The 52,250-nt window shown below is 57.3% G+C and carries 72 protein-coding genes, 1 tRNA gene and 1 pseudogene (2 of these 74 cut by a window edge); 52 read left to right on the top strand and 22 right to left on the bottom strand.

Features of this window, described 5'->3' with window-relative positions:
- Window positions 1-1,776, bottom strand: partial view of a DNA cytosine methyltransferase gene (locus ACIQV9_RS04130; protein WP_403098380.1) — the 5' portion only. It extends 270 nt beyond the left edge of the window; only the first 1,776 of its 2,046 coding nucleotides appear in the window; it begins with the start codon at window positions 1,774-1,776; the stop codon falls past the left edge of the window.
- A 49-nt stretch (window positions 1,777-1,825) separates the two neighbouring features.
- Here ACIQV9_RS04130 and ACIQV9_RS04125 point away from each other — a divergent pair, with 49 nt between their 5' ends.
- From ACIQV9_RS04125 to ACIQV9_RS04110, 4 genes are all read left to right on the top strand, one after another.
- The gene (locus ACIQV9_RS04125) at window positions 1,826-2,479 is read left to right on the top strand and encodes a hypothetical protein (RefSeq protein WP_403098378.1); all 654 of its coding nucleotides are present in this window, start codon (window positions 1,826-1,828) and stop codon (window positions 2,477-2,479) included.
- Window positions 2,480-2,487: 8 nt separating this feature from the next.
- Window positions 2,488-2,874, top strand: coding sequence for a hypothetical protein (locus tag ACIQV9_RS04120; protein ID WP_403098376.1), 387 nt, complete (start codon window positions 2,488-2,490; stop codon window positions 2,872-2,874).
- A gap of 46 nt (window positions 2,875-2,920) precedes the next feature.
- On the top strand, window positions 2,921-3,580 hold the full coding sequence (locus ACIQV9_RS04115) for a hypothetical protein (protein WP_403098374.1): 660 nt from the start codon (window positions 2,921-2,923) through the stop codon (window positions 3,578-3,580).
- A 201-nt stretch (window positions 3,581-3,781) separates the two neighbouring features.
- Window positions 3,782-4,540, top strand: a complete 759-nt coding sequence (locus ACIQV9_RS04110) for a hypothetical protein (RefSeq protein ID WP_403098372.1) — start codon at window positions 3,782-3,784, stop codon at window positions 4,538-4,540.
- A 138-nt stretch (window positions 4,541-4,678) separates the two neighbouring features.
- Here the strand turns inward: ACIQV9_RS04110 and ACIQV9_RS04105 are convergent, their stop codons facing one another.
- From ACIQV9_RS04105 to ACIQV9_RS04060, 10 genes are all read right to left on the bottom strand, one after another.
- The gene (locus ACIQV9_RS04105) at window positions 4,679-5,005 is read right to left on the bottom strand and encodes a hypothetical protein (RefSeq protein ID WP_403098371.1); all 327 of its coding nucleotides are present in this window, start codon (window positions 5,003-5,005) and stop codon (window positions 4,679-4,681) included.
- 75 nt (window positions 5,006-5,080) lie between these two features.
- Entirely contained in the window at window positions 5,081-5,485 is a 405-nt protein-coding gene (locus ACIQV9_RS04100) for a hypothetical protein (RefSeq protein ID WP_403098618.1), read from the bottom strand.
- A gap of 53 nt (window positions 5,486-5,538) precedes the next feature.
- Window positions 5,539-5,781: a hypothetical protein gene (locus ACIQV9_RS04095; protein WP_403098369.1), complete on the bottom strand. Its 243-nt coding sequence runs from the start codon at window positions 5,779-5,781 to the stop codon at window positions 5,539-5,541.
- Window positions 5,782-5,783: 2 nt separating this feature from the next.
- Window positions 5,784-6,446: a lambda exonuclease family protein gene (locus tag ACIQV9_RS04090; protein WP_403098367.1), complete on the bottom strand. Its 663-nt coding sequence runs from the start codon at window positions 6,444-6,446 to the stop codon at window positions 5,784-5,786.
- Complete coding sequence (locus ACIQV9_RS04085) at window positions 6,446-7,435, bottom strand: RecT family recombinase (RefSeq protein WP_403098365.1); 990 nt, start codon at window positions 7,433-7,435, stop codon at window positions 6,446-6,448. Before ACIQV9_RS04085 ends, ACIQV9_RS04090 begins: the two co-directional genes overlap by 1 nt.
- A 53-nt stretch (window positions 7,436-7,488) precedes the next feature.
- Window positions 7,489-8,604, bottom strand: a complete 1,116-nt coding sequence (locus tag ACIQV9_RS04080; protein ID WP_403098363.1) for a hypothetical protein — start codon at window positions 8,602-8,604, stop codon at window positions 7,489-7,491.
- A 204-nt stretch (window positions 8,605-8,808) separates the two neighbouring features.
- Window positions 8,809-9,003, bottom strand: coding sequence for a hypothetical protein (locus ACIQV9_RS04075; protein ID WP_403098361.1), 195 nt, complete (start codon window positions 9,001-9,003; stop codon window positions 8,809-8,811).
- On the bottom strand, window positions 9,000-9,233 hold the full coding sequence (locus tag ACIQV9_RS04070; protein ID WP_403098359.1) for a hypothetical protein: 234 nt from the start codon (window positions 9,231-9,233) through the stop codon (window positions 9,000-9,002). The genes ACIQV9_RS04075 and ACIQV9_RS04070 overlap by 4 nt, the downstream gene beginning before the upstream one ends.
- Window positions 9,230-9,478 carry a hypothetical protein gene (locus ACIQV9_RS04065; RefSeq protein WP_403098357.1) on the bottom strand — a complete coding sequence of 83 codons (249 nt, stop codon included), beginning with the start codon at window positions 9,476-9,478 and terminating at the stop codon, window positions 9,230-9,232. Before ACIQV9_RS04065 ends, ACIQV9_RS04070 begins: the two co-directional genes overlap by 4 nt.
- Before the next feature lie 356 nt (window positions 9,479-9,834).
- Window positions 9,835-10,173: a hypothetical protein gene (locus tag ACIQV9_RS04060; RefSeq protein WP_403098355.1), complete on the bottom strand. Its 339-nt coding sequence runs from the start codon at window positions 10,171-10,173 to the stop codon at window positions 9,835-9,837.
- A 537-nt stretch (window positions 10,174-10,710) separates the two neighbouring features.
- Between ACIQV9_RS04060 and ACIQV9_RS04055 the strand changes: the two genes are divergently transcribed.
- Complete coding sequence (locus ACIQV9_RS04055) at window positions 10,711-11,025, top strand: DUF1654 domain-containing protein (RefSeq protein ID WP_403098353.1); 315 nt, start codon at window positions 10,711-10,713, stop codon at window positions 11,023-11,025.
- A gap of 69 nt (window positions 11,026-11,094) precedes the next feature.
- On the opposite strand, the gene ACIQV9_RS04050 is transcribed toward ACIQV9_RS04055, so the two are convergent.
- The 3 genes from ACIQV9_RS04050 to ACIQV9_RS04040 all read right to left on the bottom strand — a co-directional run bounded on the left by ACIQV9_RS04050 (window position 11,095) and on the right by ACIQV9_RS04040 (window position 13,730).
- On the bottom strand, window positions 11,095-11,589 hold the full coding sequence (locus tag ACIQV9_RS04050; RefSeq protein ID WP_403098351.1) for a DUF4411 family protein: 495 nt from the start codon (window positions 11,587-11,589) through the stop codon (window positions 11,095-11,097).
- Between the two features lie 25 nt (window positions 11,590-11,614).
- The gene (locus ACIQV9_RS04045; protein ID WP_403098349.1) at window positions 11,615-12,787 is read right to left on the bottom strand and encodes an ImmA/IrrE family metallo-endopeptidase; all 1,173 of its coding nucleotides are present in this window, start codon (window positions 12,785-12,787) and stop codon (window positions 11,615-11,617) included.
- A 124-nt stretch (window positions 12,788-12,911) separates the two neighbouring features.
- Window positions 12,912-13,730 carry a helix-turn-helix transcriptional regulator gene (locus ACIQV9_RS04040; RefSeq protein ID WP_403098616.1) on the bottom strand — a complete coding sequence of 273 codons (819 nt, stop codon included), beginning with the start codon at window positions 13,728-13,730 and terminating at the stop codon, window positions 12,912-12,914.
- A 112-nt stretch (window positions 13,731-13,842) separates the two neighbouring features.
- On the opposite strand from ACIQV9_RS04040, the gene ACIQV9_RS04035 reads away from it, so the two are divergent.
- From ACIQV9_RS04035 to ACIQV9_RS03815, 45 genes and pseudogenes are all read left to right on the top strand, one after another.
- On the top strand, window positions 13,843-14,079 hold the full coding sequence (locus ACIQV9_RS04035) for a hypothetical protein (protein ID WP_403098346.1): 237 nt from the start codon (window positions 13,843-13,845) through the stop codon (window positions 14,077-14,079).
- Window positions 14,080-14,365: 286 nt separating this feature from the next.
- On the top strand, window positions 14,366-14,788 hold the full coding sequence (locus ACIQV9_RS04030) for a phage regulatory CII family protein (protein WP_403098343.1): 423 nt from the start codon (window positions 14,366-14,368) through the stop codon (window positions 14,786-14,788).
- A 148-nt stretch (window positions 14,789-14,936) separates the two neighbouring features.
- On the top strand, window positions 14,937-15,665 hold the full coding sequence (locus ACIQV9_RS04025; protein ID WP_403098614.1) for a Rha family transcriptional regulator: 729 nt from the start codon (window positions 14,937-14,939) through the stop codon (window positions 15,663-15,665).
- Window positions 15,665-16,447: a Pyocin large subunit-like protein gene (locus tag ACIQV9_RS04020; RefSeq protein ID WP_403098341.1), complete on the top strand. Its 783-nt coding sequence runs from the start codon at window positions 15,665-15,667 to the stop codon at window positions 16,445-16,447. The genes ACIQV9_RS04025 and ACIQV9_RS04020 overlap by 1 nt, the downstream gene beginning before the upstream one ends.
- Window positions 16,437-17,231 (top strand): ATP-binding protein, encoded by a 795-nt coding sequence (locus ACIQV9_RS04015; RefSeq protein ID WP_403098339.1) that lies wholly within the window; start codon window positions 16,437-16,439, stop codon window positions 17,229-17,231. Before ACIQV9_RS04020 ends, ACIQV9_RS04015 begins: the two co-directional genes overlap by 11 nt.
- Entirely contained in the window at window positions 17,231-17,611 is a 381-nt protein-coding gene (locus ACIQV9_RS04010) for a phage protein NinX family protein (protein WP_403098337.1), read from the top strand. The genes ACIQV9_RS04015 and ACIQV9_RS04010 overlap by 1 nt, the downstream gene beginning before the upstream one ends.
- On the top strand, window positions 17,611-17,868 hold the full coding sequence (locus ACIQV9_RS04005; protein WP_403098335.1) for a hypothetical protein: 258 nt from the start codon (window positions 17,611-17,613) through the stop codon (window positions 17,866-17,868). Before ACIQV9_RS04010 ends, ACIQV9_RS04005 begins: the two co-directional genes overlap by 1 nt.
- Window positions 17,865-18,335 carry a hypothetical protein gene (locus tag ACIQV9_RS04000; RefSeq protein WP_403098333.1) on the top strand — a complete coding sequence of 157 codons (471 nt, stop codon included), beginning with the start codon at window positions 17,865-17,867 and terminating at the stop codon, window positions 18,333-18,335. Before ACIQV9_RS04005 ends, ACIQV9_RS04000 begins: the two co-directional genes overlap by 4 nt.
- Window positions 18,332-18,906 (top strand): annotated as a pseudogene (locus tag ACIQV9_RS03995) (recombination protein NinG). Before ACIQV9_RS04000 ends, ACIQV9_RS03995 begins: the two are co-directional and overlap by 4 nt.
- The gene (locus tag ACIQV9_RS03990; RefSeq protein WP_403098331.1) at window positions 18,903-19,448 is read left to right on the top strand and encodes a hypothetical protein; all 546 of its coding nucleotides are present in this window, start codon (window positions 18,903-18,905) and stop codon (window positions 19,446-19,448) included. The pseudogene ACIQV9_RS03995 and the gene ACIQV9_RS03990 overlap by 4 nt, the downstream one beginning before the upstream one ends.
- A gap of 205 nt (window positions 19,449-19,653) precedes the next feature.
- Window positions 19,654-19,962, top strand: a complete 309-nt coding sequence (locus ACIQV9_RS03985) for a hypothetical protein (protein ID WP_403098329.1) — start codon at window positions 19,654-19,656, stop codon at window positions 19,960-19,962.
- A gap of 257 nt (window positions 19,963-20,219) precedes the next feature.
- The gene (locus ACIQV9_RS03980; protein ID WP_403098327.1) at window positions 20,220-20,438 is read left to right on the top strand and encodes a hypothetical protein; all 219 of its coding nucleotides are present in this window, start codon (window positions 20,220-20,222) and stop codon (window positions 20,436-20,438) included.
- A 160-nt stretch (window positions 20,439-20,598) separates the two neighbouring features.
- Window positions 20,599-20,922 (top strand): phage holin, lambda family, encoded by a 324-nt coding sequence (locus ACIQV9_RS03975; RefSeq protein WP_348125580.1) that lies wholly within the window; start codon window positions 20,599-20,601, stop codon window positions 20,920-20,922.
- Window positions 20,919-21,296 carry a hypothetical protein gene (locus ACIQV9_RS03970; RefSeq protein ID WP_403098325.1) on the top strand — a complete coding sequence of 126 codons (378 nt, stop codon included), beginning with the start codon at window positions 20,919-20,921 and terminating at the stop codon, window positions 21,294-21,296. The genes ACIQV9_RS03975 and ACIQV9_RS03970 overlap by 4 nt, the downstream gene beginning before the upstream one ends.
- A 215-nt stretch (window positions 21,297-21,511) precedes the next feature.
- Entirely contained in the window at window positions 21,512-21,700 is a 189-nt protein-coding gene (locus tag ACIQV9_RS03965; RefSeq protein ID WP_403098323.1) for a hypothetical protein, read from the top strand.
- A gap of 34 nt (window positions 21,701-21,734) precedes the next feature.
- On the top strand, window positions 21,735-22,205 hold the full coding sequence (locus ACIQV9_RS03960) for a hypothetical protein (RefSeq protein ID WP_403098321.1): 471 nt from the start codon (window positions 21,735-21,737) through the stop codon (window positions 22,203-22,205).
- A 57-nt stretch (window positions 22,206-22,262) separates the two neighbouring features.
- Window positions 22,263-22,886 (top strand): putative metallopeptidase, encoded by a 624-nt coding sequence (locus ACIQV9_RS03955; protein ID WP_403098319.1) that lies wholly within the window; start codon window positions 22,263-22,265, stop codon window positions 22,884-22,886.
- Window positions 22,887-22,917: 31 nt separating this feature from the next.
- Window positions 22,918-23,379: a DUF2280 domain-containing protein gene (locus ACIQV9_RS03950; protein ID WP_403098317.1), complete on the top strand. Its 462-nt coding sequence runs from the start codon at window positions 22,918-22,920 to the stop codon at window positions 23,377-23,379.
- The gene (locus ACIQV9_RS03945; RefSeq protein ID WP_403098315.1) at window positions 23,366-24,667 is read left to right on the top strand and encodes a terminase large subunit domain-containing protein; all 1,302 of its coding nucleotides are present in this window, start codon (window positions 23,366-23,368) and stop codon (window positions 24,665-24,667) included. Before ACIQV9_RS03950 ends, ACIQV9_RS03945 begins: the two co-directional genes overlap by 14 nt.
- Window positions 24,664-26,079: a DUF4055 domain-containing protein gene (locus ACIQV9_RS03940; RefSeq protein WP_403098313.1), complete on the top strand. Its 1,416-nt coding sequence runs from the start codon at window positions 24,664-24,666 to the stop codon at window positions 26,077-26,079. The genes ACIQV9_RS03945 and ACIQV9_RS03940 overlap by 4 nt, the downstream gene beginning before the upstream one ends.
- Complete coding sequence (locus ACIQV9_RS03935; RefSeq protein WP_403098311.1) at window positions 26,054-27,139, top strand: minor capsid protein; 1,086 nt, start codon at window positions 26,054-26,056, stop codon at window positions 27,137-27,139. The genes ACIQV9_RS03940 and ACIQV9_RS03935 overlap by 26 nt, the downstream gene beginning before the upstream one ends.
- 412 nt (window positions 27,140-27,551) lie before the next feature.
- On the top strand, window positions 27,552-28,280 hold the full coding sequence (locus ACIQV9_RS03930) for a hypothetical protein (protein ID WP_403098611.1): 729 nt from the start codon (window positions 27,552-27,554) through the stop codon (window positions 28,278-28,280).
- A gap of 11 nt (window positions 28,281-28,291) precedes the next feature.
- Window positions 28,292-29,239, top strand: coding sequence for a major capsid protein (locus tag ACIQV9_RS03925; protein WP_339495804.1), 948 nt, complete (start codon window positions 28,292-28,294; stop codon window positions 29,237-29,239).
- A gap of 49 nt (window positions 29,240-29,288) precedes the next feature.
- Window positions 29,289-29,855 (top strand): hypothetical protein, encoded by a 567-nt coding sequence (locus tag ACIQV9_RS03920; RefSeq protein WP_403098308.1) that lies wholly within the window; start codon window positions 29,289-29,291, stop codon window positions 29,853-29,855.
- Between the two features lie 61 nt (window positions 29,856-29,916).
- Window positions 29,917-30,420, top strand: coding sequence for a DnaT-like ssDNA-binding protein (locus ACIQV9_RS03915; RefSeq protein ID WP_403098307.1), 504 nt, complete (start codon window positions 29,917-29,919; stop codon window positions 30,418-30,420).
- 38 nt (window positions 30,421-30,458) lie between these two features.
- A complete protein-coding gene (locus ACIQV9_RS03910; protein WP_403098305.1) occupies window positions 30,459-30,647 on the top strand; it encodes a hypothetical protein in 189 nt (62 codons plus the stop codon).
- 49 nt (window positions 30,648-30,696) lie between these two features.
- Window positions 30,697-31,065, top strand: coding sequence for a hypothetical protein (locus ACIQV9_RS03905; RefSeq protein ID WP_403098303.1), 369 nt, complete (start codon window positions 30,697-30,699; stop codon window positions 31,063-31,065).
- On the top strand, window positions 31,062-31,658 hold the full coding sequence (locus tag ACIQV9_RS03900; RefSeq protein WP_403098301.1) for a hypothetical protein: 597 nt from the start codon (window positions 31,062-31,064) through the stop codon (window positions 31,656-31,658). The genes ACIQV9_RS03905 and ACIQV9_RS03900 overlap by 4 nt, the downstream gene beginning before the upstream one ends.
- Window positions 31,655-32,071, top strand: coding sequence for a phage tail terminator-like protein (locus tag ACIQV9_RS03895; protein ID WP_403098299.1), 417 nt, complete (start codon window positions 31,655-31,657; stop codon window positions 32,069-32,071). The genes ACIQV9_RS03900 and ACIQV9_RS03895 overlap by 4 nt, the downstream gene beginning before the upstream one ends.
- 70 nt (window positions 32,072-32,141) lie before the next feature.
- Window positions 32,142-32,789 carry a phage tail protein gene (locus ACIQV9_RS03890; RefSeq protein ID WP_403098297.1) on the top strand — a complete coding sequence of 216 codons (648 nt, stop codon included), beginning with the start codon at window positions 32,142-32,144 and terminating at the stop codon, window positions 32,787-32,789.
- Window positions 32,790-32,798: 9 nt separating this feature from the next.
- The gene (locus ACIQV9_RS03885) at window positions 32,799-33,182 is read left to right on the top strand and encodes a phage tail assembly chaperone (protein ID WP_403098294.1); all 384 of its coding nucleotides are present in this window, start codon (window positions 32,799-32,801) and stop codon (window positions 33,180-33,182) included.
- 53 nt (window positions 33,183-33,235) lie between these two features.
- Entirely contained in the window at window positions 33,236-33,502 is a 267-nt protein-coding gene (locus tag ACIQV9_RS03880) for a DUF1799 domain-containing protein (protein ID WP_403098291.1), read from the top strand.
- 27 nt (window positions 33,503-33,529) lie between these two features.
- Window positions 33,530-36,550, top strand: a complete 3,021-nt coding sequence (locus ACIQV9_RS03875; RefSeq protein ID WP_403098289.1) for a phage tail tape measure protein — start codon at window positions 33,530-33,532, stop codon at window positions 36,548-36,550.
- 3 nt (window positions 36,551-36,553) lie between these two features.
- Complete coding sequence (locus ACIQV9_RS03870; RefSeq protein ID WP_403098287.1) at window positions 36,554-36,892, top strand: phage tail protein; 339 nt, start codon at window positions 36,554-36,556, stop codon at window positions 36,890-36,892.
- An 11-nt stretch (window positions 36,893-36,903) separates the two neighbouring features.
- Complete coding sequence (locus tag ACIQV9_RS03865; RefSeq protein ID WP_403098285.1) at window positions 36,904-37,656, top strand: phage minor tail protein L; 753 nt, start codon at window positions 36,904-36,906, stop codon at window positions 37,654-37,656.
- 2 nt (window positions 37,657-37,658) lie between these two features.
- Window positions 37,659-38,414: a C40 family peptidase gene (locus ACIQV9_RS03860; protein WP_403098283.1), complete on the top strand. Its 756-nt coding sequence runs from the start codon at window positions 37,659-37,661 to the stop codon at window positions 38,412-38,414.
- Between the two features lie 397 nt (window positions 38,415-38,811).
- Window positions 38,812-39,234 (top strand): hypothetical protein, encoded by a 423-nt coding sequence (locus tag ACIQV9_RS03855; RefSeq protein ID WP_403098281.1) that lies wholly within the window; start codon window positions 38,812-38,814, stop codon window positions 39,232-39,234.
- 48 nt (window positions 39,235-39,282) lie between these two features.
- Window positions 39,283-39,885, top strand: a complete 603-nt coding sequence (locus ACIQV9_RS03850) for a tail assembly protein (protein WP_403098279.1) — start codon at window positions 39,283-39,285, stop codon at window positions 39,883-39,885.
- Window positions 39,886-39,944: 59 nt separating this feature from the next.
- Entirely contained in the window at window positions 39,945-43,529 is a 3,585-nt protein-coding gene (locus tag ACIQV9_RS03845; RefSeq protein WP_403098608.1) for a host specificity protein J, read from the top strand.
- Window positions 43,530-43,544: 15 nt separating this feature from the next.
- The gene (locus tag ACIQV9_RS03840) at window positions 43,545-43,856 is read left to right on the top strand and encodes a hypothetical protein (RefSeq protein WP_403098604.1); all 312 of its coding nucleotides are present in this window, start codon (window positions 43,545-43,547) and stop codon (window positions 43,854-43,856) included.
- Entirely contained in the window at window positions 43,856-44,533 is a 678-nt protein-coding gene (locus ACIQV9_RS03835) for a hypothetical protein (protein ID WP_403098277.1), read from the top strand. Before ACIQV9_RS03840 ends, ACIQV9_RS03835 begins: the two co-directional genes overlap by 1 nt.
- A 23-nt stretch (window positions 44,534-44,556) precedes the next feature.
- The gene (locus ACIQV9_RS03830) at window positions 44,557-45,558 is read left to right on the top strand and encodes a hypothetical protein (protein ID WP_403098275.1); all 1,002 of its coding nucleotides are present in this window, start codon (window positions 44,557-44,559) and stop codon (window positions 45,556-45,558) included.
- A complete protein-coding gene (locus ACIQV9_RS03825) occupies window positions 45,558-45,908 on the top strand; it encodes a tail fiber assembly protein (protein WP_403098273.1) in 351 nt (116 codons plus the stop codon). The genes ACIQV9_RS03830 and ACIQV9_RS03825 overlap by 1 nt, the downstream gene beginning before the upstream one ends.
- 58 nt (window positions 45,909-45,966) lie before the next feature.
- Window positions 45,967-46,392, top strand: coding sequence for a cell wall hydrolase (locus tag ACIQV9_RS03820; protein WP_403098271.1), 426 nt, complete (start codon window positions 45,967-45,969; stop codon window positions 46,390-46,392).
- Between the two features lie 52 nt (window positions 46,393-46,444).
- Window positions 46,445-46,675 carry a hypothetical protein gene (locus tag ACIQV9_RS03815; protein ID WP_403098269.1) on the top strand — a complete coding sequence of 77 codons (231 nt, stop codon included), beginning with the start codon at window positions 46,445-46,447 and terminating at the stop codon, window positions 46,673-46,675.
- Here ACIQV9_RS03815 and ACIQV9_RS03810 read toward each other — a convergent pair.
- From ACIQV9_RS03810 to ACIQV9_RS03785, 6 genes are all read right to left on the bottom strand, one after another.
- The gene (locus ACIQV9_RS03810; protein ID WP_403098265.1) at window positions 46,672-47,379 is read right to left on the bottom strand and encodes an SOS response-associated peptidase; all 708 of its coding nucleotides are present in this window, start codon (window positions 47,377-47,379) and stop codon (window positions 46,672-46,674) included. The two genes, ACIQV9_RS03815 and ACIQV9_RS03810, sit on opposite strands and share 4 nt — an antisense overlap.
- A gap of 22 nt (window positions 47,380-47,401) precedes the next feature.
- Window positions 47,402-48,130 (bottom strand): hypothetical protein, encoded by a 729-nt coding sequence (locus tag ACIQV9_RS03805; RefSeq protein WP_403098263.1) that lies wholly within the window; start codon window positions 48,128-48,130, stop codon window positions 47,402-47,404.
- Between the two features lie 231 nt (window positions 48,131-48,361).
- A complete protein-coding gene (locus ACIQV9_RS03800; RefSeq protein WP_403098261.1) occupies window positions 48,362-48,688 on the bottom strand; it encodes a hypothetical protein in 327 nt (108 codons plus the stop codon).
- Between the two features lie 171 nt (window positions 48,689-48,859).
- Window positions 48,860-49,096 (bottom strand): hypothetical protein, encoded by a 237-nt coding sequence (locus tag ACIQV9_RS03795; RefSeq protein WP_403098259.1) that lies wholly within the window; start codon window positions 49,094-49,096, stop codon window positions 48,860-48,862.
- A gap of 167 nt (window positions 49,097-49,263) precedes the next feature.
- Window positions 49,264-49,473 carry a hypothetical protein gene (locus ACIQV9_RS03790; RefSeq protein ID WP_403098257.1) on the bottom strand — a complete coding sequence of 70 codons (210 nt, stop codon included), beginning with the start codon at window positions 49,471-49,473 and terminating at the stop codon, window positions 49,264-49,266.
- 205 nt (window positions 49,474-49,678) lie between these two features.
- Window positions 49,679-49,766: transfer RNA gene (locus tag ACIQV9_RS03785), tRNA-Ser, on the bottom strand.
- A gap of 123 nt (window positions 49,767-49,889) precedes the next feature.
- Between ACIQV9_RS03785 and ACIQV9_RS03780 the strand changes: the two genes are divergently transcribed.
- On the top strand, window positions 49,890-50,561 hold the full coding sequence (locus ACIQV9_RS03780) for a Bax inhibitor-1/YccA family protein (protein ID WP_008006561.1): 672 nt from the start codon (window positions 49,890-49,892) through the stop codon (window positions 50,559-50,561).
- Between the two features lie 59 nt (window positions 50,562-50,620).
- Here ACIQV9_RS03780 and ACIQV9_RS03775 read toward each other — a convergent pair whose 3' ends face one another.
- Both ACIQV9_RS03775 and ACIQV9_RS03770 read right to left on the bottom strand, forming a co-directional pair.
- Window positions 50,621-50,950 carry a YceK/YidQ family lipoprotein gene (locus ACIQV9_RS03775; protein WP_403098255.1) on the bottom strand — a complete coding sequence of 110 codons (330 nt, stop codon included), beginning with the start codon at window positions 50,948-50,950 and terminating at the stop codon, window positions 50,621-50,623.
- Window positions 50,951-51,007: 57 nt separating this feature from the next.
- Complete coding sequence (locus tag ACIQV9_RS03770) at window positions 51,008-51,445, bottom strand: Lrp/AsnC family transcriptional regulator (protein WP_010461024.1); 438 nt, start codon at window positions 51,443-51,445, stop codon at window positions 51,008-51,010.
- A gap of 135 nt (window positions 51,446-51,580) precedes the next feature.
- Here ACIQV9_RS03770 and ACIQV9_RS03765 point away from each other — a divergent pair, with 135 nt between their 5' ends.
- On the top strand, window positions 51,581-52,250 hold the 5' portion of the coding sequence (locus ACIQV9_RS03765; protein ID WP_403098253.1) for a DMT family transporter. It continues 224 nt past the right edge of the window; only the first 670 of its 894 coding nucleotides appear in the window; it begins with the start codon at window positions 51,581-51,583; its stop codon lies off the right edge, out of view.

The following is a 52,250-nucleotide window of genomic DNA, read 5'->3' as shown; positions in this document are numbered from 1 at the left end:
CTTGGTAGTGATCGTTGGCGTTGGTGCGTCGGCGGCGCTCATGTTCTCGGTGCCGTAGTAGCTGATAAGGAATGCCGCGACGCGCAGTGCACCGGCTTCAACCTCCGGCGAAAGCTGGAACTCAACCAACGAGCTCTTTCCGCCACCGCCTGCCGTGATGGTTGGCGCGGGCTCATCCAGCGCCTGGCCAACGCTGGCGCCAAACTGACGCTCCATGAATGCGGTGACCAGTCCGTGGTGGGTGCCACCGGCGCTGATGGTGTGCAGCGGGTCGGCAGTATCTCGGGCGTCGCAGTTGCCGCGCAGGTGCACCAGGTTGGCGGTTACCAGTTGCTGCTGGCTGCCGGTGTTGGTCACCGTGGTCATGGGGTCTTCGATGCTCTTGGCGTCGGTGGTGTTGAAGCCGCCATTCATCTGGGCCATGAACACCGTCGAGATACCCATGGCGTGCGCGGCGCCGGCCGGGCGCTGATAGTTGCCGCCGCTTGTGATGGTCGGCAGTGGTTCATCGAGTGCCTTGCCTTCATCAGCAAACCGGAACTTCACCAGGTGCGCCGCGGCGATCGCGCGATGGTTCTGGGTCATCAGAGTCCCGGCCGGCTGATCGACGGCAACCGGCTTGCCTGAGTATTCCGGTCCACCGGCACCGACCAGCACCGGGCTGATCAGCGTCAGTTCGCCGCGGTTGGCGCAGGTCACCGTCGGCAGTGGGGCGTGTGGATCGTTAATGCGGTCGCTACCCTGGTGTGTGGCTGGCGCGATGATCGGGCTGGCCATGGCGAACGATCCGCCGCGCGGCCAAGAGGTCACGGTGCGCAGCGGGTCGTGCGCTGACTGCACGCTTTCACCGGACCAGTTCGCGATTGGCACGATGAACGAGTCAGCGGCATCGATGACGAACTTCTTCATGCCCTTGGCAATCCGGCGAAGGGTGGCTGGTGCCAGTGGCTTCGGCCGGTCGAAGATGCTTTTGCTCGGGATGGTCCAGTCGATGCATTCAGCGGCGGTGCGCCACTTCAGCTGGCCCTTCACCGGGTGCTTGGCATGGGTTGGCGCTGGCCAGACAATCGGTTCGCCGTCGCACCGGGCGATCATGAACAGGCGTTCGCGGCTAGTTGGTGCGCCGAAGTCGCAGGCCTTAATGACGCGCCACTCAACGACATAGCCGAGGTGTTGCAGCTCACCGACAAATGTTGCCCAGGTCTGTCCGCGCCGCTTCGGGTCAGGCACCAGGAACTGCTGGTGGACCGGGACGACTTCACCCGGCTCGGCAATGGCGCCGCCCAGCTTCATTACGCGGCCAGTCGCCTTGCAGCGCTTAGCAATCAGCGGCCCCCACTGGAGGATCTGCTTCACGTTCTCTAGGCTGATGACGCGGGGCTTCTTCTTGCCAGCCCACTTCAGGCCAATCCACGACAGGTTGCGAATCTCACGCTTGCGCGGCTGGCCGCCAGCCGCCTGGCTGTGGTGCGTGCAGTCAGGTGACATGTGGAACCAGCCAACGGCCTTGCCGCCGCACTCCGTATCCGGATCACCATCGAACACGTCGGTGGTGTAGTGCACGGCGCTAGGGTGATTGACGGTGTGCATGCTGATCGCCTGAGGGCTGTGGTTCTTCGCGACATTCACCGCGCGGCCCAGCCCCATCTCCAACCCGGTACCGGCGCCGCCACCACCACAGAAGAAGTCGACAACGATCTCATCGTCCTGAGTGCTGAAGCCGAGTCCGTATTGAGTTTTGAAATCGAAGGGGTGTTTCTTCTGTTGTGCGGACATGCGGGTTCCTCGCAGGTATATTGCGATCTGAATTTATGGGGGAACAGGGATGAGTTTTTTTTGTTTATCGATTACAGATGTTGACTGGTCTTTAACAAAGGATGTTTTTTCCATCGTTGGAACTGTATTTGCTGCGCTAGGGGTAATAGCTGCTTCGTCTGTAGCGGTAATTGGTCTTGCAACATGGAAAAGGCAAATAAGAGGAGCTAATGACCATGAACTATCTCGGAGAATGCTTATAGAAATGTATAAGTTCAAAAAAGCATTCTACCACGCACGAAGCCCGGCGATATATTCACACGAAGTAAGGGAGGAAGGAGATCCTGTTTTTACAACCAGTCCAACTGATCGATTTAAGCGTCAGCAGCTAGGTTTTAAACGTAGGATTGAAAGTTTTAACAGGGAGTATACCGCTCTCTCCGTTTCAATGTTTGAGGCTGAGGCGCTGTGGGGTAGGGGCGTTGTTCGCTGCTTTCGTCGTATTGAATTGTTAAAGGATGAATATGAGGATTATGCCGGCTTGAGATTGCTGACAATAGACCCGGATGAACCTGCTGATGAAAGGCAAGACCATTTGGAGTTTTTCAATGCTAGACGAACAGTATTAAGAAGTAGGCTGGGCGCCGAAGACGCGTTTGGTGATGAAGTAGAATCCTCATTTCTTACGCTTGAAAAACTCCTGAAAGCGAAACTGGTAGGATAGTTTATCTCATGAAAACCGTTGTGACGAAGCAAAAACTACCCGTTCACTGGCGTGATTCGTTGAAGTGGGGTATTTGTGTTCGGCCCGGTGATGGGCTGAACGAAGGAGACGTGATGAGTATTTCGAACGACGCACTATTCAAACTTACAGATGCCGTGGAGAGACTGGCTACTTATGACGGCTCATCTCTTCAGCGTGCACAGCACGCACTCACGGCAATAGAAGGCGTCAAATGTTCTGAATTCGCTGACGACCTCGCCGGTGTGCCATGGAACTATGTCTCAGCGATTTCCAACTCCATACGTGACGAGACAGCAAGCGCAAACGAGGTTCAGAAGTTTAATAGTTCAATCTGGCAGTTATTCGATGCGTATAGAATAAAGCGATCTGCTTGAAAATTGCGCAATAGTAAGGCACTTCAGTACTTAAAAGGATTTATACATGCATTGTGAGCTTCGGAGTACGTATAAGTTTTCAGAAAGAAAATACCTTGAATCATTTTTCAATATGGGAAATGTTCGGATAGGTACACTATTTGATTTTCGAAGTTCTGAGCACAAGCAGGGCATTGCAGATCCAACAGAGGGTACCAAAATAATACGTCGGAATTTTCATTTTCCAGATGGGCCGAGCGAGGAAGATATTGCAGCTATGGTGTCCATGAGGATAGCTGATCCGGAGTCTGCCAAGCACATCACGATGATTAACTCGCCAGCTAGAAGGCGAGGATTTTCTGAAGATTGCTTTATTTATTGCACTTCTGCGTACTCCTCAAAATCTATAATGTCCGAATTTGGTAGTGCGGATTCTTGTTATGAGCTGTACAACGGTAATGCGTTCTATGATCGCATTACTTCCGCGCTTAATGAAATTGTCCCTGTAAGGTTTGTTGCAATAGAGGCGGTTCATTACCGCACGAGAACAGAAGAATGGAGTGCGTCGGGAGATGGTAGGCACCCGTCTTTTATACAAGAAGAAGAGTTCTCGGGACAATTTGAAGTTAGGGCGATATGGGCTCCAAGAGAAAAAATCGAAATTGCCCCTGTTGTTATTAATGATATAGGCCTAACAAAATTCTGTCGGGAAGTGAAACCGCGATAGGGTTAGTTGTTTGCCTCGACCCCAGTCTTGGCGAACTGCTCAAGCTGTCTCGACTGCTTTTCAGTGACGATGATTTCCGGTCGCGACATGCTGGCGGATCGAACTGACTCCGCTGCGCGCGCCGCTCTCCATGACCGGATGCGATAGTATTGGGGATGGTGTAGGGTCGTTACTATTGAATGATATTTCTAGGGTGGTTATATGAAAAATATTGGGCAGATGTGGTTGCAATTGAAAAATTATTTAGCTTTGCATCTTTTAGTCATTGCCGTGCTACTTGCTATCGCCTTAATACTTGCAGTCTCAATTAACTATTTTTCAAACTTTCCATCGGTTAAATCTACCGATCAAGCAGTGTGGGGTCAATTCGGTGATTATTTTGGCGGGGTTCTAAATCCGTTATTATCATTTTTTGCTCTGGTAGGTTTAATGGTGACGTTGCGCTCACAGCAATCGGAAAGTAAAAAATCTGAAGAAAGGCATGATGAGGCGTTATTTGATTCTCGTCTCTTTCAATTACTTGCGCTGAGCCATAGTGCAGTATCTTCAGTAAAATTTGTTCGCGCCTCTGTTAACCAAAGCACAGTCGCATATGAAGGTCATCGTGCAATAGCATATGCGTTGAATAGGCTGCAAGAAGAGTTCTTTAGTAACGCCGGGCGAGGGAAAGGCTCGGAGATGTATGAAAGGTTGATTCCGGAGTTTGCTAAGTGGAAAAAGCACTATTGGCTGGCAATTGCGAGTTATATAGAGTCTATGCTGTTTTTGGTGCAGTACGTAGTTGAGAATGCGCAGGGTAAAGACAATATGGAGTTTGCAATGCGTGCAGTTTTTGCCCAAATGTCATCTGCCGAAAAGCTACTTCTATTTTATGTAATGATCTTTTCTGAAAATCAAAAATCGTTGTTTTTAGCGTATTTCAAAATGAATATCTCGCCGGCGCGGCGGATGATGATTTGAAACCATATAGGCTAGATTTATTGCATAGCGCTGTTTTGGCACGCTTGACTCCATAAGTCACAGGTGGAGTGTGGGTTGTTCCTACGCCTTATAATAAAATCGTTACATTCGGTGGCCGGACGCAACGATAGAACGCTATCACTCTGGCTCGCTGATGTCGTCGCCAGGGTCGCGCTTTAACTCGGCCAAACTTTCATTCCGAAACATACGCGCCACGTTTTTGCTTATCTGCACCTTGTGGCGCGGACTTTCAATCGCTTGGAATGACAACGTCGGCCCGAGCGCGTGAGCGTTCAGAATGAGGTTCTGCACCGCCTCGTTGATTTCCTCGATGCTGTTCCAGGCCATCAGCTCATCAAGCTTCTGCCGGGTGCCGAGCCGTAACCGGTGCCGCAGCTCCTTCTCGTCGTACTGGCTGCGCTTCTCGGCCGCTTTGGCGGATCGTTCTTGCCCACTCTTGGCCATGGCCAACCTCTTCTAATCCACTGGCCGGCAACGCCAGCCAGGTTTGCCTTTTTCGTTGTTGGGTGCGGAAGCGTCTCACGCTGCTACCTTGACCTGATTCCAGGCTCCAACCGCTTCAAAAACCCGCGCTGCCTGGGCCTCGTCGAGCGACAAGGATTCAGGAATAGCGATCCAACCCGACGCCATCATCTGGCTTTGATTAGCGGAGTCGCGCAGCTTCTTGTAGCAATGCTCGATCATCTCTTCTAGATGGTCGGAGAGATAGACGCCGTCGGGCGCCACCTCAATTGACTTGCTGTAGCGATCGCCGTGGGCATCAATGCAGAGCGCGCTGAGGTAGATCGTCCAGCGGTGGGCAATGCCACACACGGCCTGGCCAATCTTCCCGGGCGCGATGTTCTTCAACGACTTGTAATTGATCATGCCCTGGTGACCGCTGGGGTCGATGTTCACCACGGCGACGTGGTTGGTGGCCAACAGCGAACGACACGATCAGTCGATGCGGGCCTTGAGGTTGTGCGGTTTGCGCTTGCTCATAATGCCTCCGCGAGTTTCCGCAGTGCCTTGCGCTCAGCGGCACTGATGGCGGGCCGACGGCGCTTGAGGATGGTTCCGGGGTCGATATTTTTGGAGCGCTCAACCGGCTCCGGATTGATATTGGCGGGCTCGGATCTGGAAAAGCGCCCGCCCGCGGCCAGGTGTTGTTCGACCTGGCTGGAAAGCTCCAGCGCCTTCTCACGCCGGAACTCGATGTCGTATTTCAGGTTGCTGATCATGATCAGGCTCCTAAACGATGGGCTTGCGCCCTGGCTTTGTCCGCGACTTCATCAACCATGCGATTCAGTTCCAGATTGAACTGGACTAGCTCTTTGTGGAGGTTGGCGATGTATTCTTCGTCGCGGTGAATCGTCTCGATGTACAGCTGACACTCCTCATCTTGGCGAGAGTCGAACGACAGGAAGTCCCACCATTTCCGGCCGGTAACGAGCATGCAGCCCTGTACCTGAGGCATGTGTTCCTCGGGCATGCCTTCGAGCCAGGTCCTGACGTGTATCGCCTCATTGAAAGGGCACTTCGACTCGGTGCCCCCGTCGTCGTTGATCAGCCCGTCTGGCGAACAGCCGAGCCAGTCGTACTTCGGGTGAACGATGAATTCTGACGGCATGACGATGTTGCCGGTCAGCATCTCGTAGGCGTCCTGAGCCTTCTGTTCTTCGGTGTGACCCCACTTCATGGAAGCGCTGCTGACGTTGTGCTTGGACTTCTTTGCCAGACGCTCAAAGCACAGTTCGCGCATGTATGAGGTGCGTGCACCCATTGGCTCGCGCTTCCCATTTTTGTCAGGCTTGCCCCAGGCCATCACGTCTTTAAACCGGCTGGCGGTCACGCGGCCAGATCGGTCTGCATGCCACTTCTCGGTGCCCTGAAGTTCCGTTCTCACTACGCCGCTTCCTCGGCCTGAGACAGACCGCCGTGATTGCCTGTGATTTCGGTGAAGTCGCCATCAACGGTTGCCGCCATGGCCTTGAGCGCTTCGTGGCATTCAAGGCCGATAGCCGCACGCTGCTTGGGCTTGAGGCCTGCCCAGGCTGCCGCATAGGCTTCGATGTCCTGCCGCTTCGCGACGACCAAAAGGTCTGCGAATACTCCGTCGATTTCCGGCGAGGGGGATTTCGGACCGAACGACACACCAGCAGCGGCAGCGGTGTTTGAAGCCTGCTTCGCAGGGGTGATGTCGATTTCGCTGCCGTAAGAGTCTTCGAACTCATCGGGCGTATAGACGCCGAGGATGACGTCAGGGCAGAAGAGTCGCGCCCATTTTTTAGTTACCAGGTAGGCAATCTGCTGCTTGGGGTCTTCCGCCCAAAGCGTAGAGTTTCGCGTGCGGACCTGGGTGAGCAGAAGATCCAGAACACGTGGCTCATCTTCACCTTTGAAAGTGGCCCAAACTTTTATGCCGAGGCCCTTCTCATCGTCAAAGCTCCATCCGGGAACGCGGTACTTCTTGAACTCGCCAGTGTCCTCGTCCTTCTTGGTCCGGCTGGTGACTTCGCGCATCTTCCCGATGACGTTTTCCCAGGCACCGAACCATTCGAAGTTCAAGCGACCTTTGACGGGCGCCTTGGCGGTGATCACTGCGTTGACGAGCTGCGCCTCATAGCTCAATGCACCGCCGTTGACGATGAACGTCTTCTGCGCAACAGCGAAAGGGTTCATCTGCCACTGCATTGCTTGCAGCACAACCGCCATGCAGTCAGCCTGATTGCCTTTCAGATGCTTGGGGACTGTTGTCACGCCCTTCGACATCATCAGCGCCAGGTCGCTCATCGACTTCATGGTGCCTGGATCAAGAATGAGCGCTGCAGCGTTGTGCGATGGATCGTGGTACGTGGCGAGGCCAGTTGGTGCTTGAGTGTCTGAGTCAGTCATTGCGCTCTCCGTGGCCGACAAGGAATGTGTCGGCCGTTAGATGGAAAGGGTGGTTAGAAGCGGATGGCTTGAAGCCAGGCGCGAGCAGTGTCGAGGTCCACGTCGAAGCCCAGGGCTACAACCTCGACAATGTCGTCAACCGATGGGGCGGTCGTAGTTACGTCGTCGGACTCAGCAACAGCCGCATGTGTGCTGATAGGCGTGACTTCGAACTTCTCTGCGACCACTTGGGTAGCCACTGGGGTGACTGGAGCCGGTGCGGCAGCTTGGGCGCGCAGACGGGCCAGTTCTTCCTGGTCACGTTGATACTGTGCGTCACGTTCGCGCTGCTGGCGCTGTTGCTCTTCCTGCTGCTCACGCTGTTGGCGTTGCTGTGCTTCCATGTCGCGGCGCTGCTGGTCCAGATCGTCCTGCTGCTTCTTCAAACGCAGTCGGTCTTCCTCGGCCCGCTGCTTGCGCAGCTCCTCAGCTTCAGCGTCGGCAATGCGTTGCTTCTCGCGCAGCTCGTCGAGTTCTTTCTGCTGGGCCAGCAGCCTGGCGGCAGCTTCTTCTCGCTCAACGGCAGACTTGTGCAGTGTTTCCAGCTGCTCAATAGCGTTGTCGCGAGCGATGGTGCCTTCAGCTTCGAACTCGGCATATTCTTCGGGCAGGATCACCGACACCTTGACGCCTTGCAGGATGTCGGCGATATCGGCAGCGCTACGGCTTGCATAGGCGGCAGCGACAGAGCTGAAGCGGGTAATCTTCGCCCGGATGGCTTCGACGCGTTCAGCCTCGACACGCTCGCGTTCGGCTTTGGCGTCAGCTACGCGTTTTTCCTCGGCCTTAATCGCTTCGTCGACAGGCGCTTCAATCGCCAACACACGATCCTTCAGCGCCTCGCCGAACTCCTTAACCTGGTTGACGCGAGCCTGGGCTTCTTTGACTTTCTGCTGATAAGGCACGAGCGCCGTTTTGGTGGTGTTCGCTAGGGCATAGCGCACGTCGCGAATATCGACGCGAACTTCCTTCGCATTCGCCAAGCCTTCGTTGGTGGAGCAGTCAACGACAAGCTTCGCGTAAGTGGTTTCAAGACGAACGATCTGTTCTTCGTGCGGCCGATATTCGGCGATGTCGGTGACGGCAACCGCAGGGACTACAATTTTTTTCGCGTCCTCGGTTTCGCTCATTTCCAGCGAGTCTTGCGCGAGTGCTTGTTTGGTATTTGCGGACATGACAGTTCCTTGCCGCGTGGTGCGCAGCCTTTAAAGGTGTGAGGGGTTATTGAGTGATCTGGCCGGAGTAGGCGCTTGCCAGCATCCAGGCAGTGAAGAAGAGCAGGGCGATGGCTGAACCGCGCCAGAACCAAAAGCGCTTTGCTCGCTGATAGGAAGTCATGGCCGAATCCTCACCGCGATCCGGCCGCCTTTCATGGTTGCAGCCAGCCGGCGCGGCAAGCTGGCGACCAGAGCTTCGCGAGACTTGCCAATCACCTCGTTGAACGGCAGGCCGAAACCCAGCAGGACCAGCTTCGATTCGATCTCGTCGAGCTGCTCGTCGATCAGTGATTTAACTGGTGGTGTGGTCATGCTGCAGCTCCCTGCTTGTTTGATGCGTTGAAGGAGGCGTAGATCTGATCGATGCGCGCCCGGTAATGACGATGTTCGCCGTCGTTGATGACGCGCAGCATGTAAGCGAGGGTGATGCACGACGTTGCCGCCGAACTGGCGTTTGGCTTGCCCAAGTCGCGGATCATGTTGCTGATCTCGCCCTCGATCCAGGTGACCGCCGTATCGTGGTCGCGCTGTTGAATACTCACGCTGCGCCTCCTTTTGGCGGACACACCATTTCCATTTGCGCCATGGTTGCGCCAATGCGCCGCTTCAGGCTTTTGCGTTCCTCCGCCATCCGATCTTTACGGTCAGCCAGTGCCTGAGTGCGCTTGAGTGATTCAGCTTCGTAATCATGGAGCTCCTCGGGTTTCGCTTTCTTCTCGCGACCCCAAGCGTCGTAGCGCCTGTCCCACTCTCGGGCCTGCGCACTGTCTGCATAGCTGGTTGACATGTTCGCCTCCAAGAGCGGCGGTGTAGATCCAACAAACTCGGCTCCACTCATCTGTTCCGCTGGTTGCCGTTGGGCGCGGAGGGGAGTGCATGCGGGTTTGGTTGGGAAGGGTGGGTGCAGATGGCCGGGCGCGAATTCGGCGAGAGCGGACCCTTTCGGGACGACCGCTCGGAGGGGCAACCAGCATTATCTGGCGCCGTATTAACCTGCGTTTCTCCAGGGCCGCCGAAGCGTTCAACCCAGCTTTCAACGCCGCATCTGCTTGCCGGTCACGTCTCCGGCGCCGAGTTCCACGGCCGTGTTCAGTTCGCCAGCGCTCGATAACAACCGATTCTGGGATTGATGCAGGTGGGCGGTTATAGGCTGCAGTTTCGTCCGCATCCGTCTACCCACTCATTGAATGGGCAGAGGTGATGCCTTCGATCAGTCTTCTTCGCCTTGAGCGAGCATCTTTTCGATGTCACCAGCGGTTGGCTTCTTCCAGTTCTTGATCTGGCCAGTTCCAGGTCGATGTTGAGGATCAGGTAGTCGCCGTAGTGATCGCTTGGGAAGAAGTCCGGCACGTAGCCTTCGTAACTCCCCACTTCTTCGCCCTGTGCATCCTTCAGCCCGGCAGCGAAGCCGTCTCGTACCTTGATGTGCAGGTGCAGCTCGGTCACGTCGACCTGCGCCGTTTTCTGCTGGTTGATTTGCATTCTGCTGTCTCCGGTTGTTTTCCCAATGCACCCGTCACCAGGTGCATCAGTGAAAAATTCCGTTTCTCCACCACGCGCACCGCCGGATGCATATCTCTGGCCGTCGTCGCACATTTCGTGTTCGGTGCTGGTACGGCTGGCTTGCGTGGTTTCGCGTACTCACATCTGGTGAGCACGGCCAGTTCCAGAGCTGGCGTGGCATCGACTATTTGTTGCTCGCGCTTACCGGCTGAAACCCGGGGTAGTCGATGGCGAGGATCCTGAGCTGTTAAAGAGCGGCGGGTGTTGAGGCCCTAGCGCCGTTCTGTTCGTTGGCGTTGAAACAAATTTAGCCTCAAGCTAAAAATACGTCAATAGCTCAGAGCTAAATAAATTTAGCTTTACGAAAAAAACCAGACATGGTCTGGATGGCTAGATGTTTGATCCGACTCATTTCGTGGTGTAAGAATTTTCGCGCCTGTGCCTTTACCTCTCGTTTAGCACTACGCTATGCTCGTCCGATAACTGTACATATATACAGTGATAAAGGAGCCGGTAATGTCTAAGCCGAATGCACAAACACAAGAGAAGAGGGTGCCGCCGTCAGGCCTTGAAAAGCTTGGACTGAGGGTCTCAGAAATGATCAATCATCCCGTAGCGCAGATTCAGCGCTGGGTGACGATCCATCGCCTGGACGCGGACGGAGATCGGGAGTGGAAGGAGGTGATCGGCTTGCTATCCGAAACGGACGGCATAGATATGACGCTCAATGACGATGGCAGCGTGACGGTGAGGTGGGAGCAGCAGGAGGTCGAGGCGACGAGGAGGGGAGAGGTTGTGTTTGAGCCAGAAGAAGAGGCGGCGCCTTTCTGATAGACCACAAAAAGCCCGCACGATGGCGGGCTGCTTTTTTGAGCATTCTGAGGACGATGAGCGTCGGTGCTACAGCTTTTTTTGCCAGCCAGTATGAAAACCCAAAGCCCGCATCATTCCGAAGACATCGCAGCAATCAGCCCCAAGTGCCTTGCACACATCCGGGACTCGACGGTTCTGGCGCTTGGTCGAGGGCTTGGAGGCCTCTAATGAGACTACGCATCTATCTGGAGCCTCAAGGGCATAGGAAATCAAAAACGGGTCCCGCCCGATATATGCAAGCTCGGTTTCGTTGAGGTCTGGCGCGTAGCCTTTATACGTCACTTGCGCGACTCTAGCCGGGTTCGCGTTTTCGCCCAGCACAATGTGCGCCTTAACCTCCGGACTTTTTATCCATTTTGTCAGCGGGTCATCTTTACCCGCGATTACCTCTTCATAAATTTCAATCGGCATTTTTACTCTGCCGGACACGCCTTGGTGAAGAAGCCAGGACCATAGCTCAGGCACCATGGCCTGCGGGTAATATACGCCTTGAGAGGTGATCAGCGTGTTTGCGTCCAGCAAGAAAAGCTTCCTGTCATCTGCCATCTTATATGCCAACCAAGTTGTAAACGTTAGCTGGCTTCACGCCCAGCACTTTACTAGCTTTCGTTGCGGTCAACGCGCCTTCGCGCATGGTTCTATTAACTAGATCTAATAGGGCTCCGCCGACTTTGTGGCGCCTAACTACGTAATAGCTTGGTCCGCTTCCGTCTTCACGGTCTTCCTTGCTCGCGGCCTTTTGCATCAACCATAATTTCCTTAGCTTCTCTGAGACTTTTGTCCACATATCGATGCTGATAATTCCAGCAGAGAAGAGGCGGTACGCGACCATTGAACCACTGACGTTTATACTTCGCCCTCGGCTAGATACCGCCTGAATCAACCTTTCTTCATTATCAATTGGCCAGTTAATGGCCTCAATTTCACCTGCAGGCATCAATATCAAACTAGCAATATCATTGCAGTACCGCTCGATCCTGGCTTCAGCTCTACTGCCGCTCAGGCCTGTAGCCCCCAAGAGGATATGGGATAACTCATGTAATAGCGTGAAGGATCTTGCTGCGGGTGCATCTTGATCATTTATGACAACAATTGGTGCCACCTCATCCGCGAGTGCAAATCCGCGAAACGCCTCGACCGGGATATTGGTGTGGTGACTTCCAAGATTTCCAATAAGCAATACGAACACGCCTATGCTCTCTACTCTTTTTCGCAGGTAAGAGAAAGCGTCTTCCGGCTTTGGGAGCTTCCTGAAGGCTGTTAAATCAAATTCTATAAGTTCGGAAAGTACAGTTGCCGCACTTTGAACGCTTAACTCCAATTTTAAGCTGTTGACAAAATGCTTAGGCTGAGCCTCTTCAATATCATTGAGAAGGTCTTTAATAAGTTCCTTCCTAACATATATATCGCGAACGAGAGCATCTAAACTACCTTTGCTCTCTAATCTTATTTCTTCAGGAACGGTTCGGAAATCTTCCCCTTTTTCGGCCGCAGCCGGAGGTTCGGGCAGATAGAAAACTAATAGGGGGCGCCGGTACGTGGAAGCCATCTTCGTAAGTAGGGCGCGAGAAACCTCCTTGCCTCCCTGCTCATACTGCAGCAGTGCTTGTTCGGGGCTGGACTTTGTACCACCCAGAGCCAAGGATTTGGCCGCCTTCGCTACCGTCAGGCCGGCACTTTCCCTGGCCCAGATCAGCACCTTAGGGTTAATTCCTGGCATGACTCACCGCCTTAGCTCCATCAACATTTTGATCATCCATTATCACAGCGGTTTCAGGTATTCGATACTGGCTTGCATTACCGCTCATCGCAAGCGCATTTGTCTTTTCTAAAGAGCTACGAGATTACACCGGTTGTCCGTTCCACACGTAAAGCACCCGAGCCAGGATGTGGGTGTCGTCCACTCGGATGTCCTCGGCGTCGTGATGTTTATTGTCGGAGATCATTTTGAAGCGGTCCTTGCCTTTCTTCTGAAGGCGCTTCACGTACAGCATTTCATCGTGGGAGAAGAGGTAGATACCATCCCCGGTGAATTCCCTAATCGTGATGTCGACTAGTAGGGGGTCTCGATCCTTGATCGTCGGCGCCATCGACTGCCCCCATCCAGTGATCATTTTGAGATGAAAGTGCTCTTTGAACGTGACGCCCATCTCGCGCAGGTGTTTGGGGCTGACCCTTATGTCCTGAAGCATTTCTGGGTATTCGTGGGGGATCTGACCCCCACCCATTGCGGCGCGCACGTCGTAGTGCGCAATCCATACCTCATCACCGACCTGGCCTGGCCGAGAAAAATCTACGGTGATGACGTTGCTCGTTGCATCGGCGGCGGCAACAATCCGGTCCCGAACATCGTTCGAAAGCCCCTTGACCTTGGCGAGCATTTGTTTCACCTGGTCAGAGGCAGAAACAACCATTTCCTCATTGGACGTTTGCGTAGGGCTGCTTTCCTCTCCGGCCGGAATCGAATCGAACCAACCTCTAGGTAGTCCCTCGATAGCCTCTATTCGCCGAGCTACATCATCGCCCAGATTCTTCGCCGTCTTGTCCGAGAGGATTTGGCTCAGGTGGGCAGGTGCCATATTCCAGCGCTCCGCGCAGGAGCCTTTCTTTTGGCTGCCGATCAGCTTGATCAACTGGTGTTTGCGAATCGCATAGATATCCATGCGCGCAAGAATGCCAGCGTTTAGCTCAATGCTAAATGTGCTCACAGCTAAATATTCCTTGCTATGAAATTAGCCCTAAGCTAAATTTCAGCTAAGTGTAAGGAGAACCACCATGAATGACCATCTTCGCGACTGGTTAGCCAGCGCCACTAACGATCGGCGGCAGACAGTTGCGGCCGGAGCCAAAACCACTGTTGGCCATCTTTGGCAGCTTGCAGGTGGTCATCGCAAAGCCTCTGCAGAGCTTGCTGAGCGCCTTCAGGACGCCTCCGAAAACGAGATCACGATCGCAGGCCTTCGCCCCGACTTGGTCAACCTCGCCCACAAAGTTTTGCGCGGCGCTGCCTAACCACGCTGCGAGGCAAGCGAAACGGTCGCGAGCTCAAAACCTCGTAGCTCTTCTCCGCCCACTCGATCACGCAGAGGTGCGACAACCCGCTCAAACGCAGGCCACAGCCTGAGCTGAGACGACAAGGGAAGGGTGGAAGCCAAGGCAACCACTAAGCAGCAAAGGGCGGTTATCTCGCCTTGTAATTCGGAATGAGTGGTCATGGATGAGTCCCTGATCAGCTGATGAACAGATCATCGCTTTGTTGGCGTAAAGCCACCACAGAAACAAATTTGAGGTTTTACGAATGGAAGATTTTCTGCGGGCCTGCCAAAGCGCTGTTCTGGATAACGAAGCCAAAGCATTGGCGGCAAAGATGGGCGTTCCGCACGTTGGCCTGCTCCAGCGCGCCAACCCCGACAACGATGCGCACCACCTGACGGTGGAGCATCTGTTCGGGGTCTTGCTGCACACCGGTGATATGCGCCCGCTGCTGGCCTTGGCCAACGAGTTTGGTTTCGACCTGGTCGCTAAGTCAGCTCCTGAGCCTCAGGCACTGACCAAATCCTTGATCAACGTCGGCAAGGAAGTGGCCGATCTGACCATCGCGGTGCACGAGGCGCTCGACGATGACCACGTCAGCACTTTGGAAAAAACCATGATCCGCCAAGAAATCAACCATGTCCGGCAGAGCCTGGATGTGATGGATGCGTCGGTGAAAGCCGCCTGAATTTCAGACACAAAAAAGCCGACGGTCGAGGTCGGCTGATTCGATAACACTTGTGAGGCCGATTATGCAGAGCCAACTCAATTCAAGCAATACCCCGAACCATGTCGCGACACGTTTTGTTAATTCCGAAAACGTGTCGCACACCACGATGTCCTCCCGAGAGATCGCGAACGTCACTGGCAAGCGCCACGACAATGTGTTGCGCGACATCGCCGCCATGCTGAAAGACCTGAAAGTCGATCTCCTCAGATTTGAGGACATCTATTTGGACGGCCGAAATCGTGAGCAGCTTCAATATCTGCTTGATCGCGAGCACACCGACTGCCTGCTTACCGGCTACAGCGCACCGATGCGCATGAAGGTGATTCGCCGCTGGCGCGAGCTGGAACAGCAGCAGGGCGCCCGCGAGCAGGTTCTGCTCAATGGCACCAAGGTCGTTGGCGAGATCGCCATCATGGAGTGCTTCACACGCCTGCTGAAGCCTGCGCCGTCTTGCCAGATGGCCATGCTCACGAAGATCGCCCAGAACAACGGGCTGGACCCGAAGTTTCTCCCAGGTTACGCCGTCGACGCCGCGCCAGATGCTGCCGGCGGCTCCTCGATGCCCACCAAATCGGCCACGGCCTTGCTCAAAGACAACGGCATCCGAGTCGCGCCGGCGGCATTCAACCGTGCGCTGGCCGCCAAGGGCTTCCTCAAGCAGCTCCAGCGCAAGAACTCCAAGCAGGTGATGGTCGATTTCTGGTGCGTAACCGAGAAGGGCCTGGCCTACGGCAAAAACCTCACCAACCCCCAATCCCCCCGCGAGACGCAGCCGCATTGGTACGTCGATCGCTTCCGCGAACTGGCCGACCTGATCGGCAAAGGCAGCAAGTAATGGCCGGAGACTGGATCAAAATGCGAATCGACCTTCAGACCCATCCGAAAGTTTTCCGCATGGTGTCCGCATTGCAAGCGGACAGACTTCGGATCATTGGCGGACTGCACATCGCCTGGAGCATCTTCGACACCCATTCAGACGATGGTGTCCTGCACGGTTACAGCGTCGACGCGATGGATGCAGTAATCGGCTGGCCGGGCTTCACTCAAGCCATGGTTGACGTTGAGTGGGCAGCCATTGAAGACGGCGGAAGCCTTGTAATGCCTCGCTTTGACGAGCACAACGGGGCCAGTGCCAAGCGCCGCGCAAACGACTCCGAGCGCAAACGCAACGACCGGAAAAACAACAATGTCCGCAATGTGTCCGCAAGCGATGCGGACAGTTTGCGGACCAGAGAAGAGAAGAGAAGAGAAGAGAAGAAAGAACAAGATCAAAAGCAAGGTGCTGGCGCACCGGCGAAGTCTGCGAAGTTCGATCCCTTGACCGTCAGGCCAGCAAACGTATCCGATAAGGCCTGGGCGGACTGGTGTCAGCACCGCAAGGAAATCCGCAAGCCGTTGACCGCCAAGAGCTGTGAGCAGCAGGCCAAGGCGCTGGTGGGACACGCTGCGCCCGACCAGGTCCTCGCCACCTCGATCGCCAACGGCTGGACCGGGATCTTCCCTGAGAAGGGACCGAGCAACGTGCACCAGTTCCCGCAATCCCGTCACACCGGCTTCGCTGCCCGCGACTACACCGCCGGCCTGACTCAGCGGGAGGACGGCACCTATGCGATCTGAAAAAGTAATCGCCATGCCGAGCAGCGCGCCTGCTCCACAAAAGACCACTGGCATCTGCGAAGACCACGGCCAGTTCCCGCAAACTGTGAACGTAATTTTCGGCAAGGTGTTCAAGATCGGCTGCCCTGAGTGCTCGCGGATCGAGAAGGAAGACGCGGCTGAGCAGGCCAAGATCCACGAACGCTACGAGCTCTCCGTAAAGCTCGGCTCAGCGCTGATCCCGAAGCGCTTCGCTGGCAAGACGCTCGCCGGGTACGTGGCCACCACGCCCGAACAGCTCAAAGCTTTGGGGACTTGCCGCCGGTACGTAGCCGAATTCCCGCAGATCTCCGAGTCTGGCCGCTGCCTGCTCATGCTCGGGAAGCCGGGCACTGGCAAGACTCACTTGGGCACGGCCATTGCCAACGAACTGATGCGCAAGACCTCCGCCACGGCCGTGTACCGCACGATCGGCTCAATCCTGCACGACATCAGGTCCACGTATGGCGGCGGCACCGAGCGCACCGAAGGAATGATCCTGGCTGGCCTGATCGCTCCGTCATTGCTCGTCCTGGATGAGATCGGTGTGAGCAAGGAAACCCCGAGCGACTTCGAGCTGACGACGCTGTTCGCAATCATCAACGGCCGGTACGAGCAGATGCGCCCGACGGTGATCATCTCGAACCTCGACGGCAAGGCACTGCCATCCGCCATGGGCGAGCGTTGCGTCGATCGCATACGGGAGGGCGGGGTGATCGTCATTCCGTTCGAGTGGGAATCTCAGCGCGGCAAGGAGGGCTTCTGATGAACGACATGATCGAAGTGAAGGTTTCAAAACTAATTGGGTCCGCGCTGGATTGGGCGGTCGCATTCGTTGAGGGCGTTCCGGTGAACCTGGCTGGCTCGATATCGGATGATGGCGAGCTGCGGGTGATCGAGGACATCGATGCGCCAATTGATTACCGGTTCAACCCTTCGACAGATTGGCGCCTCGCCGGACCGTTCATTTCCAGTCGGCGCATATGCCATAGCTGGCTGAGCAACGATGTCTGGGATGCCTATCCGGCCCGGCCAAACGAGCCAACCATCTACATGCGCGGACCAACCCCGCTCATTGCAATTTGCCGCGCCATCGTCGCCAACAAATTTGGTGAAGTCGTCAGCGTTCCAAAGGAGTTGGTGTGATGACCCTCGACAAACAAAAACTCCAAAAGCTGCTGTGGAGTGAAGTCGCTTCTTGGAAGGCTGACTGCGGGGGGTGGAAGCAGAACGCTGAAGCGCTTGGTGAATTCCTCGGCGAGAAGACCGTGGAGGAGGTGACGCTGGAACTGCTGGCCGAGAACAAGCGGATGCGCGACTTCCTTTCCGATATCAGCAAAACATCTGGTGACAAGGGTGCCGTCATGGGGGCGCGCCAATTGTTGAAGGAGTTCGGGCAATGACCGACAAGATCAGCGTCAACTGCCAGGCCAAGCTCACCGAGGCCATCACCAGCCTGACCACCATGTACAAGGACAAGAAGTTCGTCGTGGTGTCCCTTCGCCCGGGCAAGGACCGCACGCTCGATCAGAATTCGTTGTGGTTCGGGATGTACAAGCGAATCGCCCAGATGACCCAGATCGGTGAGCCCGATGATGCCCGTCGCTACTGCAAGCTGCACTTCGGCGTGCAGATCTTGCTGAATGAGGACGCAGGGTTCCAGGCGGGCTGGTACCGGGTCATGCGCCATCTGCCCTACGAGGAGAAGCTGGCCATGATGGGCGAGTGCAAGCTGTTCGGCCCGGATGGCTTCCCCGTTACCAGCCTTTTCAACCGCACCCAGGGCGTGGCGTACACCGACCGCATCGCCACTTTCTTCACCAGCCAAGGCGTGGTCTTCACCGATTTGCTCAGCAAGGAGGCTGCATGATCGCCAAGCAACCCAAGCCGAAGACGTGCAAAAACCCGGCATGCGGCGTCAGCTCCCACCGCAGCGCCTCGGGCAAGCCGTGTGCAGCCCCAAGTGCGGGCTGGCCATCAAGGACGTGAACCAGGAGAGGGCGCGCAAGTCGCTTGCCCAGGTCCAGCGCAGAGAGATCAAGGTCCGCAAGGAGAAGCTGAAGAGCCGTGCCGAGCATTTCAAGGACACACAGATCGCCTTCAACGCCTGGGTGCGTGAGCGGGATGCCGAGCTGCCTTGCATCAGTTGCGGCCGGCACCACCAGGGCAAGTACGACGCCGGGCACTACCGCACTGTCGGCAGCAACCCTGCGCTGCGCTTCGAGCCGCTGAATTGCCACCGCCAGTGCTCGCCGTGCAACACCCAGCTGTCCGGGAACATCGTGAACTACCGCATCGCGCTGGTTAAGCGGATCGGCGCCGAGCAGGTCGAGTGGTTGGAAGGCCCACATGAGCCGAAGAAGTACACCACCGAAGAACTGAAGGCGATGACCGCCGACTACCGGGCAAAAACAAGAGAGCTGAAGGGGAGAGCAGCATGACCTATCGCAACGTGGTATCCGCAGTAGTCCGGGCGCTCGCCGCCGAAACCATCAACTCCGCCGGCGGCTGCGATTTCGAGCCAAAGGTGCAGTGCGCAAAGCAGAAGGGGGAGATCGTCGGCAAGGAGGCGGCATTCCTCACTGACTGCTGGGTGTTCGGCAGGTTGCACAAGTCATTGTCGGCTGCGCACTGGCGGGCCTTGGTGGCGAAGTACTCTACCCACGACGAACGCAAGCATGGGGCAATCCTTGAGCTGATCAAGACGGCACAATCGCCAGCGCCTAAACGCTTCCGTGAGTGCGCAGTGCTGACTTGGGCAATCCCGCAGGTGGCGGGGACAGAAGGCAAGCGCTCCGCCGCTGTCCTGCCTGCTGCGTGGTACGACATCACCAACTGGGACAACGACGGCAAGCCTGAGTCGACCCGTTACCGGTGGCGTTCGAACATCCGCCAGGCGCTGGATGACCAGGTGAACGAGGCGCTTTCCGCGGCTCAGGAGCTGTTGGATGCAGAGGGCTTGATCGAAAGTTGCGCGGCGTAGCAAATAGCCATTGCATTGAGTGAGAAAGTGAGAGAATATTTACCCATCCTGTCGATCTTGCGCGTTAGGGATTGACACAGAGAAACCCGGCCGCCGAGCCGGGTTTTTCGTTTTCGCCATTCGTCCAATGCTGGGCACTCGAGCGCGGTGTGACTCTCTCAAGTTTAAGCACGGATTCACCCGAGCATGAGAACGGAGAGCCATCATGGAAATTGACGAGAATGCGCCTGGAAACATTTCTCAGGCTGGCGTGACGAACACCACGGATAACGAAGCAGGCCATGATCCTAAGGGGAAAGAGCCTGAAGTGCCGTTGCCTGCGGACGACGAAGCGTCTGTCGATGAAGATATGACGGACGTGGATGCCAACAACTCGGTGTCGAGTGAGCATCCAGAAGCTGGAACAAGCGGCCGCGTCGATGATCCGGACGGCGACCCACAGATGAACGATCAGGGCGAAGATGTTAAGGAACCTCGCGGCATGCCTGCGAGCGATCCTGAATCAGGTGCGTGAAAAAGTTCGAAACATTCCAAAAGCCCGCACCGCGCGGGCTTTTTTACACCTCGAATTCACCTGTAGGCAGGGCAGCCCTCGGGAAGGCGTAGACGTCGATAGCGGGCAGTGCGATTTTCGGAATCAACACCGGCAGCCCATCGAAATGCACCGAAGAGAATTGTCTTCCGTTCGTCTACTCAATAGCACCGCGGTCATTACCAAACCATCCCATGTGTACGGCCCAGAATTACTGGACCTCAAATACTGAGGTGCGTATGGCTAACGATACTGAATACGAAAAAGGACAAGGTGGCTCAGCCCCATCTAAACCAATGTCTGATCCGAACGATCCGACGGTGAAACCGAGCGACCCTGCCGAGACTGATCCGATGAGGAATCCGGGGGCACCGGATCGTGAAAGGCCTGAGGATTGGAAAGACCCTAACGAAACTGAAAAGCCTGATGAAGATGAGTCGTCACGTTCAAACAATTAGGTGACATTGTCGCGCTGACGCGGCCCTCATATTCACATCTCCACCAAGCCTCAGCATTTGCTGGGGCTTTTTCGTTTTCGGCTCCACCACACCCATCGCTCTGAGCTGGGAGTGCTGCTGGAGTCGGACCTATCAATCTCCCTGCGAGGGAGGACACCGGATGCCTGCCATGCCAGACAGACCTGAGAGCTGGGCCAAGTTCTGGGAGGCAATGAGTAATCCACTCCTACAGGGCGCAATTATGGCGATCCTCATCTCCCTCTTGCGCGTGCTGTACGACGCCAAAGAAACCAGTAAGCGCCGGATTATCTTCGAGGCGCTGATCTGTGGGGGCCTGAGTCTGTCAGCCAGTAGCGTTATAGCCTGGATGGAGTGGCCGTCGAATCTTTCAGTTGCTGCCGGTGGGGCCATTGGCTTTCTCGGCGTAACAGCCATTCGCGAGATGGTGACCCGCTTCCTGGGTCGCAAGGTGGATTCGCTATGAAGGCCTTTGCCGCTGCAGCAATCATCGCGCTCGTTGCCTGCCTGTTGCTGGGCATCCAGCACTACCAGGTCATTGCGCTTGAGGGGCAGGTGACGATCGAGGCCAAGGGCAAGCAGGACGCCATCGCGGCTAACACCGAGAGCCAGGCGACGATCACCACGTTACGGGCCGAAGCCCAGCGCAACGCCGATTACCTGAAAGACCTGAACAAAAGAATCAAGGCCAGCGAAGACAAAGCCAAAAAGGCGAGGAAAGACTTTGAAGATCTCAAGCGCAACAGCAAGCCTGTTCGTGATTGGGCTGCTCAGCCTTTGCCTGACGGCCTGCGCGGGAAGCCCGGCAGTAGTAACAAAGACCCAGGCCGTAAGAATTGAAGCCCCCGAGCTGATCCCGTGCGAGCGGATCGACGCGGCCGAATCTGAGGCTGGCCTTCGCCTGAATGGCGATGTGTGGGAGCTGAAGGATCAGGCCATCAAGCTGCTGGATACGTGCGCCGACCAGGTGGACGCCCAGATCAAACGCAGCCAGAGCAAGTAAGCCGCGACACGTTTCGCGAATCAGCAAATTGTGTCGCGACATTGGAGAAGGCATGACCAACGTAACGCGCCTGCATCACGCATTGCCACTGAGTCCAGCGATCGTGAAAGCGATCAACGAGATGGATGAGAGCCTGCGCAAGGCTATCGATGACGCCAAGGCTGCCGGAATGCCGCAGGGCTTGGTTGTTGCGTTGCTTCATGGCCAGGCTCATTCACAAACTGCGATCATGGTTTCCTGAGCCATACTGGGTATCCAACTAAAATGAGGTGGATATGGAATTTCAACCAGTAACAAGCGCGCAAAAGGACTCCATCCTTGACGCTGCTCAGGACGCGGAAAGAATCAAAGATCACGCGACGCGCTTTATGCATCGGTTGGCGGAGGTATTTGGGGAACCTCGGTTCGAAAGGGATTGGGGCTTGAAATTTGCCCTTGCGGAAGATCGCATTACTGCCACTTTTTTCTCAGTTTTTGGATTGGGGAAGGGCGGGCTCAGGTTCCACTCTGACGAAAACGGTATCTTCGGTTTGTATGTAATTGAAAAGCGCTTTGAAAACGCCACAGGGCAAGCTGAGTGGACTGCTGTATGGGCACTTCGCGTGACCAAAGATGGGCAGATTCATCCCGGTGGAGCTATTGGTGAATCTGTACCAGTTAGAGTGAGTTTGAGGCATCGCGACGACGATACGGATGCATACAATGTCGCAAGATCTATTTTTTATCGGTTGGGAGCAGTGGAATAAGACGCTCGCTTTCGCCAATGCCCCGCCAAGTGCGGGTTTTTTTTCGGGAGCGTGGGGATGGAAAGGCCATACCCTTCACCGTCACTGCTTGAGTTGTCCGAGCTATCCGACTTCGGCATACGACTGACTCCAGCCCCTGAGGTGTGGGAGTGGTTGATCGCCGAGATCCTTGCCGACACCGGCAGTATCCACAACGAAGACCATGCTCATCTGATTGACGCTGACATCCGCGTGATGTGGGCATCGGCTGCATTCAGCAAGAAGGGCCGCACCGTAGTAGGCCAAGCCGAAGAGGTCGCCTTCCGCGCTGGTGGCTGGCAGAAAGCCCGGATGGAACAGCAGATGCGTGATTGGTTCGGCGATGTGCCGTCCTACATCATCACGCTGGCTGCTGATTACTGCGCCCAGTGCTCCGACGCGGACTTTTGCTCACTGGTCGAGCATGAGCTGTACCACATCGCCCAGGCGAAGGATAAGTACGGCGCTCCCAAGTTCACACAGGAAGGATTGCCCAAGCTGGAGATGCGCGGCCACGACGTCGAAGAGTTCGTCGGTGTGGTCCGCCGCTATGGTGCGGGCCCTGATGTGCAAGAGCTGGTGGATGCTGCAAACAGTCCTGCTGAGGTAGGGAAACTGAATATATCGAGGGCCTGCGGAACCTGTCTGCTCAAGTCGGCCTGATTCTGGACAGGCTCTGGACGGATGAGAACTTATGGCAGTCCTGAAAAATGAGGTGAAGAGCTTCATCGTTCAGGCTCTGGCGTGCTTTGACACACCTTCTCAGGTGGTTGAATCCGTCAAGAACGAATTCGGCGTTGTGTTGAGCCGCCAACAGGTGGAAACACACGACCCAACTAAGACGTCCGGCAAGGGTCTGGCGTTGAAGTGGCAAACCCTGTTTCACGACACACGCAAGCGCTTCCGCGAAGAGACGGCTGAGATCCCGATCGCCAACCGAGCATTCAGACTCCGCGCTTTGGGACGGTTCGTCGAGAAAGCCGAGACGATGAAGAACATCGCTTTGGCCATGCAGGTGCTAGAGCAGGCCGCGAAGGAAGTCGGTGACATCTACGTCAACCGGCACCGTAAAGATGAGCCGGACGAAGAGCCGGCAATCCCCACCCGCATTCAAGTAGACGTGGTGGATGCGAGGAAGCCGAATGCCGAGCCTTAACGTTCCGCAGGCTCACTTCCTCACACTGCCCCACAAATTCCGCGCATTCGTTGCAGGGTTCGGCTCAGGCAAGACCTGGGTCGGATGCTCGGCGCTGTGCAAGCACTTCATGGAGTGGCCCGGCGTCAACGCTGGTTACTTCGCACCGACTTACCCGCAGATCCGGGACATCTTCTATCCGACAGTGGAAGAGGTGGCCCACGACTGGGGGCTGAAGACCAAGATCAACCAGGCGAACCATGAGGTTCACATTTACAGCGGCCGGCAGTATCGCGGCACTGTGATTTGCCGGTCGATGGAGAAGCCTCAGACCATCGTCGGCTTCAAGATTGGCCATGCGCTGGTGGATGAGCTGGACGTGCTGACGTCGATCAAGGCGCAGCAAGCCTGGCGCAAGATCATTGCCCGCATGCGTTACAACCTGCCCGGGCTGAAGAACGGGGTGGACGTCACCACGACGCCGGAAGGCTTCAAGTTCGTCTTCTTGCAGTTCGTGAAGCAGCTCCGCGACAAGCCGAAGCTGAACGAGATGTACGGCCTCGTGCAGGCGAGCACGTTCGATAACGAGCTGAACCTTCCAGGCGACTACATCGAGTCGCTGATGGAGTCGTATCCGCCGCAGTTGATCCTTGCGTACCTGAACGGCCAGTTCGTCAACCTGACGTCTGGATCGATCTACCACACGTATGACCGCAAGCTGAACCAGTGCTTCGACACTGTGCAGCCGGGCGAGCCGCTGTTCATCGGCATGGACTTTAACGTCGGCAAGATGGCGGCTGTGACTCACGTCAAGCGCGACCAGGGCCTGCCCCGTGCAGTGGATGAGCTGATGGATGGCTATGACACGCCGGACATGATCCGTCGCATCAAGGAACGCTACTGGGAGCACACCGGCAACGACTACAAGAAGACCTGCGAGATTCGGATCTACCCGGACGCCTCCGGTGATTCGCGCAAGTCGGTCAACGCCAGCGTCACCGATATCGCCATGCTCAAGCAGGCAGGCTTCACGGTCATCGCGCCGGCGGCCAACCCTCCGGTCAAGGATCGGATCAACGCCATGAACGCCATGTTCTGCAATGCGCAGGGCGAGCGGCGTTATCTGGTCAATCCATTCACATGTCCGACCTATGCCGATGGCCTTGAGCAGCAAATCTGGGCGCCCAACGGCGAGCCGGACAAAACCCAGGGCAACGACCACGCCAACGACGGCGGTGGTTACTTCATTCACCGCGAGTATCCGATTATCAAACCGGTCACCGCTATTAAAATGGGATACGCCCGATGAGCAACGACGTCTCCTTCAAGCGGGCGGATTACATCGAGGTACTGGAGCGTTGGGCTACCGTGCGCGATATCTGCGCCGGGCAGCACCGGGTGGTTTCTCGACTCCCTTACATCAACGCTCACGACAAGTCGCCTGAGAACGCCGACCGGAACAAGGCATATCGCGAGCGCGCCGTATTTAAGAACGCTACCGGCCACACCCGCAACGGCTTACTGGGTCTGGCCTTCCACAAAGACCCGACGCTCGATGTACCGAAGAAGCTGGAGTATTTGCAGGACAATGCAAATGGTTCTGGTGTGAGCATCTACCAGCACTCACAAGGTACGCTTGAGAAGGTGCTCGAGGCAGGGCGTCACGGTTTGTATGTCGACTATCACCAAGATGATGGTGTTGGTGGTCACTCGGTGATCTTGTCGTACTGCGCCGAAGACATTATCAACTGGCGCACCGGCATGGTGAATGGTCACAACGTTCTGACGCTGGTGGTACTGCGGGAAATGCTGGAGGTTGAGGACGGTTTTGGCTTCAAGGTGATCGAGCAGTTCCGTGAGCTTGCGCTTGAGCCTGATGGCTTCGTTTGCCGAGTTTGGCGTCGGTCCGGGCCGAGAGGTGGCGGGCCGCTTGAGGTCACGGACACATTCACTCCTGAAGGAATCACCGGGCGGCTTAAGGAAATTCCGTTCACCTTCGTCGGGGCGCAAAACAACGATCCGTCAATCGACGAGTCGCCGCTGTACGACATCGCGATGATCAATCTGGGGCATTACCGCAACAGCGCCGACTACGAAGACAGCGTCTTCTGGTGTGGCCAGGCTCAACCGTGGATTTCTGGCTTGGATGAGCAATGGCGCGACTGGATGGAGAAGAACGGCGTTTACGTCGGCTCCCGCGCCCCGATGATGTTGCCTGTCGGTGGCGCATTCGGGTACGCGCAGCCATTGCCGAACACTCTGGTCAGGGAGGCAATGAACGATAAGAACCAGATGATGATCGAGCTGGGTGCACGCATGGTCGTCGCTTCATTGGCGGCCAAAACGGCTACCGAGTCTCGCGGCGATCAGTCTGCATCGACTTCGGTGCTGGCCGGCTGCGTGGCTAACGTCAGCGAAGCCTATACTCGGGCAATCATGTGGTGCGGTCAGTACATGGGTGTCACCGACAAGGTTGCTTACCAGGTCAATCAGGAGTTCGTCGAGCTGACGGCTGATCCGCAGATGATCACGGCCTTGGTTGGCTTGTGGCAAAACGGCGGCTTCGCGAAGGCAGATCTGCGATCTTACCTGCGCAAACTGGGCTTGATTGCCCCGGAGCGCACGGACTTGCAGATTGATGGCGAGCTTCAAGAGCAGAGCGATGGCCTAGGCTTGGATGATGAGGTACCACCAAATGGCGGCAAACCAAGCAATCCTTGACGCCACGATCCGGCATGCGGTCTTCCTCGAAAAGCTGAAAGCAGGGGAGGTCGGCAAGTTTGCACCTTTCCTCAAGGAGATTGACCGCTCGATCCGGGACAGGCTCACCCAGTCGGACCTGACCGAGTACAACGTAAAGCGCCTGGAAGCGCTGCTGAAGGAAGTCGACAGCCTGCTGCTGGGCATCTTCGACCGCTACAGCGTGCAACTGAACCTGGATTTGATCGACATCGCCAACTACGAAGCTGAGTTCGTGGCCACAAGTCTGGCCAGGTCTGCGCCGGTCGGCGTGTCGCTTGATGTTGCGGCGCCGACAGCTGCGGCCATCAGGGCGGCAGTGCTGACTAATCCGCTCAGCGTGCGTGGCACCGGCGGCGGGAAGCTGCTGAAGTCGTTCATCAAGGGCTGGACCACTGCTGAGCGGGAGCGTGTCACTGGCACGATCCGCCAGGGTTTCTTCGAAGGGCAGACGAACTTCCAAGTCATCCGCAACATTCGCGGCACCAAGGCGGCTGGGTACAAGGACGGCGTCCTGGCAACGACAAATCGCAATGCCAGCACCGTCGTGCACACCGCGATTCAGCATGTGTCATCACAGGCGCGCATGGAAGTGGCCAAGGCCAACACGGATATCGTGGCCGAAATCGAAATGGTAGCCACGCTCGACAGCAAGACCAGTCAGCAATGTCGCTCGATGGACAAGCGGCGCTTCCCGGTCAACTCCGGACCCCGGCCACCATTTCACCCGAATTGCCGCACCACCTTCATTTTGCTGACCAGGCTCAGTGAGCTGTTCGCCAAGGGCGCTACTCGGGCTTCGGTGGGTGCAGATGGCGGCGCGCAGGTCAGCGCGAGTCTCGACTATTACCACTGGCTTCAGCAGCAGCCAGCGTCGTTTCAGGACGTTGCGATCGGCCCTGTCCGGGCCAAGTTGTTCCGTGAGGGTGGGCTGAGCGTCGAGCGCTTTACCGAGCTGCAGCTTGATCGCAACTTCTCGCCGCTGAACCTGGCCCAGATGAAAAGCCTGGAGCCGCTGGCGTTCGAGCGTGCGGGAATCTAGAAACCATGCAAACCCCGATCAAGTGACGTGTTTTTTAGGTGATAGCCTTCTGTTGAACTATCAACAGTAAGGCAGCACACATGGAATCAGCATTAGAACGAAGCACCAGATTCGCAATTGAACTGACCATCAACAGTCTTCGTACCATGTCCGGGACACCTTGGATTACGGGAGATATCCCGGTGGACGATTGCGCACTGGAAGATCCAGATGAGCTGATACGGAAAGTCAGAGACGCTGCAAAAGCATCCGGTTTCGGATGGGTGCAGCTTGACCTGCTACCGAGCGGTAAATGCATACGTATCAACGGACCGAAAGAGTAGATCTGACACTGGCAAGTTTAGGCCTCGGTATATCCGGGGCTTTTTTACGCCTGCAAAGCGGGCAACACATACCCAAGGGGTGCATCAACGTGGCAGAAGAAAACGAAATCGACCTGGACAATCCGGCAATCAAGGCCGCTATCGCGACTGCCGTTGAGACTTCCGTTTCAGGTCTGAAGACCAAAAACACCGAGCTGCTGGGCAAGCTGAAAGACACCACAGGCCGGCTCACTCAGTTCGAGAGCCAGTTCGAAGGACTGAACATTGATGCAGTCAAGGGCTTGCTTGCAAAGGCCGGCCAGGACGAAGAAACCAAACTGCTCACCGAGGGCAAGATTGACGAGGTCTTCGGTAAGCGCACAGAGCGCCTGCGCGGTGACTTCGACAAGCAGCTGAAGACTGAGAAGGAGCGCGCCGACAAAGCCGAATCCTTCGCGGGTAAGTTCCGGGACAAAGTCCTGGGCGACTCTATCCGCTCCGCCGCCATCAAGGCCGGGGCATTGCCTGAGGCCGCAGACGATCTGATCTTGCGCGCCAAGGGCCAGTTCACGCTCAACGAAGATGGCGATGCTGTTGCAGTCGACAAAGATGGCCAAGCCATCCTCGGCAAAGATGGCAAGACCCCTCTGACCCCGCTCGAATGGGCGGAATCACTGCGCGAAAGCGCGCCTCATCTGTGGCCAAGGGCTTCAGGGACCAATGCCCCGGGCGGGGGTGGCGGTAATGCCGCACTGAAGCGCTCCGAAATGACGTCTGTGGCCAAGCGTGAATTCATCACGAAGAACGGCCAGGACGCTTACCTGAAATTGCCCAAATAATGGAGTAACCCATGGCGACTACCGTCAACTCGGACATGATCGTTTACAACGACCTTGCCCAAACCGCCTATCTGGAGCGTATCCAGGACGTGATCGACGTTTTCAACGCATCTTCCAATGGCGCGTTGATTCTGGATAACGAACTGATCGAGGGCGATCTGCGCAAGCGCGCTTTCTACAAACTCGGCGGCGCCATCGCTCACCGAGATGTCAACTCCACTGCTGCTGTTGCCGGCCAGAAGATCGGCTCCGGTGAAATGGTCGGCGTTAAAGTGCCGTTCAAGTACGGCCCTTACGAAACCACTGAAGAGGCGTTCAAACGCCGTGCACGCTCGCCGGAAGAATTTTCCGAACTGGTCGGCATGGATTACGCCGACGCAGTGCTGGAAGGCTATATCCAGTACGCAATGGCCGCTCTGAAAGCTGCCATCGGCGCGAACGCCAACATGGTCGCTACCGCCAGCTTTGCCACCGACGGCAAGAAGGCGCTAACCAAGGGAATGCGCAAGTTCGGCGACCGCTTCGGTCGCATTGCGCTCTGGACCATGGACTCGGCCACCTACTTCGATATGGTCGATCAAGCCATCACCGAGAAGGTGTACGAAGAAGCTGGCGTGGTCATCTACGGCGGTCAGCCGGGCACCATGGGCAAGCCGGTCCTGGTATCGGACACCATCCCTGCGGAGACCATCTTCGGCCTGCAGGCGGGCGCGATCAAAATCACCGAGTCTCAGGCTCCGGGCTTCCGCTCGTACAACATCGACAATCAGGAAAACTTGGCGATGGGTTTCCGCGCCGAGGGCACCTTTAACCTGGACCTGCTGGGCTACAGCTGGAAGGACTCCACGGGCGGCGTGAACCCGAACCTGGCTGCAATCGGTGCTGGTGCCAACTGGACCAAGTATGCAACCAGCGACAAGGTCACGGCCGGCGTCCTGATCGACCTGTCCGCGCCTTAATCGGCTCACTCAAAACGGGCGGCCTTCAGTGGTCGCCTTGGAGATACTCATGGAACTCATCTATTCCGCTCAGAAGACGGATTTTGATCCGCAAAAGCGCTACCGCAACCCGGAGCACTTCGAGCGACCAGAAGCCGGCGTGACCAGCGTGCTGGTGGTTGGCGAGTGGCCGAACGTGGTTGATGCCTACGAGAATGTCGGCGTCGAAGTGGCGGTGAAGGACGTTGCGCGGGTGCTGGTTGTTGGTGCTGGCGGTAACAAGGCTGAGCTGGAAGACCTGATCGGCAAGCTGCGCATTGAAAGCGATACGGTCCGTGCTGTCATTGATGGGCTCGACGCTGGCGAAATCGAAAAGCCGGAAGCCGGCGAGCTCGCAGTCCGCCTGTACGATGCGCTGGAGCACATTCGCGTGAAGGTGGATGAGCTGGCCACCAGTCGCGATGCTCTCGCCACAGACAACGAGAAGCTGCGCATTGAGCTGGACGCGCTGAACGCAGGCGACGGACAGGAGGTCGACGCCATCAAGGTCAAACTCGATGCGGCCGGCGTGAGCTACCGGGCAAACGCCTCGAAAGAATCCTTGGAAAAGCTCGTCGCCGACCTGCCCAAGGCGTGATACTGCGGCTACCGGCAATCCGGTGGCCAATCATTCAAAACTCAATCCAGCGAGTTGATCCATGACACTCATCATCGAGGACGGCACCGGCAAGTCAGACGCCGAAAGCTACGCGAGCGCTGCGGACCTGGTCATGTACGCCGGAAAATTCGGCGTGACCATCCCTGCGGACGAGCCAGCGCAAGAAGCACTGCTTCGCCGGGCCGCCTTGGCGATGGATGGCAAGACCTGGAAAGGGCGCAAGACGGATAGCGATCAAGCTCTGGCCTGGCCGCGCCGAGGGGTTGAACTGGACTGCCAGATCAAGCCCGACAACTACCTTCCGGCGCGCATTCAGTACGGACAAATGGCTTTGGCCGCTGAGATTCACACCGACGATATCGACCCGGTAGAGAAGCGCAAAGGCGCAATCACCCTGGAGCGTGTCGAAGGCGCGGTAACTCGCGAATACGCGACGATCTCCAACACGAGTGGACGACTGTTGCCGGCGGCGCCGGACCGGCCGAGCGCGACGCAGTTTGCCGATTACTTGCAGAAGAGAGGATTGTTCGCCGTGCGGGCTTAGTGATAGCTTTGTGCCTTTATTTATGTGATGAGGTCGGTATGGATATTAATTTTTCACCAAAAGACGCTGAAGCTTGGGATAAATACCTTTCCGCGGCTATCGGAGTAACTGCACCGCTTTCTGGCTCGTCCGACGAAGCGGTTTCGACCGCAGCAGCCCTAGCCGATAAAATGCTTGCTGCTCGACAAGCAAGAACAGAAGCGTATAACGAGTACCTGCTAAGTTAGTTCTAAAAATCCCAGCCTCCGAGCTGGGATTTTCATATCTGGAGCCACCATGGCCTTCTACGACGAAATGGCCGTGATGGCTCTGGAGATGATCACAGAGTTCGGCCAGCCCGTGACCATCCGGGCAATTACCGTCGGCGAGTACGATCCGGACGCCGGTAGTGCACCGCCTGACACCGTCATCGAGCAGACCGCCCGAGGCATCCTGCTCGACTTCACCGGCCAAGAATTCCAGAACAACAGCCTCATCAAGCAGGGTGACAAGAAGCTCAAGATCGCCGCGAAGGGACTGGCATGGGTGCCTGACCTGCTAAACAAGGTCGTGGTTCAAGGCCGCACCTGGTCAATCGTCCCGCCACTGAAAGAGATCAACCCAGCCGGCACGCCGATCCTGTATGAATTGCAGGTGCGATCATGAGCCGCGCCGGTTCCGGCCAGTCCGGCAGTTTCGCCCTGAGCCTTGCCGAGTTTGCGGCCCAGGCCACAGAAGCGATCGACGCGAGCCTGCGCGAGATCATCATCGAGGTTGGCAGCAGCGTTATCCGTATGTCGCCGGTGGGGAATCCCGAGATTTGGGCGCAAAACACGGTAGCTCGCGAGTACAACAAGACTGTCGACGACCACAACAGCAACATGCGCAGCGATCCAGCCAACCTCACGAAAGCAGGCAGGCTCAAGCCAGGTCGCAAGCTGAACGACGGCATGGATATCGCTGCACCAGAAGGTTATGTCGGTGGGCGGTTCCGAGCCAACTGGCATCTTTCGATTGATGTCGTCGAGAACGTGACCTTTGACGAGGTTGACCCGAGCGGCCAAGAGACGATCGCTGCACTGGTCTCGGCGGTCAGCGACTTCACTGCGGGCCAGACCGCTTACCTCATAAACAACCTGTCGTACGCCATTCCGCTCGAGTTCGGTCATTCTAAACAGGCGCCCGGCGGCATGGTTCGCATCACCGTGGCCCGTTTCCAGCAGATCGTGCAGGAAGCCATCAGGAACAACCAAGTATGAGCCACAACATCATCGCCTCGATCTACGAGGCAAAGCTGATCGCCTGGGCGAAAGCCTTGCCGACCCCATTAAAGGTTGTCGTCGAGAACGAGGCGTACACGCCAGTTAACGGTGCAACCTACCTGAAGGCCTTCACACTGCCAGCTGACACCGCGAGCAATACTCTTGGTGGCGACCACAAGCTGTACACCGGCGTGTTTCAGGTCAGCATCGTGACGCCATCGGGTAAGTACCGCGGTGCAGCTGGCGCACTGGCAGATCAGATTGCCGCATTGTTTCCGCTGCACGAGCGAAACACCAAAGGCGCTGTGACGGTCGTGACCATGACGCCAGTCGATCCCGGCCCAGGCATACCCGACGACACCACATTCACCGTGCCTGTGTCGTTCATGTACCGAGCCGACACCAACTAATCCGCCCATTGGGCAAACCCAGAACCCGCCATTGAGCGGGTTTTGTCATTTCTGCAAAGAGGAAAAATCAATGGGCTACAAACTCCCCAATGGCGCGACCATTCAGCACGGCGCCACTTACGCCGCCGAGTTGCCATTCACTGCTCTGTCCAACGCCACTGAGGCAGTCGCCACGGTTACAGGCAGCACTCTGGCTGCCGGTGACATTGTCCTGGTCACTGCCGGCTGGAGCCGCTTGAGCAACCGCGTGGTGCGAGTCAAAACGGCCACCGCAACTTCGACCACTCTCGAAGGAATCGATACCACAGACGTTCAGGTCTATCCGGCCGGTGGCGGAGTTGGCACCTTGAAGAAGGTCTTGACCTGGGTGCAGATCCCGCAAGTGACGGATGTAGCGTTCTCCGGCGGCGAGCAAAACTATCTGGATGTGGTTTTCCTTGAAGACGACCAAGGCAAGCAGATCCCGACTGATAAGTCTGCCGCGAGCATGGCGCTGACCATTGCCGATGACCCTGCTCAGGCATTCAACGCTGTGCTGCTCGCAGCAGACGCAGGCAAAAAGGTCCAGGCTGCGCGGATGAACCTGCCCGGAACCGACACCGTTCTCTATGGGGCGTACACCTCGTTCTCGAAACAGCCGGCGGTATCGCGCAACAACCTGCTGACCCGCACCGTCAACCTGGCGTTGCAGGCTGAACCCACTCGCTACCTGTCGTAAGGAATCCCCATGGCAAAGTTTTCCATTGCGCCAAAGCCAACGTTCACCGTCGATGTGCCTATTCCTCAAGTCGGCGGCGCGCCGTCAATGGTGCCGTTCACATTCAAGTATCGCGACCGCACCGCCTTGGCTGAGCTCTTCGACAACTGGAAGCAGAAGGCGAGCGAACTCGGCGAGCGCTTCAAAGGGACTGAGCCAACGCTTGTGGAGATCACTGCAGCCGAAGTTGAGCAAGGCGTCGAGCAGATCAAGGATCTGGTCGTGTCCTGGGGCTTCGGCGACAAGTTCAGTGACGAGTCGATCACCGCCCTGGTGAAGAGTTGTGTTGGAGTGTCGGACGCTGTCGTGAAGGCCTACAGCGAAGCCTTCGGTAAGGCCCGACTGGGAAACTGACCGACGTCGCACGCGCACTGTATGAGCCGACCACTGATTCCAATGTCCTTTCGGTGTTCGGTCTTTCTCCGTCGGATGTCGATGACACCTTCGAAGTCTGGCCGGACAACTGGAAGGCGTTCCTCGTCATGGATTCGATGTGGACTCAGTGGCGTACAGGCGCATGCGGCGCGACCGGTCTTGATTACGGCGTCCTACCCGACGTGATGAAACTCGTCGGCGTCCCTGCAAAGGATCGCCCCCGCGTGTTCCAAGACATCCGCGTAATGGAATCGGAAGCTATCGCGGTGATGGCTGAAGCCCGCGACAACAGCCCGTGAAGACGGGCACTTATTCAAGGTGAGTCGATGAACATTGCAGAACTCGGCATCAAGGTCGATTCGGCTGATGCCGCAAACGCTGCGACCGATCTCGACAAGCTGACAAAGGCCGGCGATCGCGCCGAGCAATCCGCCGTCGGCCTGATGAAAGAGATGGAAGCGCTGGAGAAGTCGTTGTCGAAGGGCGCGACCACCACGCAGGAACTGGCGAAGCAGCGTGAGAGCCTGGCGAAACTCACCAAGACAGGCGCTTACGGTGAGGCTGAATTCACCAAGATCACCGCGCGGCTCGATAAACAGCAAGTGGCCTTGGCCAAGTCGACCCTGGATGAGCAGAAGGCTTTAAACAGCCTGCTCGGTGCAATTGATCCGGCCCGCGCGGCCATGGGCAAGCTGGATACTCAGGTCGAGCAACTGGGTAAGCACCTTGATGCCGGTCGCATCAGTCAGGACCAGTACAACTCTGCCCTGGGCAAAATCAACGGTAACTATGCTGCGCTGGAGAAAACCGCCACTGGTTTCGACCGACTGAAGCTCGGAACCCGGCAGGCACAGGAAAACGTCGTGCAGCTCGGTAACGCGCTGTCGTCCGGCGATTGGGGTAGCGGTGTCCGTGCCGTGGCTCAGCTTGGGGCCGGCGCAGGCGCGGGGGCGGCGGGATTGCTCGCCATCCTCGCACCGCTCGCGTTGGCCACCGCAGCCGTGGGCGCACTGGCATACGCCTATTACAAGGGCAGCGAAGAGCAGGACAGTTACAACAAGTCACTGATTCTCACAGGCAGCTACGCCGGTGTGAGTGCAGGGCAACTGGGCGATATGGCGCGCCAGGTGAGCGCCACTGTCGGCACCACCGGGCAGGCTGCCGAGGTACTGGCGCTGCTGGCTGGTAACGGGAAGATCGCCGGCGAGAGCTTCGCCGGGATCACTCAGGCCGCCGTGTCGATGCAGGAAGCCACCGGCAAGGCTGTGAGCGAGACGATAGCTGAGTTCTCCAAGCTGGCCGACGACCCGGTCAAGGCGTCGGCTGCATTGAATGAGCAGTATCACTACCTGACCGCCTCGGTTTATTCGCAGATCGCCGCACTGGAACAGCAAGGCGACCACGCCGGCGCGGTGAAGCTGGCGACCGAGCAATATGCCGATGCAATCAATGAACGCACTCCGAGGATCCTTGAAAACCTCAGCTTCTGGGAAAAGGGATACAACGCTGTCGCGCGAGCAGCCGACAACCTGAAAAATATCGGCCGTAGCGACATCGGCGCTGATATCGAGCAAGCTCAGCGGAACCTCGCCCGGGCAGAGGCCGGCGATGTTGGCGTATTTCAGAACAAGCAGGAGATGATCGGGTTCTACCGCGACCGACTGAACATGCTTGAGGATCAAAAGGCCGCTGAAGCTGACATCGCAAAGTATGAAGGTGAGCAGGCAAAGGTCCAGAAAGGCGCCGTTGTTGCGATGGCCAAGGTCGACGCACTCACCAAGTCTTCTTGGACGAATGAGCAAAAGCGCGCTGATGCACTGAAAGAATATCGCCGGCAACTCGACGACATCCGTAAGGCGGACCCCAAGGACAAGCGTCTTGAGCAGTCAGTCGTTGACAAGAACATGGCGAATATCAACGACAAGTTCAAGGACCCGACGGCCGCCGCAGGCAGCGCTGACCTGACCGGCTTCAACAACGCGAAGAACGCCCTGGCTGAGACCCTGGCCTACTACAAAGACGCTGACAAGGAGTTGGAAGCTTTGCAGCGTGCGGGCGTGATCTCCCAAGCCAGCTACACCGAGCAACGCATCAGCCTACTGAAGCAGCAGTCGGAAGAAGTTGCTCACAGCTACCAGTCGGAAATCGACGCGCTCGAAGCGGCGAAGGCCAAAAAGGGCACGACTGCCGCGCAAGTCATCCAGATTGATCAGAAGATTGCGGATGCGCGCTCAGCGATGGTCAAGGCGCAGCAGGACAGTGAAAGCGAGCTGTCGATCATCGCCACCAAAGAGCAAGGCCGCTTAAACAAGCAGACCTTGGCCGTCCAGACCTACACAAGCGCGCTTCAGCAGCAGGTCGATACGCTTCGGCAGCAGGGCTTGCGCGCAGCTTCCGGTCTGGGCCAGGGTGATCGGCAGCGCGGGCTGACGGATCAGCAAAACGGCATTGACGATCGCTTCGATCAGCAACGTCTGGAACTGGCAAACCAATACGGCGATGGCTCGCGCGGCATGAGTCTCGACGAGTACACCCAGAAGTTGACGGCGCTGAAAACCACCCAGCAGGATCTGCACGACACCGTGCAATCCAACTATGACGAGATGACCGCGGCTCAGGGTGACTGGGGCGCCGGCGCATCGTCGGCGTGGCAGAACTATTTGGAGTCGGCTCGGGACGTGGCCGGGCAGACGAAAAGTCTGTTCAGTAACGCCTTCAGTTCGATGGAAGACGCCATCGTCAACTTCGCCATGACCGGGAAGCTGTCGTTCGCGGACTTCGCCAAGTCGATCCTCGCAGACATGGCGCGCATCGCCACACGGCAAGCCAGTTCGGCGTTGCTCAGCAGCTTGGTGGGTGCTGCCACGAGTTACTTGGCCGGGAGCGCGGCAGGTGCGCCACCTACGTCAGCAGGGTCCACCGCCGCCGGATATTCCAACACCTACTTTCCACAAGCGGACGGTGGTGCGTGGGGTTCCGGCGTGCAGCTATTCGCGAATGGTGGCGCCTTCACCAACAACGTCGTGAGCAAGCCGACCGCTTTCGGGATGGCCGGGGGACAAACTGGCGTAATGGGCGAGGCCGGACCAGAGGCGATCATGCCGCTGACTAGGACGGCCGGTGGCGCGCTGGGTGTTCGGGCGCTTGGCGGGGGATCTAGTGGCGGAACCACAATCAGTGTGCAGGTCATGGTGGCCGGCGACGGATCGACCAGCTCAACAACTGATGATCCTGCTTACGAGCAGTTCGGCAAGGACTTGGCCGATTTTGTCGATCAGCGTTATCAGAAGCTCGTGAGCCAGGACCTGAGGCAGGGCGGGAAAATCAACAGGGCCATCAAGGGGTGATCCATGGCAATTGAGCGATTCACCTGGCAAACGGAAAAGGGTGCGACGGGCGACATCAAGCAGCGCGTTCGCACCAAGGGTTTCGGTGACGGTTACAGCCAGTCTGTTTCGGACGGCATCAACAACGAGCAGCAGTCTTGGCCGGTCACCCACACGGGTAGTTCGGAACGGATCAAGGAAATCATCACGTTCCTGCGCCGCCACAAGGGGGCAAAGGCTTTCCTGTGGACGCCGCCCCTGGGCGAACTGGGGCTCTACAAATGCACCGGCTTTCAGCCGTCACACAAAGGCGGATCGGTTTACACACTGACCGCCACCTTCGAACAAACCTTTCACCCCTGAGGTAACGCCGTATGGCTTTGATTACGGACATCCAGAAGCTGGAGCCCGGCGGGGAGGTGCGGCTGTTTGAAATCGATGGCACGGAGTACGGTGCGGACGTTCTGCGCTTTCACGCTCACGCCATTCCACACACGCCCGATGAGCTTTTGGCTTATGAGGGTTCAACTGAAGAGCTGCCGGCAAAGTCGATCATTTGGCAGGGCAACGAATACGCAGCCTGGCCGGTGCAGATCGAGGGCATCGGCGCCGACAGCAATGGCAGCGCCACTCGGCCCACGTTCATGGCGGCCAACGTCAACGGACGCATCACGGCGCTGTGCTTGGCCTTCGATGACCTGTTGAAGTTTCAGCTGACCGTGCGCGAGACGATGGTCAAGTACCTGGACGCGGCGAATTTCCCTGAAGGCAATCCGACTGCCGACCCGACCCAAGAAGCGCTGGAAATTTGGTTTATCGATCAGAAGACCGGCGAAGACGGCGAGTTAGTGCAGTGGGAGTTGTCTTCACCTGGTGAGATCGACAACCACGGATTGCCAGGTCGGCAGATGACGACCTTCTGCCACTGGGCAATGACCGGCGGCTACCGCGGGCCAAACTGCGGTTACACCGGAGGCGCCATGTTCGATGACGACGACAACCCCACGGACGACCCGAGCAAGGACGAGTGCAAAGGCGGCCTCAAGTCCTGCAAGTTGCGCTTCGGCCAGAACAACCAACTTCCTCACGGCGGATTCCCCGCGGTGTCACTGATCGCACGGAGCTGACCATGCGCAAGCACATCTTGAGCGCAATGGCAGCGCACGCAGCAGCCCAGCATCCGAAAGAGGCTTGCGGGTTGTTGCTGGCGATCGGCAGGAAACAGAAGTACTTCCCATGCCGGAACATCGCCACCGAGCCGACCGAAGAGTTTCGAATCGATGCTGAGGATTACGCCGCAGCGGAAGACGTGGGTGAGGTGATCGGCATCTTCCACACTCACCCGGACGCAACCAGCCGGCCGTCTCCGCACGACGTTGCCATGTGCGAGGCGACAGCCTTGCCCTGGCACATCCTCAGTTGGCCGGAAGGGGATCTGCGCAGCATTACCCCAAGCGGCAATACGCCGCTGCTCAACCGGCCGTTTGTACATGGGGCCTGGGACTGTTGGCAGATCTGCGCGGACTGGTACCAGCGCGAGTGGGGGCTGGAGTTCGAAGTCTTTAAGCGAGAAGAGGGGTGGTGGGAAAGTGCTGAGGCTGAAAGCCTGTACGAATCCAACTACGAGGCTGCCGGCTTCGTGCGAGTTGACCGGCCGCAGCGCGGCGACATGATAGTTATGGCGGTCGGCCGAACGGCTCATCCGAACCACGCCGGGATTTACCTCGGTGTCGATCCAGTGCTGCCAGATGAAGAGCCGAACTGCTTTGGGCCGGGGCCTTTCCTGCTGCACCACCTTTATGGGCGCCCGAGCGAAATCATCGTGTTCGGCGGGCCATGGATGGACCGAGCGCGTCTAATTCTTCGACACAAGAACGCCCGGTGATACAGTCGGCGTTTTAGGACGAGGAAAAATCATGCGGATCTTGATAGGCGCGGTGACAGTAATGTTTTTGGCTGGGTGTGTGTCACCGACTGACTTGCGGAGTAACACTCCAACGGTGAGTACTGCGACGAAAAAGAGTCCGAAACAATACGCTTTGTGCGTCTTTCCTAGATGGCAGGATGCGAGATCTGAGGCAACGATGTCCGAAACTGAAAATGGTTATCGGCTTGTAATCGGCGCTATGCAGTTGACCGATGAGCTATTGGAGATCAAGAAGACTGCTGCTGGTAGCTCGGTGGTATTTTATCAGCGAGTAGCTTGGATGCCAGGCGTCGGCCGAACCGCGGTTGAATCCGCAGTAAGTAACTGCCTTTAAGCGATTAACAAAGGAATAATCATGCGGATTTTAATAGGCGCTGTGGCGGTGATGCTTTTGGCGGGGTGTTCGACATCACCAGTTCCTTCTTCCCAAGCATCGCAGGCGCCAGCCCAGCAGCTTTTGAAGTTCCAAAGCAAGCCTGCAGGTAGCTTCGGAACAGTGCAGGTGATACGCGACTCGGGACATACAGGTAGTTTCTGCTCAATGGCTGTCTTCATCGACGGCGAGAAGGTTGCTTTGCTTGACCCGGGTCAGAAAGCCGCATTCTTTGTGCCTCCAGGTCCGTTGACTTTGGGTGCCGCATATTCTGGATCAGGAATGTGTGGGATGGGGGCCGAGCGTATCGAGCGAGATGCGGTGGCAGCGCAGAACTCAGTGAAGAAGTACCGAGTGTTTACTGGTGGTGATGGGCAGATAGATATTTTGCCTACGACACTGTGAGATCTAAAAACCGCCCGAGAGGCGGTTTTTTTATACCTGGAGAAAATAATGGCTGCATTTGCTATCGACTATCAGCCCATGACCACGATCAGGCTTTACGGGCAACTGCGGCAATTTGGTCGATCATTCAGGCTTTCTGTGCGTTCCCCGGCGGAGGCCATAAAAGCGCTGTGCATTCAGATCCCCGGTTTTGAACGTTTCATTTCAAATGCAAAATCCCAAGGGATAGAGTTCGCGGTCTTCCGCGGCTCTAAAACTGTTCAAGAGAACGAGCTGAGTTTCAGCGGCTCTGACGAAATTCGTATTGCACCAGTAGTCACAGGGAGCAAGCGGGGAGGATCCTTTCAAACCATTGTTGGCTCTGTCCTAATCGCTGTCGCATTTGTGCTGTCGTTCACACCGTTCGCTGCAGCTTCACCATTCCTCTATCAGGTTGGCGCTGCAATGGTGATCAGCGGAGTCATTCAAATGCTCAGTCCGCAAGCCAAAGGCTTGAAGACGAGCGCTGCCCCCGAGAACACCCCGGGATATGCCTTCGGCAGTGCGAAGAACACCACAGCGTCCGGTAACCCGGTACCGCTCTGCATCGGCAAGCGCCGGTGGGGTGGCGCGATCATCAGTGCCGAGATTTATGCAGAAGACCAGATGTAGCCAGATCGCTGAACAACACAGCCGCCCATGAGGCGGTTTTTTATTGCCTGGAGAAAAGCATGGGCGCAGCACAGCAGCATGATATCTACGGCGCCAAGGGCGGATCGGACAAGCCGAAAACCCCAACTGAGGCACCCGACAGTCTGCGCTCGGTGGCCATGGCCAAGATCCTGATTGCGATCGGCGAGGGCGAGTTCGCCGGCAACCCGACCGCGCAAGACATCTTCCTCGACAACACGCCGCTGCAAGATCCCCAGGGCAATATGAACTTCCCCAACGTGAAGTGGGAGTTTCGCAACGGGTCGGTCGAGCAAGGCTACATTCCGGGCATCCCGTCGGTCGCGAACGAGACCTCACTGGGTATCGAATTGCGCAGCGGCACGCCGTGGGTTCGAGCGATCAGCAACACCGAACTGTCAGCAGTGCGCCTGCGCTTCGCTTGGCCAGCGCTGCAATCGGTTGATGCCAGTGGCAACGTGAATGGTTACCGGATTGAATACAAGGTTGAGCTGGCTACCGATGGCGGTGCCTATCAGCAAGTGCTGAGCGAAGCCGTCGACGGTAAGACGACCAGCACCTATGAGCGTACTCGTCGCATTGACCTGCCCGCCGCTACCAGCGGCTGGCTGTTCCGCGTCACCCGCACTACGCCGAACCAAAACAACAACAAAATCGCCGACACCATGCAGATCGCTGGCTTCACCGAAGTCATCGACGCCAAGCTGCGTTATCCGAACACCGCGCTGCTCTACATCGAATTCTCGGCCGAGCAGTTTCGCAACATCCCGGTGGTGACCATCGACTGCCAAGCCCGAAAGTGGCTAGTGCCGAGCAACTACAATCCGGAAACGCGAAGCTATACCGGGATTTGGGACGGCACTCTCAAGGAAGCCTGGACGGACAATCCGGCCTGGGTCACCTACGGCGTCACGGTGAATGACCGCTTCGGCTTGGGCCGTCGCATCAAGCCGTGGCAGGTCGACAAGTGGGAGCTGTACCGGATCGCCCAGTACTGCGATCAGTTGGTTCCGGACGGAAAAGGCGGCCAAGAGCCGCGCTTCATCTGCAACCTGAACCTGCAGGGCAAAGCCGATGCCTGGGCACTGCTGCGCGATATCTCGGCAATCTACCGGGGCATGACCTACTGGGCCCACGGCCAGGTCTTCACGCTGTCCGACATGCCGCGCGCCACCGACTTCGACTTTGCCTACACCCGGGCGAATGTCATTGACGGCAAGTTCACTTACTCGAGCGCTTCGGAGCGCACTCGCTACAGCCGAGCCCTGATCAGCTACGACAACCCGGCCAACAATTACGACACCGACGTCACCGCAGTGACTGATGCCAAGCTCCAGCGGCGCTACGGCGACAACCCGCTGGAAATCAGTGCGATCGGCTGCACCCGCGAATCGGAAGCGCAGCGGCGCGGTAAGTGGGCACTGCTGACCAATTCGAAAGATCGCGGAATCAACTTCCGTGTAGGCCTGGATGGTCGTATCCCGCTGCCTGGCTACGTCATTCCCGTGGCTGACGAACTGTTGGCCGGCCGCGCGATTGGCGGGCGCATCTCGGCAGTTGCGGGCAGCGCTATCACGCTGGACCGCGATACCCAGGCCAAGGCCGGGGACCGTTTGATCCTGAACCTGCCCAACGGCAAGTGTGAGGGCCGCACCGTGCAATCCGTGGCGGGGCGCGTGGTCACCGTGACGGTTGCTTTTTCTGCGGCGCCTGAGCCTGAACTTGTCTGGGCACTGGATGCCGATGACCTGGCTGTGCCGCTGTATCGCGTGACCAGCGTGTCCCGGCCGGAGCCCGGCGTCTTCGAGATATCGGCCGTCCAGTACGACCCGAGCAAGTTCGCTTACATCGACACAGGTGCACGGCTGGAAGAGCGGCCGATCAGCGTCATTCCGATCACTGTCGTTCCGGCACCGGCGAGCGTTACCGTGATATCGAACTCTGTCGTGTCCCAGGGCATTGCCGTGGCCACCATGTCCATCACCTGGCCGGCGGTGAACGGCGCAGTTGCGTATGACGTCGAGTGGCGCAAAGACAGCGGCAACTGGATAAAGCTGCCGCGTACAGGCTCCACCGGCGTGGATGTCGTCGGCATCTATGCAGGGGCTTACTTGGCCCGCGTCCGTGCGGTCAGCGCCTTCGACATCTCGTCGATCTGGCGCAGCTCGATGCTGACGAATCTCAAGGGCAAGGATGGACTGCCGCCGGCGGTTTCATACCTCACGGCCACTCCTTTGCTGTTCGGCATCTACCTCAAATGGGGCTTCCCGGATGATGCGGAGGATACCCAGCGTACCGAAATCTGGTACGGGCCTACGACCAGTCTGGAGGCTGCCACCAAGCTCACGGACCTGTCATACCCGCAAAGTGATTTCTCGATGCTAGGGCTGCGTGCCGGCGTTACATTTTTCTTCTGGGCGCGGTTGGTCGACCGCATCGGCAACATCGGGCCTTGGTACCCGATCGGGATTGGCGTCATGGGGCAGTCGAGCGCGGACGCGGCGGCTATTTTGGAAATGATCGCCGGTCAGATTGGCGAGACGGAACTGGGCCAAGACCTGCTGGATGAGATCAACAAAATCCCCGGCCTTCAGGACCAGATCGACGCGCTCGACGGCCTGTCCGCCTACAAACCGGATCAGGTCTACGAGAAAGACCAGATGGCTGTTGCAGATGGGAAAATCTTTCAGGCCAAGGGCGAAGTGCCAATCAACACGCCACCACCGAACGCGACCTACTGGCTGGATGTCGGGCAGTCGATCGAGACAGCGAATGGACTGGCACAACAGGTGGCTTTCAATACAGCTGACATCAGCGAGATTGATGGTGTAGTCACCGCCCAGGCAACCGCGTTCGAGGCGTTGCGTGCAACATCGCGTGATGACAACGGCGAAGGTGACCTGGCGGATGCGCTCAAAGGCTGGACCAGCACCGCGGCGATCGCTTCGGAATCTCGGGTTCGCACCTCTGAAAACGAGGCGTTCGCGCAGCGCATCACCACCTTCGATGCAAAGCTCGGCGAAAACGCTGCCAACATCACCGAGCTGGAACAGGTGGTCGCCACCAACGAGTCAGCAACGGCGACGAAGATCGATCAGATCAGCGTAACCGTTGGGCAAAACGGCACGGCGATTGAGCAGAACACTGCGGCCATTCAGCAGACGTCTACGGCCTACGCCGATACCGCGGGCAAGCTGAGCACCATGTGGTCGGTGAAAATGCAGGTGTCGGCCGGCGGTCAGTACGTGGCTGCCGGCATTGGCCTTGGAATCGAGAACACCGGCGCGGGACTGCAAAGTCAGTTTTTGGTAAGCGCCGACCGATTCGCTGTCGTCAACTCCATCGCTGGTGGGGCCATCTCGGTTCCGTTCGCGGTTCAGGGTGGCCAGGTGTTCATCAACTCGGCGTTCATCGCCGACGGCACCATCACCAACGCCAAGATCGGCAGTTACATCAGCTCCACGAACTACATCCCCGGTGTACAGGGTTGGATCCTCAACAAGGATGGAACGCTGGAGATCAACGGTATTGTCCCAGGGCAGGGCCGCCTGGTCATCAACTCGCTGAACGTGTCCGTCTACGACGTGAACAACGTGCTGCGTGTACGTCTTGGTTACTTGGGGTGAGAAATGGCTTATGGGATGCGGATTTGGGGCGCCGATGGGACGCTTCAGGTCGACGAAAACTCGTTCACCATGCGGGTGGTTTTATCCACCCAGGTCACATTTGCAACTGCCGGGAAGGGAAATCAGGACTTCGCTGTCCCGGGTTGCGATGCCTCCAACTCGGTGGCGATCGTGATCCCGGTCGGGCCGTACAACGAAGCGGCATCGTGGCAGTTTGAAACTGAAATGTTGTCGGGGGTGGCGCGCGTCTACAACCACACACGCACCTTCGCAACGAGTTTATCCACCAGTGGGACCATGCGATTGATGGTCATAAGGTTTGCCTGATGAGTTTTGGCCTCAGTTTCGTCAACAACAGCAACCAGGTGGTGATCGACTCGGAGTTTGCGCGGCTCAATGTCATCTGTACCGGACGTTATACGCCGACGCAGGAGTCAGGCCTTGGGTCAACCACCTTCTTTCCGCGCGTCATCACCAGCCAGGAGCCACCACTGGTGTTTTGCCGGCCTGATACTGGAGGTGTCGGTGGCCTTACCGCCATGCAGGTGATTGGATCGGCCGGGAACTGGACCGGTTTCTATGTCCGAGCCTACGACGTGAACACCAACCAGCCGAACGGACGGTACTTCGCGGCCACGTTCGGCGCCCAGCCAGTAGCAACTTATGGTATGCGGTTGTGGGACGGCTCCTCGAAGTTGTTGTTTGACTCCGGCACGTCGACGGCGCTGTTCACGCGTGCATTTCAGAACTGGGCCTATGTGCGTTCGGAGACCTCTCCAACCGGCAGCACTCGTAGCTTCTACACGGTGCCGTTTAACTTCCCGGAAAACGAATACATGCTGATCAACACCTTCGGCATGAACATGTTGACTGGCTCTCCTGCTGGTCGATTGGTCAAAACCCTCTGGAGCTTCAGCACCGGGACGCTGTACGCCGTCACTGATGGATTCTCCAACCCTTTCGCCTTCTTCCTGCCGGCTGTGTTCGCAAAACTCGCCGTCTAACAACCTCGATTAGGAAGTACTCCATGCCTTGGTACAAAGCCGGGACGGTTTCTGTCACCCAAAATTCCAATGCCGTGATCGGTACGGGGACTTCTTTCTTCGTCAATGGCCGTGTCGGGGATGGTTTCCTCGGGCCGGATGGCGGCTGGTACGAAGTCATCAACATCATCAGCGATACGGCCTTGGCAATCTCGCCTCCGTACCAGGGTGCCACTGCAGCCGCTGGTGGTTACGCGCTGGCACCGCTTCAGGGTTACGTGAAGGATTCGGCGGACGCGTTGCGTGCGCTGGTGAATCAATACGGCGGCGTGCTGGGTGTGCTCGGTGTTACACCGACGCTTCCAGGCGTTCGGACCGCGCTAAACCTAACGGATACCGGCGGGCTGCCAGAGGGGACCAACAAGTACTTCACGGACGCCAGGGCTCTAGGTGCTGCGCTCACAGGTTTCGTAACCACCGATGTCACTCCTGTTGTCGCAACCGATCTCGTAGTTGCGGCATTCGGAAAGCTTCAAGCCCAGGTCAGCGCTAGAGCCGTGAAGGGGGCGAATGGCGATATTACTTCCCTGTCAGGACTCACCACACCGCTGACCATCGCTCAGGGTGGCACGGGCCGAAGCGACGGCTTGGCGTGGGGCAAACTCAAGGGAACGCTGAGTGATCAGACTGATTTGGTTGCTGCGTTGGCGGCAAAGATCACTGGTAGCAAGCAAGGATTAATCAACGCATCAGTAATGTTTGTTGGTTCTGGTCCTTCGATCGTCAACAACTTCAACGTGGCTTCCATCACCAAGGTATCGACTGGCATTTATGACATCAACTTCGCGACCCCTATGGATCACACCGCGTTTTCAGTAGTAGGTATGGCGTGCGATGACTCGGCGGTTCAGGCAATCGTTTATGAGAACGGGGCCAACGGCTCAACTCGTACGCAGAACAAAGTCAGGATTGTCACCGGCGTGCCGGGTGGAAGCACCCGGGACTTTTCTGTGATCAACGTGATAATCGTCGGAGGCAAAAACTGATGCTGATCATCAAAACAATCGAGGGCTTTAAGCAGGTCGTAGCCCCCGATGTCAACATCTACGAGTACGCCGCAGCAAACGGCGGCACGGTCATGGATGACTCCGAATTTGTTGAGCTGCCAAGGACTGAGGATCAGATCAAGGCGGATATTGCTATTCAGTCGGCAAATCTTCGGTCGAGTGCTGATTATTCAATCAGGCCACTGCAAGACGCCGTAGACATCGACGAAGCGACTCCGGCTGAATCGGCATTACTGAAGAAGTGGAAGAGGTATCGGGTTGACCTCAACAGGCTCTCAGAGCAGGCTGGTTATCCTGAAGTGATCACCTGGCCAACCATTCCGACATAACCCGAACCGAAGATGTAGCCCGCCATTGAGCGGGTATTTTTTTGCCTGGAGAAAAGTGATGTCCGTTACTGAAAGAGACCGCGACATCCTTGCCCGTACGCTGTGGGGCGAAGGGCGTGGAGAAAGCCTGGCCGGGCAGATCGCCGTGGCCTGGACGATTCGCAACCGTGTGTACGACGGCAAGGCCAAGTCGTGGTGGGGCGAGGGCTATGCCGGTGTCTGCCAGGCACCGTATCAGTTCAGCTGCTGGAACAAGAGCGACCCGAACTATCCGTCCTTGATCGGCGCCAAAGCGATTCCGTTTCGTGAGCTTGCTCAAGCGCGCATAGCTGCTGACCAGGTGATCGACGGCAAATTGCCGGATCCCACTGGCGGCGCCACGCACTATTACGCCATTACCATGAAGAAGGCTCCGGGCTGGGCAGCGAAGGCCAAGCAGACAGTGAGGCTTGGTGGTCACGTCTTCTTCAAGGATGTGCCGTGAGGCACGCGTGCCGCTATGCTTGTGGGGCAGTCATTTGAAATAAGGTAGCGCTATGGAAGGTTTAGAGCTGAGCCCAAAGATCGAGCGTGAAGCCGACAAGCTTCTTGCTCAGATATCCCGAGCGGATTCTATGATCGTTGCGGCCAAGGCGGGCGCACGGGCCGAAGGATTTGTTCTTGGCTTGGAATCGGCCCGAGCATTGAATGAGGCTACCATCGATCGTCTTTATGTCATCTTCGATTGTGCGACCGAGGAACGACTGAGAGCGCTTGTACCGGTTTAAAACAAGTCCTCGCCCTGAGTCATTGGCTCAATTGGCTTGATCAAATCAGGACCTTGGTTGCGCACGTTGCCTATCAAGCGGTCAACCTTGAACCATTCGAAGGCCTCTGTCGGCTCCCCCTGGAGCAGCACCATTTGTTCGGCACGCTCCTTCGGCGTGGCCGGGTCAAGCCATTCCCGGGCCAGTTCCGGTGATAACACTACCGGCCTCCGGTCGTGAATATCCACCATACCGCCGGCGCTGTCAGCGGTGATGATGACGAAGCCGTCGTGCTCGCCAGGTCCATGCTCGGCATTCGGGTATTGACCGATTGCAGCACAGAGGATCGGTGATCTGTCACGGTGACGAATCAGGTATGGCTGCTTCTTCGGTCCGCCTTCGTCCACCCATTCAAACCAGTTGTCGATCGCAATGATTGCCCGATGTGGCCATATCGCGCGGAAGAACGGACCGTGGGCGACCTTCTCAACCCGGGCATTGATCGGCGCGGCGCGGTCTTTTGCCCAGTGCGGTCGCCAGCCCCAGCGCACCATGTCAGCGTGCAGCACGTTCTCCTCCAGGTGGAAGAGGGCGAGCTGAGTAGTCGGTGCGGCGTTGTAGCGCTCGAAGGGCTGGTCACCGGTGTTGTTGACCAGTGCGCCGGGCATGCTCAACGCCGCCACGAAGTCGTGAATACCCCGGTACTGGGACAGACGTCCGCACATGCTTGCACCCTCGGCCGTGTATTCAGGATAGACCGGTGACAGCGGGCTTCGTTACAAACCCGTTTCCGCTGCAGGTCGGACAGTCGTCGCGTTGACCGAAGTGATCCAGGCAGGTCGGGCAGGTGCAGAAGTTCGCCAGTTCAAGCAGTGGCCGGGCTTTTTCGAAAGCGCGCAGGTTGTGGCTCTCCTGGGCGAGCTGCGCCGTATCGAGCAGCACGCGGTACAGGTCGGGATCGTCGATCGGTTGGTAGGTGACGCCCTCGACCACACGCTGAGTCTCGATCAGGTCATACCGTCGCCCATCGGGCATAGTCAGCGTGAGCCCGGTGATTCGTGCGCTGACTCCGGAGGCATTAAAAATCAGGTTCGCACCGCCGGCATCCGGATAGATCTTGCCGTCGTAGCCAGACCGCCGAGGATCCGCAAGCGAGCTGGCGTCATAAAAAATGGAGCGGCCGATGTGCCCGAATATGGTGGTGGTCCCGCGTAGCACCACATCATAGGAAGACGCACCGCAGTAGCGCGGCGGCGAGTTGATCAGCTCTTCCACGGCGTGCCAGTACGCGGCGTTCGCCAGCTCATTCATGTCGAACTTTTCAAGCGGATCGACTAGACCCTCGGCGGCCAAGGTTTGGCTCATGGCGTGCAAGGTCTGGCGGTGTGCCTCCGGGTTCTGCATTCGGAATTCGTGGTTATCGAGGGTCGAGCGCCACTGCTGAAGTCTCAGCGCTTTGGCCTGGTCGAAATTCATGGTAACGGGTTCGCTGTACAAATACTGGTTGTATGTACAGTAATCTAGCGGCGGGATTCAGGCGAGGAGGAGGCGACGAGCAGTCGCTGGATGTCCGGGCGGTGTTCGGTCGCAACGCCGTGGACTCGGCGCACGCGAAGGGCGTCTCTGTCGCTCATAATTCCTGGGTACGCTTCGCCGCCGGCCGGTCCAAGGGGGGGGGCACCGGATCACCGGTGGGTTCACGGGTGCTCATTCCCATTGCCAGCCGTTCAGATTGGCCGGCGAGTCCAAGGCAAGCTCATGCGGCTCAATGTGAAATTCCAGCCAGCCACCTAAGGGCTCGTTGCGCCCGTCGATAATCCGCCCGTGCAGCCGCTGGCCGTCAGGCAAGACCACCCGCAGTGCATTGGCGTACTTGGGGCCTTGCAGGTAATGACCGAAGTCGATCCGGGCGTGACCGGAGTCCGTGTCACTCAGTACCACCGGCAACTCCAGGGTGGTCAGTTCGCTCGGCGGCCGGCTGCGGTATAACGCGATGACGGTGACCGTGGCGGGGCCTTCATAGGCGAAGGGCATCGGGGTGCGTTCCTTTTCGCAAGTGGCGGACTGGACGGCAAACCAGAGGGCCGGGTCTTGGTAGACCAGCCCCGGCCGTGATGGTTTCCGCACCGCCAGAAAAGAGCCACCGCACTGGGACCAGGTGTCGGGGCCGATTGAACATAGGGTGCCTTATGGGTAGCGCTGGTCTTAACCTTTCGCCCAGTCATACACGCGTCGGTTGATTTCACCCAGGCCGCCGTCACGGGCGATCCACTCCTCACCGGTCCGCCGGCACTGCGCTTTCAGCTCTTCGACACTGATGCCATGAGCGGCTGCGACGGCTGGGGCGAGTTTTTCCGGAGTATCCCCGCCGTCGCGCAGTGACACGAACATCAGGTGATGCTTGGGCCAATTGGCAAACGGGTTGAGCGGTGGGGAAGTCATGGTGATCATGCTCCTTGGGTGGTGATTACCCATTGTAGGCCTTAGGGACGGTAGGAGACTGGTGGCGATCGGCGCAAATTGTTTCAGGGGCATCGGTGCGCGGAAAAGTCTTTCCAGTTCGGGGTAAAGTTTTTCCGCCACGACGTCAGTGGCGACCCGTCGGCGGATTACTCTGGCGTCATCATGACCGCTAGCGTCATCTTGATGAATTCCTCATTCTGGCCGATCACGCCCAAGGCGCCGCGAACATTGTTGCCCGCTGTAGTTGAGCCCTGGCTTTCAACCAGCAAGGTGAGTTCCATGATGGCGGCTTCAAGGGCGAGTTGGTTTTCGTTGATTTTGTACAGCAGGGAGGGGAGAAGGTCTGAATGTGGCATCGCAAATCCTCGGTTTTGAGGACAGCGTAGCATCACGTTACATGAAGGATGTTTAACGATCGGCAGGACGCCGGAGAAGGGGTTCCGCTGCTTAGTTATGGAACACTTCCATAATAGTTATGGAACGCATGCCCGGAGGCGAGATTATCGCCAAACCCCAGAAACGACAAAGCCCTGAATAATCAGGGCTTTGTCGGTACAAATATGGCGGAGGCGATGGGATTCGAACTCATGGACCTGTTACAGTCGACGGTTTTCAAGACCGTTGCCTTAAACCACTCGGCCACACCTCCGTTTGCGTTGCGGGCGCCATAATACCTGAATGAAACACACTGTCAAACTCTCTATATGGCTTGTTACAGAGCGTCTGTTATGATCTTTGCGACTGAACGTTTCAAACCAACAGGAGTGTCGCCATGCGCGAACAGGATTACGCAGTTAATAACAGCGTGCAGGCTGAGCAGCTAGAGGTTAGCCGCGTCCTGCGCAACACATACGGCTTGCTCGCTCTCACCCTCGCATTCAGCGGCGTGATGGCGTTCGTCGCTCAGCAGATGCGTGTCGGCTACCCGAACATTTTCGTGGTGCTGATCGGTTTCTACGGGCTTTTCTTCCTCACCAACAAGCTCCGTGACTCGGCCTGGGGCCTGGTGTCGGCATTTGCCCTGACCGGTTTCATGGGGTTCCTGCTCGGCCCGATCCTCAACCGCTACCTGGGCATGCAGGGCGGCGCTGAAGTCGTCAGTTCGGCGTTCGCGATGACCGCGCTGGTGTTCGGTGGTCTGTCGGCTTACGTGCTGATCACCCGCAAGGACATGAGTTTCCTCGGTGGTTTCATCACCGCAGGCTTCTTCGTGCTGCTGGGTGCGACGCTGGCGAGCTTCTTCTTCCAGATCAGCGGCCTGCAATTGGCGATCAGCGCAGGTTTCGTGCTGTTCTCCTCGGTCTGCATTCTGTTCCAGACCAGCGCCATCATTCATGGCGGCGAGCGTAACTACATCATGGCGACCATCAGCCTGTATGTATCGATCTACAACCTGTTCGTCAGCTTGTTGCAGCTGTTCGGCATCATGAGCCGCGATGATTAATCGCAGGCTTTAAGTAAAAAACCCGCCTAGGCGGGTTTTTTATTGTCTGAGATTCGGGCTCATTCCGTGATGATAATGCTGCCATCGGCCTGCTGGCGGTAGATGGTATAGGGCAGGAGCAACGTATCGAGGGCGCCGGAAATGACCACATCGATGAGGACAATGGCCGGAGCATTGTCATGCTCCTGTGCATCACGTCCTTTTTCCAGGGGCGCGTTGAGCATGCAGAAATCGTAGGTCACGCCGCTGTAGATACGGGGAACGGCACCGCAGTAACTTTTGTGCTCCTTGAGACTCTTCGCCGCCACTTCGTCACCGCGAACCACTGTTTGTACCGTGCCGCAACCCGCGAGCATCAGCACCGCGAGTAACATTGACTGAGTTTTCATACCGCCAATCCTTCGCCGGAAAACTGTCAATTTACGCGTTTCGAATCAAAACCGCACTCACGCCATCGGTGGCAAGCGGCGTTTGACCGGGGTTTTCTTGACGATGGCGGTGTTGGTTTCGGCGTGGGTGTTGAGACGATCGAGCAGGGTGTCCAGTTGTTCCATCGAGCGCACATGCAGGCGCGCAATGAAGCAGTCGTCGCCGGTGACTTTGTCGCACTCGGTGAATTCGGGAATGGCCTGAATCTGCCGCTCGACTTCCTGCAACTGGCCCGGCAGCGGGCGGATCCGCACGATGGCCTGGAGTTGATAGCCGAAGCACTTGGGGTCGATTTCGACGGTATAGCCCTTGAGCACGCCACGCTCTTCGAGTCGACGCAAACGTTCGGCAACGCTGGGTGAGGACAGGCCGCTGATCTGCGCCAGAGCCTTGAGCGAACGGCGTGAGTCGTCCATTAATGCGGTGATGAGCACTTGGTCGATGTCGTCGGTCATGGCAAATCCCCTGTTAGGCAGTTGACGGAATACGCCTTGATAAAAAAGGCAGAATCCGAGTTTAGCCTGCTTTTTTCGCTGGAGAAGCCCTTGGACGGATTGGCATAATTTGGGCTCAATCACAGGAGTCTGATGATGGACAAAACCATACGTCGCGGTTCATTTGAAATGACCGCTGCCATGCTGATTTCCGGGACCATCGGTTGGTTCGTGCTGGTGTCCGGACAGCCCGTGCTGGACGTGGTGTTCTGGCGGTGCGTGTTCGGCGCCGGCACGCTGTTGTTGATCTGCGCGGTATTCGGCTTCCTGCGCCCGGGCATTCTGACCCGCACCACCTTCCTGCTGGCGGTGCTCAGCGGGGTTGCGATTGTCGGCAACTGGGTGCTGTTGTTCGCCTCTTATTCTCATGCGTCGATTGCCATCGGTACGGCGGTTTATAACGTCCAGCCGTTCATGCTGGTCGGGTTGGCGGCGCTGTTTCTGGGCGAGAAAATCACCCTGCAAAAGCTGTTCTGGCTGGGCATTTCGTTTTTCGGGATGCTGGCGATTGTCAGCGCTCATGGCGAGCAGGGCGCGGGGGGCAACGATTACCTGATGGGCATCGGTCTGGCCTTGGGGGCTGCGTTTCTGTACGCGATTGCGGCGCTGATCATCAAACACCTGACTGGCACGCCACCGCATTTGATTGCCCTGATCCAGGTCAGCACCGGGGTGCTGTTGCTCGCACCTTTTGCACACTTTTCAGCGTTGCCGCAAGCGCCCAGTGCCTGGGCCAGTCTGGTGACGCTGGGCATTGTCCACACCG

Origin of the sequence: Pseudomonas sp. NPDC099000 (genome assembly GCF_044759925.1) — a bacterium.
Classification (GTDB): domain Bacteria; phylum Pseudomonadota; class Gammaproteobacteria; order Pseudomonadales; family Pseudomonadaceae; genus Aquipseudomonas.
The sequence above is the reverse complement of the archived record's forward strand: the minus strand, read 5'-3'. Positions and strand labels throughout refer to the sequence as shown.

Coding starts and splice junctions, on each gene's coding strand:
- ACIQV9_RS04125 (WP_403098378.1), top strand. CDS start 1,826: ATGAGTTTTTTTTGTTTATCGATTACAGATGTTGACTGGTCTTTAACA.
- ACIQV9_RS04120 (WP_403098376.1), top strand. CDS start 2,488: ATGAAAACCGTTGTGACGAAGCAAAAACTACCCGTTCACTGGCGTGAT.
- ACIQV9_RS04115 (WP_403098374.1), top strand. CDS start 2,921: ATGCATTGTGAGCTTCGGAGTACGTATAAGTTTTCAGAAAGAAAATAC.
- ACIQV9_RS04110 (WP_403098372.1), top strand. CDS start 3,782: ATGAAAAATATTGGGCAGATGTGGTTGCAATTGAAAAATTATTTAGCT.
- ACIQV9_RS04105 (WP_403098371.1), bottom strand. CDS start 5,005: ATGGCCAAGAGTGGGCAAGAACGATCCGCCAAAGCGGCCGAGAAGCGC.
- ACIQV9_RS04095 (WP_403098369.1), bottom strand. CDS start 5,781: ATGATCAGCAACCTGAAATACGACATCGAGTTCCGGCGTGAGAAGGCG.
- ACIQV9_RS04085 (WP_403098365.1), bottom strand. CDS start 7,435: ATGACTGACTCAGACACTCAAGCACCAACTGGCCTCGCCACGTACCAC.
- ACIQV9_RS04080 (WP_403098363.1), bottom strand. CDS start 8,604: ATGAGCGAAACCGAGGACGCGAAAAAAATTGTAGTCCCTGCGGTTGCC.
- ACIQV9_RS04075 (WP_403098361.1), bottom strand. CDS start 9,003: ATGACCACACCACCAGTTAAATCACTGATCGACGAGCAGCTCGACGAG.
- ACIQV9_RS04065 (WP_403098357.1), bottom strand. CDS start 9,478: ATGTCAACCAGCTATGCAGACAGTGCGCAGGCCCGAGAGTGGGACAGG.
- ACIQV9_RS04060 (WP_403098355.1), bottom strand. CDS start 10,173: ATGCAAATCAACCAGCAGAAAACGGCGCAGGTCGACGTGACCGAGCTG.
- ACIQV9_RS04055 (WP_403098353.1), top strand. CDS start 10,711: ATGTCTAAGCCGAATGCACAAACACAAGAGAAGAGGGTGCCGCCGTCA.
- ACIQV9_RS04045 (WP_403098349.1), bottom strand. CDS start 12,787: ATGCCAGGAATTAACCCTAAGGTGCTGATCTGGGCCAGGGAAAGTGCC.
- ACIQV9_RS04040 (WP_403098616.1), bottom strand. CDS start 13,730: ATGGATATCTATGCGATTCGCAAACACCAGTTGATCAAGCTGATCGGC.
- ACIQV9_RS04035 (WP_403098346.1), top strand. CDS start 13,843: ATGAATGACCATCTTCGCGACTGGTTAGCCAGCGCCACTAACGATCGG.
- ACIQV9_RS04030 (WP_403098343.1), top strand. CDS start 14,366: ATGGAAGATTTTCTGCGGGCCTGCCAAAGCGCTGTTCTGGATAACGAA.
- ACIQV9_RS04025 (WP_403098614.1), top strand. CDS start 14,937: ATGTCCTCCCGAGAGATCGCGAACGTCACTGGCAAGCGCCACGACAAT.
- ACIQV9_RS04020 (WP_403098341.1), top strand. CDS start 15,665: ATGGCCGGAGACTGGATCAAAATGCGAATCGACCTTCAGACCCATCCG.
- ACIQV9_RS04015 (WP_403098339.1), top strand. CDS start 16,437: ATGCGATCTGAAAAAGTAATCGCCATGCCGAGCAGCGCGCCTGCTCCA.
- ACIQV9_RS04010 (WP_403098337.1), top strand. CDS start 17,231: ATGAACGACATGATCGAAGTGAAGGTTTCAAAACTAATTGGGTCCGCG.
- ACIQV9_RS04005 (WP_403098335.1), top strand. CDS start 17,611: ATGACCCTCGACAAACAAAAACTCCAAAAGCTGCTGTGGAGTGAAGTC.
- ACIQV9_RS04000 (WP_403098333.1), top strand. CDS start 17,865: ATGACCGACAAGATCAGCGTCAACTGCCAGGCCAAGCTCACCGAGGCC.
- ACIQV9_RS03990 (WP_403098331.1), top strand. CDS start 18,903: ATGACCTATCGCAACGTGGTATCCGCAGTAGTCCGGGCGCTCGCCGCC.
- ACIQV9_RS03985 (WP_403098329.1), top strand. CDS start 19,654: ATGGAAATTGACGAGAATGCGCCTGGAAACATTTCTCAGGCTGGCGTG.
- ACIQV9_RS03980 (WP_403098327.1), top strand. CDS start 20,220: ATGGCTAACGATACTGAATACGAAAAAGGACAAGGTGGCTCAGCCCCA.
- ACIQV9_RS03975 (WP_348125580.1), top strand. CDS start 20,599: ATGCCTGCCATGCCAGACAGACCTGAGAGCTGGGCCAAGTTCTGGGAG.
- ACIQV9_RS03970 (WP_403098325.1), top strand. CDS start 20,919: ATGAAGGCCTTTGCCGCTGCAGCAATCATCGCGCTCGTTGCCTGCCTG.
- ACIQV9_RS03965 (WP_403098323.1), top strand. CDS start 21,512: ATGACCAACGTAACGCGCCTGCATCACGCATTGCCACTGAGTCCAGCG.
- ACIQV9_RS03960 (WP_403098321.1), top strand. CDS start 21,735: ATGGAATTTCAACCAGTAACAAGCGCGCAAAAGGACTCCATCCTTGAC.
- ACIQV9_RS03955 (WP_403098319.1), top strand. CDS start 22,263: ATGGAAAGGCCATACCCTTCACCGTCACTGCTTGAGTTGTCCGAGCTA.
- ACIQV9_RS03950 (WP_403098317.1), top strand. CDS start 22,918: ATGGCAGTCCTGAAAAATGAGGTGAAGAGCTTCATCGTTCAGGCTCTG.
- ACIQV9_RS03945 (WP_403098315.1), top strand. CDS start 23,366: ATGCCGAGCCTTAACGTTCCGCAGGCTCACTTCCTCACACTGCCCCAC.
- ACIQV9_RS03940 (WP_403098313.1), top strand. CDS start 24,664: ATGAGCAACGACGTCTCCTTCAAGCGGGCGGATTACATCGAGGTACTG.
- ACIQV9_RS03935 (WP_403098311.1), top strand. CDS start 26,054: ATGGCGGCAAACCAAGCAATCCTTGACGCCACGATCCGGCATGCGGTC.
- ACIQV9_RS03925 (WP_339495804.1), top strand. CDS start 28,292: ATGGCGACTACCGTCAACTCGGACATGATCGTTTACAACGACCTTGCC.
- ACIQV9_RS03920 (WP_403098308.1), top strand. CDS start 29,289: ATGGAACTCATCTATTCCGCTCAGAAGACGGATTTTGATCCGCAAAAG.
- ACIQV9_RS03915 (WP_403098307.1), top strand. CDS start 29,917: ATGACACTCATCATCGAGGACGGCACCGGCAAGTCAGACGCCGAAAGC.
- ACIQV9_RS03910 (WP_403098305.1), top strand. CDS start 30,459: ATGGATATTAATTTTTCACCAAAAGACGCTGAAGCTTGGGATAAATAC.
- ACIQV9_RS03905 (WP_403098303.1), top strand. CDS start 30,697: ATGGCCTTCTACGACGAAATGGCCGTGATGGCTCTGGAGATGATCACA.
- ACIQV9_RS03900 (WP_403098301.1), top strand. CDS start 31,062: ATGAGCCGCGCCGGTTCCGGCCAGTCCGGCAGTTTCGCCCTGAGCCTT.
- ACIQV9_RS03895 (WP_403098299.1), top strand. CDS start 31,655: ATGAGCCACAACATCATCGCCTCGATCTACGAGGCAAAGCTGATCGCC.
- ACIQV9_RS03890 (WP_403098297.1), top strand. CDS start 32,142: ATGGGCTACAAACTCCCCAATGGCGCGACCATTCAGCACGGCGCCACT.
- ACIQV9_RS03885 (WP_403098294.1), top strand. CDS start 32,799: ATGGCAAAGTTTTCCATTGCGCCAAAGCCAACGTTCACCGTCGATGTG.
- ACIQV9_RS03875 (WP_403098289.1), top strand. CDS start 33,530: ATGAACATTGCAGAACTCGGCATCAAGGTCGATTCGGCTGATGCCGCA.
- ACIQV9_RS03870 (WP_403098287.1), top strand. CDS start 36,554: ATGGCAATTGAGCGATTCACCTGGCAAACGGAAAAGGGTGCGACGGGC.
- ACIQV9_RS03865 (WP_403098285.1), top strand. CDS start 36,904: ATGGCTTTGATTACGGACATCCAGAAGCTGGAGCCCGGCGGGGAGGTG.
- ACIQV9_RS03860 (WP_403098283.1), top strand. CDS start 37,659: ATGCGCAAGCACATCTTGAGCGCAATGGCAGCGCACGCAGCAGCCCAG.
- ACIQV9_RS03855 (WP_403098281.1), top strand. CDS start 38,812: ATGCGGATTTTAATAGGCGCTGTGGCGGTGATGCTTTTGGCGGGGTGT.
- ACIQV9_RS03850 (WP_403098279.1), top strand. CDS start 39,283: ATGGCTGCATTTGCTATCGACTATCAGCCCATGACCACGATCAGGCTT.
- ACIQV9_RS03845 (WP_403098608.1), top strand. CDS start 39,945: ATGGGCGCAGCACAGCAGCATGATATCTACGGCGCCAAGGGCGGATCG.
- ACIQV9_RS03840 (WP_403098604.1), top strand. CDS start 43,545: ATGCGGATTTGGGGCGCCGATGGGACGCTTCAGGTCGACGAAAACTCG.
- ACIQV9_RS03835 (WP_403098277.1), top strand. CDS start 43,856: ATGAGTTTTGGCCTCAGTTTCGTCAACAACAGCAACCAGGTGGTGATC.
- ACIQV9_RS03830 (WP_403098275.1), top strand. CDS start 44,557: ATGCCTTGGTACAAAGCCGGGACGGTTTCTGTCACCCAAAATTCCAAT.
- ACIQV9_RS03825 (WP_403098273.1), top strand. CDS start 45,558: ATGCTGATCATCAAAACAATCGAGGGCTTTAAGCAGGTCGTAGCCCCC.
- ACIQV9_RS03820 (WP_403098271.1), top strand. CDS start 45,967: ATGTCCGTTACTGAAAGAGACCGCGACATCCTTGCCCGTACGCTGTGG.
- ACIQV9_RS03815 (WP_403098269.1), top strand. CDS start 46,445: ATGGAAGGTTTAGAGCTGAGCCCAAAGATCGAGCGTGAAGCCGACAAG.
- ACIQV9_RS03810 (WP_403098265.1), bottom strand. CDS start 47,379: ATGTGCGGACGTCTGTCCCAGTACCGGGGTATTCACGACTTCGTGGCG.
- ACIQV9_RS03805 (WP_403098263.1), bottom strand. CDS start 48,130: ATGAATTTCGACCAGGCCAAAGCGCTGAGACTTCAGCAGTGGCGCTCG.
- ACIQV9_RS03800 (WP_403098261.1), bottom strand. CDS start 48,688: ATGCCCTTCGCCTATGAAGGCCCCGCCACGGTCACCGTCATCGCGTTA.
- ACIQV9_RS03795 (WP_403098259.1), bottom strand. CDS start 49,096: ATGACTTCCCCACCGCTCAACCCGTTTGCCAATTGGCCCAAGCATCAC.
- ACIQV9_RS03790 (WP_403098257.1), bottom strand. CDS start 49,473: ATGCCACATTCAGACCTTCTCCCCTCCCTGCTGTACAAAATCAACGAA.
- ACIQV9_RS03780 (WP_008006561.1), top strand. CDS start 49,890: ATGCGCGAACAGGATTACGCAGTTAATAACAGCGTGCAGGCTGAGCAG.
- ACIQV9_RS03775 (WP_403098255.1), bottom strand. CDS start 50,950: ATGAAAACTCAGTCAATGTTACTCGCGGTGCTGATGCTCGCGGGTTGC.
- ACIQV9_RS03770 (WP_010461024.1), bottom strand. CDS start 51,445: ATGACCGACGACATCGACCAAGTGCTCATCACCGCATTAATGGACGAC.